33 protein-coding genes, 1 rRNA gene and 2 pseudogenes are annotated in these 40,436 nt (G+C 43.0%); 11 read left to right on the forward strand and 25 right to left on the reverse strand.

Annotated features, from left to right (window positions below):
• The 16 genes and pseudogenes from ACNPNW_RS01440 to rpmH form a co-directional block, all read right to left on the reverse strand.
• Positions 1 to 307: reverse transcriptase N-terminal domain-containing protein (locus tag ACNPNW_RS01440; RefSeq protein WP_448766431.1), on the reverse strand; the 307-nt coding region annotated here is incomplete at its 3' end.
• A gap of 575 nt (positions 308 to 882) precedes the next feature.
• Positions 883 to 2,241: pseudogene (locus ACNPNW_RS01445) on the reverse strand (IS66-like element ISAba25 family transposase); the annotation flags it as partial.
• Positions 2,242 to 2,315: 74 nt separating this feature from the next.
• Positions 2,316 to 2,651: an IS66 family insertion sequence element accessory protein TnpB gene (gene tnpB, locus ACNPNW_RS01450; RefSeq protein WP_000618091.1), complete on the reverse strand. Its 336-nt coding sequence runs from the start codon at positions 2,649 to 2,651 to the stop codon at positions 2,316 to 2,318.
• Entirely contained in the window at positions 2,648 to 3,031 is a 384-nt protein-coding gene (locus ACNPNW_RS01455; protein ID WP_001055585.1) for a transposase, read from the reverse strand. Before ACNPNW_RS01455 ends, tnpB begins: the two co-directional genes overlap by 4 nt.
• Before the next feature lie 464 nt (positions 3,032 to 3,495).
• Positions 3,496 to 4,356: a KilA-N domain-containing protein gene (locus ACNPNW_RS01460; protein WP_448766432.1), complete on the reverse strand. Its 861-nt coding sequence runs from the start codon at positions 4,354 to 4,356 to the stop codon at positions 3,496 to 3,498.
• A gap of 152 nt (positions 4,357 to 4,508) precedes the next feature.
• Positions 4,509 to 4,631 (reverse strand): single-stranded DNA-binding protein, encoded by a 123-nt coding sequence (locus ACNPNW_RS01465; protein ID WP_448766433.1) that lies wholly within the window; start codon positions 4,629 to 4,631, stop codon positions 4,509 to 4,511.
• A gap of 425 nt (positions 4,632 to 5,056) precedes the next feature.
• Positions 5,057 to 7,489 (reverse strand): DUF927 domain-containing protein, encoded by a 2,433-nt coding sequence (locus ACNPNW_RS01470; protein ID WP_448766434.1) that lies wholly within the window; start codon positions 7,487 to 7,489, stop codon positions 5,057 to 5,059.
• 102 nt (positions 7,490 to 7,591) lie between these two features.
• Complete coding sequence (locus ACNPNW_RS01475) at positions 7,592 to 7,810, reverse strand: helix-turn-helix domain-containing protein (RefSeq protein WP_448766435.1); 219 nt, start codon at positions 7,808 to 7,810, stop codon at positions 7,592 to 7,594.
• A 4-nt stretch (positions 7,811 to 7,814) separates the two neighbouring features.
• Positions 7,815 to 8,411 carry a hypothetical protein gene (locus ACNPNW_RS01480; RefSeq protein ID WP_448766436.1) on the reverse strand — a complete coding sequence of 199 codons (597 nt, stop codon included), beginning with the start codon at positions 8,409 to 8,411 and terminating at the stop codon, positions 7,815 to 7,817.
• Between the two features lie 3 nt (positions 8,412 to 8,414).
• A complete protein-coding gene (locus ACNPNW_RS01485) occupies positions 8,415 to 8,651 on the reverse strand; it encodes a helix-turn-helix transcriptional regulator (RefSeq protein ID WP_448766437.1) in 237 nt (78 codons plus the stop codon).
• 659 nt (positions 8,652 to 9,310) lie between these two features.
• A complete protein-coding gene (locus tag ACNPNW_RS01490; RefSeq protein ID WP_448766438.1) occupies positions 9,311 to 10,543 on the reverse strand; it encodes a tyrosine-type recombinase/integrase in 1,233 nt (410 codons plus the stop codon).
• Positions 10,544 to 10,748: 205 nt separating this feature from the next.
• Positions 10,749 to 12,107, reverse strand: a complete 1,359-nt coding sequence (gene mnmE / locus ACNPNW_RS01495) for a tRNA uridine-5-carboxymethylaminomethyl(34) synthesis GTPase MnmE (protein WP_005104949.1) — start codon at positions 12,105 to 12,107, stop codon at positions 10,749 to 10,751.
• A gap of 92 nt (positions 12,108 to 12,199) precedes the next feature.
• A complete protein-coding gene (gene yidC / locus ACNPNW_RS01500; protein ID WP_005245552.1) occupies positions 12,200 to 13,963 on the reverse strand; it encodes a membrane protein insertase YidC in 1,764 nt (587 codons plus the stop codon).
• 5 nt (positions 13,964 to 13,968) lie between these two features.
• Positions 13,969 to 14,289, reverse strand: coding sequence for a membrane protein insertion efficiency factor YidD (gene yidD / locus ACNPNW_RS01505; RefSeq protein ID WP_005245550.1), 321 nt, complete (start codon positions 14,287 to 14,289; stop codon positions 13,969 to 13,971).
• A gap of 9 nt (positions 14,290 to 14,298) precedes the next feature.
• Complete coding sequence (gene rnpA, locus ACNPNW_RS01510) at positions 14,299 to 14,691, reverse strand: ribonuclease P protein component (RefSeq protein WP_004281932.1); 393 nt, start codon at positions 14,689 to 14,691, stop codon at positions 14,299 to 14,301.
• Positions 14,692 to 14,720: 29 nt separating this feature from the next.
• Positions 14,721 to 14,855 (reverse strand): 50S ribosomal protein L34, encoded by a 135-nt coding sequence (gene rpmH / locus ACNPNW_RS01515; protein WP_000831329.1) that lies wholly within the window; start codon positions 14,853 to 14,855, stop codon positions 14,721 to 14,723.
• Positions 14,856 to 15,515: 660 nt separating this feature from the next.
• Between rpmH and dnaA the strand changes: the two genes are divergently transcribed.
• The 4 genes from dnaA to gyrB all read left to right on the forward strand — a co-directional run bounded on the left by dnaA (position 15,516) and on the right by gyrB (position 21,786).
• Positions 15,516 to 16,892 (forward strand): chromosomal replication initiator protein DnaA, encoded by a 1,377-nt coding sequence (gene dnaA, locus ACNPNW_RS01520; RefSeq protein ID WP_005104955.1) that lies wholly within the window; start codon positions 15,516 to 15,518, stop codon positions 16,890 to 16,892.
• A gap of 109 nt (positions 16,893 to 17,001) precedes the next feature.
• Positions 17,002 to 18,150: a DNA polymerase III subunit beta gene (gene dnaN / locus ACNPNW_RS01525; RefSeq protein WP_004647129.1), complete on the forward strand. Its 1,149-nt coding sequence runs from the start codon at positions 17,002 to 17,004 to the stop codon at positions 18,148 to 18,150.
• Positions 18,151 to 18,178: 28 nt separating this feature from the next.
• The gene (gene recF / locus ACNPNW_RS01530; RefSeq protein WP_114541696.1) at positions 18,179 to 19,258 is read left to right on the forward strand and encodes a DNA replication/repair protein RecF; all 1,080 of its coding nucleotides are present in this window, start codon (positions 18,179 to 18,181) and stop codon (positions 19,256 to 19,258) included.
• A gap of 56 nt (positions 19,259 to 19,314) precedes the next feature.
• Positions 19,315 to 21,786, forward strand: a complete 2,472-nt coding sequence (gene gyrB / locus ACNPNW_RS01535; protein WP_005245546.1) for a DNA topoisomerase (ATP-hydrolyzing) subunit B — start codon at positions 19,315 to 19,317, stop codon at positions 21,784 to 21,786.
• Positions 21,787 to 22,929: 1,143 nt separating this feature from the next.
• Here the strand turns inward: gyrB and ACNPNW_RS01540 are convergent.
• Together ACNPNW_RS01540 and ACNPNW_RS01545 are read right to left on the reverse strand one after the other, a co-directional pair.
• A complete protein-coding gene (locus tag ACNPNW_RS01540; protein ID WP_448766439.1) occupies positions 22,930 to 24,093 on the reverse strand; it encodes a zinc-dependent alcohol dehydrogenase in 1,164 nt (387 codons plus the stop codon).
• 341 nt (positions 24,094 to 24,434) lie between these two features.
• Positions 24,435 to 26,366, reverse strand: coding sequence for an ATP-binding cassette domain-containing protein (locus ACNPNW_RS01545; RefSeq protein WP_448766440.1), 1,932 nt, complete (start codon positions 26,364 to 26,366; stop codon positions 24,435 to 24,437).
• Between the two features lie 217 nt (positions 26,367 to 26,583).
• Here ACNPNW_RS01545 and ACNPNW_RS01550 point away from each other — a divergent pair, with 217 nt between their 5' ends.
• From ACNPNW_RS01550 to erpA, 4 genes are all read left to right on the forward strand, one after another.
• Positions 26,584 to 27,588: a putative solute-binding protein gene (locus ACNPNW_RS01550; protein WP_005094847.1), complete on the forward strand. Its 1,005-nt coding sequence runs from the start codon at positions 26,584 to 26,586 to the stop codon at positions 27,586 to 27,588.
• Between the two features lie 254 nt (positions 27,589 to 27,842).
• Complete coding sequence (locus tag ACNPNW_RS01555) at positions 27,843 to 28,853, forward strand: putative solute-binding protein (RefSeq protein ID WP_005268232.1); 1,011 nt, start codon at positions 27,843 to 27,845, stop codon at positions 28,851 to 28,853.
• 194 nt (positions 28,854 to 29,047) lie between these two features.
• Positions 29,048 to 30,055 carry a putative solute-binding protein gene (locus tag ACNPNW_RS01560; RefSeq protein WP_005104964.1) on the forward strand — a complete coding sequence of 336 codons (1,008 nt, stop codon included), beginning with the start codon at positions 29,048 to 29,050 and terminating at the stop codon, positions 30,053 to 30,055.
• 121 nt (positions 30,056 to 30,176) lie between these two features.
• On the forward strand, positions 30,177 to 30,512 hold the full coding sequence (gene erpA, locus ACNPNW_RS01565; RefSeq protein ID WP_004281944.1) for an iron-sulfur cluster insertion protein ErpA: 336 nt from the start codon (positions 30,177 to 30,179) through the stop codon (positions 30,510 to 30,512).
• Positions 30,513 to 30,568: 56 nt separating this feature from the next.
• Here erpA and ACNPNW_RS01570 read toward each other — a convergent pair whose 3' ends face one another.
• The 6 genes and pseudogenes from ACNPNW_RS01570 to ACNPNW_RS01595 all read right to left on the reverse strand — a co-directional run bounded on the left by ACNPNW_RS01570 (position 30,569) and on the right by ACNPNW_RS01595 (position 37,124).
• Positions 30,569 to 30,946 (reverse strand): hypothetical protein, encoded by a 378-nt coding sequence (locus ACNPNW_RS01570; RefSeq protein WP_420937810.1) that lies wholly within the window; start codon positions 30,944 to 30,946, stop codon positions 30,569 to 30,571.
• 105 nt (positions 30,947 to 31,051) lie between these two features.
• Entirely contained in the window at positions 31,052 to 31,960 is a 909-nt protein-coding gene (locus ACNPNW_RS01575) for a matrixin family metalloprotease (protein ID WP_420937808.1), read from the reverse strand.
• Between the two features lie 70 nt (positions 31,961 to 32,030).
• A pseudogene (blaOXA, locus tag ACNPNW_RS01580) lies at positions 32,031 to 32,865 on the reverse strand (OXA-134 family carbapenem-hydrolyzing class D beta-lactamase).
• Positions 32,866 to 33,011: 146 nt separating this feature from the next.
• A complete protein-coding gene (dnaK, locus tag ACNPNW_RS01585; RefSeq protein ID WP_071852338.1) occupies positions 33,012 to 34,952 on the reverse strand; it encodes a molecular chaperone DnaK in 1,941 nt (646 codons plus the stop codon).
• A gap of 118 nt (positions 34,953 to 35,070) precedes the next feature.
• The gene (gene grpE / locus ACNPNW_RS01590; RefSeq protein WP_004647116.1) at positions 35,071 to 35,619 is read right to left on the reverse strand and encodes a nucleotide exchange factor GrpE; all 549 of its coding nucleotides are present in this window, start codon (positions 35,617 to 35,619) and stop codon (positions 35,071 to 35,073) included.
• Positions 35,620 to 36,623: 1,004 nt separating this feature from the next.
• Entirely contained in the window at positions 36,624 to 37,124 is a 501-nt protein-coding gene (locus ACNPNW_RS01595) for a cell envelope integrity TolA family protein (RefSeq protein ID WP_005104971.1), read from the reverse strand.
• Positions 37,125 to 37,341: 217 nt separating this feature from the next.
• Here ACNPNW_RS01595 and ACNPNW_RS01600 point away from each other — a divergent pair, with 217 nt between their 5' ends.
• A complete protein-coding gene (locus tag ACNPNW_RS01600) occupies positions 37,342 to 38,412 on the forward strand; it encodes an alpha/beta hydrolase (protein WP_448766441.1) in 1,071 nt (356 codons plus the stop codon).
• A gap of 71 nt (positions 38,413 to 38,483) precedes the next feature.
• Here ACNPNW_RS01600 and ACNPNW_RS01605 read toward each other — a convergent pair whose 3' ends face one another.
• The gene (locus ACNPNW_RS01605) at positions 38,484 to 39,158 is read right to left on the reverse strand and encodes an acetoacetate decarboxylase family protein (protein ID WP_005268228.1); all 675 of its coding nucleotides are present in this window, start codon (positions 39,156 to 39,158) and stop codon (positions 38,484 to 38,486) included.
• A 103-nt stretch (positions 39,159 to 39,261) separates the two neighbouring features.
• On the opposite strand from ACNPNW_RS01605, the gene ACNPNW_RS01610 reads away from it, so the two are divergent.
• On the forward strand, positions 39,262 to 39,834 hold the full coding sequence (locus ACNPNW_RS01610; protein WP_129718026.1) for a peptidylprolyl isomerase: 573 nt from the start codon (positions 39,262 to 39,264) through the stop codon (positions 39,832 to 39,834).
• 428 nt (positions 39,835 to 40,262) lie between these two features.
• A 16S ribosomal RNA gene (locus ACNPNW_RS01615) occupies positions 40,263 to 40,436 on the forward strand; the annotation flags it as partial.

Genomic DNA, 40,436 nt, shown 5'->3' on the forward strand with positions numbered 1-40,436 from the left:
GCGTGTAACCTCGCCTCTTCAACGACATCATCGCACCGGTCTTGGCCTTGGGTGTATTCCAAGTCACCTTGTCGACCCCAGCCGTGTTTTTGCCTTTGTTTTCAGACACTCGTTTTACGGCCAATGCTTTGCCACTAAACGAGTGAGTCAGCAGCCATTGCAAAGCTTTCGCCTTGTTATGCCTGCCGTCTTGTACCGCCTTCACAATACGCGCTTGCAGCCCTCTGACATGACGCTGTACAGCAATCCAATCGATGCTGTCCCACGATGTGCTGGAAGGTGCACACGCTGATACTGCTGCATTCATTTGCTCTCCCTCCATTAAAAGGGTTCTACACACTCTCTTGTGATGAGAGACCATAAGGACGTCAGCCCGCTTTCGCGTGGGGTAATGTTTCAACCTCTATCCAACCCATTACAGACTGGCATTCGCTTTTTCCTCGTTCCTTCGCCCGCATCACCATGGGCAGTTTTTGCAAACTGCTTTCCCAATGGGGGTAATACGGGATTTCCACGTTCCGCTTACTGAAGTACATCGGCTTAGGTGCCTGCTATCGACCGGGAGGCGTATGGGTCACGAATGCGTAGTAGAAAGACGCGATTCCCACCTCCATTACCGTTTTGGTTCGAGCGTATTAGCCATTTCCGCTCGTTCAATTTAACGATCGTTGCGCAGATTCACATGTGTTCACCATACCGATTATCTAGCCCTTGTCCGGCTATGGCTGCCAGAAGAGTACGCCTCTCACGATTGATACCCCGCACCTTACGGTGCCTCGTTACATTGTCGAAGGCGCTCTTTATTCAGCCTTCTAGATTCACCCGGTGACACGGGTGGTTCCCGCAGGGGGAACAACTTCATTAAGCGACTTCGTGTCGCACCTCTACCCAATTGTTGCATATCGGTAGATTGCCATCATCCAGATAGCGGCTTAAGGCTGGCCAACGCTTCAGAGTGTAATTGATAGCCTTGGCGGTGGGAGAACTCGATGGCACTGTCAGATGATGTTGGTTGAGCCATTCATATAGTTGTTGCATCACTGGTTGACTATGCTGTTGTCGGTATTCGCGGCGGTCTTCCGCTGTACCATCGGTCTTTTTCCTGAGTTCTGCTTCTATCGCATACAGTTTCTGAATCAGCACTAAGGCCTGTTCAGCAACCTGACTTTTCCCAGTTACATGCAGTTCATGGAATTTACGACGTGCATGGGCCATGCACCCCACCTCAATCACCTGGCCTGATTTAAAACGTGCTTTATAACCACTGTAATCATCACAGACTAGATAGCCCTGCCAGCCTTTCAAGAACTCTTCAGCATGCTGGCCTGAACGACTATCCTGAAAGTCATAGATCACCGCCTGAACTGGATTATACTGTGTGGTGGCATAGGCCCAGACATAACCTTTCTTCGGTTTTTTATTATTCTCACCCATCCGCATGATGGTGACCGGTGTTTCATCTGCATGCAGCACCCGCTGTTGCAGCACCACCTCTTTTAAGGCATTGGCCAGAGGTTCCAGTTCTACACCGCAGCGACCTATCCAGTCAGATAAAGTGGATCTGGACAGATCAATGCCAGCCCGCTGATAGATCAGGCGCTGACGGTACAGCGGCAAATGATCGGCATACTTCGATACCAGCACATGGCTGAGCAATTCAGGTGAAGCAATGCCTTTATCAATCACATAGGCGGGCATCGCTTGCTGAGTTAGAGTGTCACACTGATCACAGACCCATTTACCACGCACATGCTGTTCCTTATAGAACTGTGCCGGTCTGAAATGCAGTTTTTCACTGACATCTTCGCCGATACGACGGAGTTGGCAGCCACAAGCACATTGGGTTGATGCAGGTTCATGCTCAATACGGATGGTGTGTAGATGATCTGGCAGTGGTCGACGTTTAGGTTTATTGGTTTTGGCTTTCTGTGTCGCTGCATTGGTTTTATCTGCATTTAGCCGTTCCAGTTCTAGATCAACCGCGGCAATATCTTCTTCAACCGCTTCATCCCACAGATGGATTTGTTTTGCCGTTAAGTGTTCATTCTTTTGGGCGAATTTATGCTTTTTAAACAGCGCCAGTTCATGCTCGTATTTTTGATTGAGAATAGAAAGATGTTGAACTTTGGCATCCAATTGTTGGTTTGATTGTGCTAGAGACTGATGCTGCAGCGCCAACTGCCTGGTGAATTCCAGCAGTTGTTCATGGGTCAGTTGGCTTAAGTCAGGCAGCGTATTCATGACCGCAGTATGCCTGAGGTCATGAGAAGAATGAAATAGAACGTTTGGAGAATAGCAGAATGGTCGAGCCTGGTTTAAAGCATCGTCACCACCTGCTGTCGTCCAATGCGCTGCCAGGGCAAACCTTGGATCAGTGCCTGTAACTGTTCCGGGCTGAGGGCCACGGTTTCACCTTGGTGAACTTGAGCCCAGTGAAATTTGCCCTGTTCCAGCCGCCGGGCACACAGCCAGATGCCCAATCCATCATGTACCAGCACTTTCATGCGATGGCCACGTTTATTACAGAACAGGTAAGCACAATGCGGTTTGATGTAGCCAAAGGCTCTCACCACCTGAGCCATGGTCGTATCCATACCTGCACGCATGTCCATGGGCTGAGTAGACAACCAGATTTCATCAATGCGGATCATGTTGCAAGTGCCTTGAGTAATTCTGCCAAGGCAGGTATTTCTGATGTCTGCCATTTTAGCTGAATATCATTATTCGTATGAGGCACGGTGATACACAACGTGATCCTCTCATCAATAGGTTGGCTGATTGCAGCAGTGTAAGGCAAAGCAATAAATGCTGGATTCACATGAGTAGGATCCTGCACGGCACCCTCATGATGGCTGAAGATCCTGATCCAACGACTGACAAGGTTGGCATTAATACTATGTTGCAGTGCGACCGAAGCGATCGAGGTATTAGGATTTTTGCAGGCATTGACAATACTGAGTTTGAATTCTTTGCTGTATTTTCGGCGTTTTTTAGCAACAGGAGGTGTTGCTGAATATATATCCATGTTCATGGATTAAGTCCCCACTTGTTTTTAGGTGGGAACTAAATTAAGGCTTATAGGATCGCTTGGTAAGGCTGTGTTAGCCGGATGCTTACTCAGTTGAGGGCTTTTTTGATGTTTTATTAAATAATTACTTTCCAATACAGAAAGTAATTTAATATATTTATTTATTATTAATTAGATATTTACTATAAATCATTCTTCCCTGTGACTAATATGTGCCTATTTTTTCATTGTTAGGTTTTATTCTCTCCTAAGCCCAATTCCTCACATAAAACCCGATATTCAAGACTGCTCGAAATAAAATCTAAGTGAAAGTAAAATTGAAATTATGCTAAATTTTTTAGCTTAAAAAAGGATTTAAAGATAAAATTAACTACTAATTGCGGTTTATCCGATTAGACTGTACCAATCTAATAAAATTTAATGAGGTAATAAAAAGCCTCTAGCTAAAGAGGCTATTTTAAACCTTGTTATTTATCAATATTTTTTAATAATGGTGGCGTTGCTTGTGATGCAAGTTTTTTCATAGATGAAGATTTTTGCAAACTCTCTCTCTGCATTTTAGCCATTGCACTTAGTTGCTTAAACCTATCCTCTGGACTCATTCCTTGTGATATTAGATAAGCATTTTGCCCCTCTAAATTTGATATTAAAGTATTTTCAATAGTTGAATGGTGGTCTCTTTGATTGCCTTGTAAAGTTGGATTTTCTGCTTTCCACTGCTTGTGAGTTTTTCCAAAAACAATGTGATTTAATAAATCAGCCTCATTAGCATATGCAAATTTCTGTTGTGGCTGGGGCAGTGAATTAATTAAATAGTCTTTAATCGCATCAGTTTGAATCCGATAATTAACCTTTGCCAATTCCCGATTGACTTGCCATTCAATAGAATTAAGATGGGCTTCTTGTTCTTTTAGACGTTGGAATTCTTTAATTAAATAGAGTTTAAATTCAGGGCTTAACCATGACCCAAATTCAAAAGCTATATCCTTGTGAGCATATGTACCACCGTAACGTCCTGCTTTGGCAATTAAGCCTATGGCATTCGTAGATTCAATCCACTTTTTAGCAGACATTACAAACCTATTTAAACCCACTTCATTTCTAATTTGGTGTAATTCCACCAAATTAAAATTAGGGTTATTAATTTGCTCCCAAACGGTTAAAAACTCTAAAGTATTTTTATTTTGAAGCCAATTTTTAATCAACTGGTCTCCATCTTCAAATCCTTTTGCCATGTCTGTAAGGCTAATGTAGTCATCCTCATTTACAGATGACACTGTAATATTTATTGCATTAACTGTGATTGTTCTGTTTTTACTCTGTGCCATAAAGCGCTCTCTCTCAGAATATTTTTAATTTAATAAATTCCATAAAATATAAACATATTGCACTTGTTCAGCTAGTTCTAATTCAAAAAAATGCCCCTTATATTTAAGGAGCGTATTAAAGTATTTGTATCAATTAAAGCAATTGCAGCTCATCAGCTAAAATCTCGGTTACCCCGATCCGCTCCTTTGCTGTCCTTCCATTTCTTTGTGCATAGTGAGCCTTCGATATAAACCTCACCACCTTTCTTGGGGTACTTACTCGCAATCTCAGCCAATCGGTTGTTAGTAGTGATTCTGTGGCCTGTTTGTGCTCGCCTGTGGCCTTAGCCTTCTAGTGGTCAGTGGTTGCAACGCTGAATGTCGTAACGCTACCACCGTTGGAAAATTGTTTAGTTTCAGGGTCACGCCCCGAAATACCCATCACGGTTACTCTATATTTAAATTTGCCATCTGCTTAAATCTCTTAAATTTTTTCAGAATGTCTATTTTTCAAGGGTAACGTAAGTAACATGGGTAACAGCCTTGCTATGACAGCATTTCAGCCTGTTACCTCTTTTTTTTCGCTTAGGTAACATGGGTAACAAATTAGAAAAAACCAGGTTCTGTTACCTGTGTTACCTGTTCCCTTTTTTAACAGGTAACGCCTGAAATCCTTTATTCATGTGGTTGTTACCTGTGTTACCTCTGTTACCTTCATTTTTTACGCTTCCCAGCTAAAAATAGCCTCTTTGACGGCGTAAACCTTCACTGCATTTTTCCGTGATGGGATTCTTGCTGTCTTGCTGGTCTTGCCTGTGTCATGCTCAAGTAGGTTGTAAGCTAGTAGGGCCCTTGCTGCTTTGCGACTGTCATAGCCTTTGCAGACTTCATTTTTAAACTGCTCAGGCAATACATAAAATATCTTTTCGCCGTTCTCTATCTTCCAGTAGCCTACACGGTTATTGATACGCTCGATATGATCGGGATCGGGTGTAATGGCTTCAAAACGGCTGGATTCATTCGCCTCGAAAAAGGCTTTAACATGGGTCACAATTTCCCGATTCTCATAATCTCCGACCTGTTCAAAACTCCCCAGCCATTGATTAAATACCTTTTGTACGGCGTTAAACGCTGTGCCTGCTTTCCAGCCTGTAATATTGGCCTTTGTTGCCAGCTCCCCAGCCGTTGCCACCAATGCAAAGTAGTTAGCCACTCGGATAATATGCCCTTGTGACTGGTTCACGGTTAAAGCTTGGCGATACTGGTCTAAAAGCTCTCTAGCTTCGTCCATACGTTCGCCTTTGTTGCTGGTCAGATACTTAAGCCATGCAATACCAGCCACGCCGTAGCAGTCTGCCATGCGCTTACTCAGTTCAATAGCTTGCTTTGCTCCATCCTCTGCAAAGTCGATACCGTCAAAAATACCGTACTCGGACTGATCTATATCAATATCAGCCAAGCGTATTTCTTGCCCCAGCTTAGTCTTTTGGCCTTGCTCGGTCATAATGTCTTTAAGGCTTTTTTCGCCACTGGATAGAAAAATAACTTTCCACTGGTGCATAGGCTTTGCTGTAATTTGCTTGGTCATGCGACCTTTACCTAAACCATTTGCAAGCATATAAACGACATTGCCTAGCTCTTTGGGGTTCGCTATCTCTCCGATTTCATCTAGCACCAAAAAGCTGTCATTGTGCATATACGCTGTATGCTCTAGGGCGTTTCCTGTGGCTCTCCATGTTCTATAAAACTGCTTTGGATTGCCCCACACGGAACTCGCAAGGTTTAAGGCTGTGCTTTTCCCTTTGGATGAACTGCCCTTGATATGAAAGCCTACGCCTTGCTGGTTAAGAGGGTCTAGCAGTTGCCCAGCAAAGGCCGTACACAATGAAAAAGCCAATAAGCTATGATTCTCTGCCAATTGCGCTACATTGCTTCGCCATTGCTCTAGTGTGCCTTTGCTTTGATAACGGTTATCCAGGGCATTGTTAGCCTGATAAACAATTAAATCACTGCTGCTTTGTCCGACCTGCTTATGAGGCAATACAAATACATCATCATGCCAGCCGACCCGATCCACACATAAGGCATATTGACCTGTTTGATAACTCATTAAGTAGCATTGAAAAAGGTTTCTTGCTCGTTGGTCGGGTGCAATCATTACACCTTGATAAGATAAGGCTTTGCGAAGGTCTGCGCCGTCCGTTTGGAATAGCTCCATAGATAGAGCCTGTGTATGTTCTACCTGGTTGTCATCCTTCCACTTGAGCAATACACCCCAATTATTACTAGAATCATCCCTAGTCTTTGCAACGACCAATACTGGACTTGAGATAAAACGCTTTTGGCTTATACCGTTCTTATCTTCATCGACAAAATAAAGCCCATCCTTTGTGATATGGAAATGTCCGTTTTCCCATTTCATCGGTTTGGCTAAATGGCCTTTTGGTAGATTGGTCTTTTCAGGTAAAGCCTCTATAGCTTCATCAATAAACGCCAGAACTTCACTTACACTTTCATCCTGGGTAAATTCGACTTGGAACTCACTTACACCGATTTTTAAATACTGGCATAGCAGCCTAACAGCCGTGCTTTGCTCCAGCTTTTGAAATGGCTCAAGGTGCATTTGCTCAATTCTGACAGGTAGATAAAGCTGCTTATAGCCTGCCTGTGATAGCTGATTAATAACGAACTGTATTTGATTAAAATCATACGGCTTGAGTTCTGTTTTATGGTTGCTGCATAGGGTAGGCAGTAGTACCAATACAACGGCGTAGCCAGTCTGTGCGACCTTAAAGAATGCCTCTAGGCTGTACGTGATAATGACAGGCTTGGCATGGTCAAAATCACCATACATGGCAAAACCTTTAGCTAGTCCATCAGGCATGACAGCCACACGCTGCCCATCTTGCATGACAGCACATTGAACAAGCTCCATTTGCCCATCATAGATAGGCATAATCAAAGGCTGTGCATAGGTAACGCCGTTTATATCCACATTGCCATCATCAACATAGATCGGCTGCTCAGGACTGCCAAAACGCTGTATTAAGGCATGTGATGAATAAGCATCATCAAACGATACAAGCTGTGTGCATTGCGCTAAAATATCTTTGGCTTGATCTAGTGCATCGGGGCTTTTGTGAAGTGCGTTCATAATTGCCCCTTTATGCTTGAACTAGGCGCGAAATGCCTAGCAAAACTAGAATGAAGATTACGCCGTAGAACAATCCAAGCATAAGATCGAATAAATACTGTTTCATGCTGCCACCTGCTTGATAAGTTCATAACGTGCATGTCTGCCAATACCTGACTTATTGCGCTCGTTATGAGTCACAATGTCATAGCCTGCATTACGTAAACGCTGAATAATTGCGCTCAAACGGTAGCAGTTAAAAAGGTCTATAGCCTCAGCCTGTGAAATAGTTTTGCCTTGCTTGAGATATGCTAGGACTTGTTTTAATTGAGTGTTATTCATGTTCTTATGCTCCTGTTTTTGCCAGTGCATCAGTCAGCTTGTGAATAGTTCCGATGTGGATTATCAGAACGTCCTTAACGCCTGATTTCTTCACCATGTCAGCATGTTCACTGAGTAGCTCTTTAATCGTTCCGTTAAAGCCTCGAACCTCTAAAAACTTCATAGATTCATCATTTACGATTAAATCTGCTTCCTGATCCGCTTCGCCAGTCGGGCAATATGAGGCAAGGGCATAGGCGTATAGATCGGCTGGGTCTGCAATGCTCAAGGTTTCCAGTGCCAAGCTTAAAAAGGTATTTAGCTTGCTGGCCTCGGCCTTTAGGTAGTCATCAATCGAATAAAGCTGTAAAGATACTTCTCGACCTAACTCAGATGCTCGGATAGAAACATGATCGAGTAGGTCAATTGCCTGTTCGATCTGTCTTGCATTGGCTTCGGTTTTATCTTCATCGGTGAAGCAATCAAGAGCCAAACAAGTGAAGTCAGACACATCAATAAAAAGATTCTTTATCTGTTCACGGTTTACTTCACGGCTGACTTGCTCAAGTTTGCTTTGTGCCTGCTGGGTGATGCTGATTGCATCGTAGAGGGTGATTTCCATAACTCAAGCCTCCATCGTTGCAATGGCTGCTTTATGACTTGCTATGCGCTCAGAAATCCATAAATCAATATCAGATTCAATCCAAGCTACACGGCGTTCGGAAATATTAATAGCTTTGGGAAATGTGCCTTGCTGCATCATTGCGTAAATAGATGATGCACCTAAGCCAGTTTTGGCCTGCACTTCTTTACGGCGGATCAGTCGGACAGTTTCTGTTTGTTGCTCTTTACATGTATTCATCTAAACATTCTCCAATATTGGAAATGCCTAGACACAAAATAGAAAATAGAAAGTAACTTGGATAAAAAACTAAGTTTTATTAATAAGATATAACAGCAAATAATTATTCAATGGGTTCAATGACTAACAATGAATTAGTAGATGCTGAAACAAACTTATTGACTTATGGCTTATTTGAACTAGTATTAGTACTGTTAAGCGTACTATTTAAACCAGTACAAAAAATTTAATTTTTAATCGTTTTACATTTCTAAAATTCCTTTAGGTTTGTGTCCTGGCAGACAGCGGTTAAAAATTAATGGTATTTCATGATTGGCGTCATAAAATACTTATCCAGAAAAGGCTTAAACATTGGCGTGTTTGGCCTTTTTCTTTGACTGAATATTTGTCTTGTAGTGATTGTATAACTACAAGACAAGACAAATTGTATTCAATAGGCTATTAATACATACTTTAGAACCTAATAATTCCATCCTATAAGAGCAGAATTAAAAAGCCAAGAGCAGAGCTAAGTCTTTTCTATAAATATTTTTGAACCAACTATTAGTTTGTGAATAACATTGCAACTTTATCTTGTTTTTTTACAGCATTTAACACGTTTAATTACTGTTCACTATCACTAGTAGTTAGAAGAACTAATAAATTAGAATTTGACACCATTAAATTCCTTTAGCTTGATTAAAAAAAATCAGATTCGGTTCATAAATCACACTAAAAATATGATTACTCCACTTTTGCATCATCTCTGTACGCTCTTTTTTATACTTAGCTTTGTTGTATATACCTCTCACGCCTTTGGCCATGTGGTTTAAACAGGTCTCAATTGCATCACTATTAAAACCTTGCTCATTTAAGTGAGTGCTGGCCGTTCTTCTCAAGTCATGCACTGTAAAAGGTGGCAAGTCGGTTAATGCCAGTGCTGTCTTTTGTGCCGTATTAAAGGCATTATGACTTATATGAGTACCTGATTTTCTGCCTACAAATACAAAAGGCTCATTGCCTGCAATCGCTTTGAGTTCCTTAAATATCTCTACAACCTGATCCGACATATAAACGACCATTTCACGGCTATGGCCTGTCACACTGTCAGCCTTTGTTTCAGGGATAAACCATACACGACCATCAAAGTCGATATGCTCCCATTTGGCCCTCAATAGCTCGGACTTTCTAACCAATGTCAGCAATGACAGCAAAAGGCCCAGCTTTCTAGGTCTATAGATTCTTGAATTTAATAAGGTGGTGTAATAGGTACGGATTTCATTTGTACTTAAATATCTATCTCTAGGCTTTGCCTTGTGTACGTGCCGTGATGGGATAGCCAAAACAGGGTTATAAGGTACAAGGCCCAAAGTCATTGCATAATCAAACATGCGCTTTAACAAGCCTCTGACTTGGTTAGCTGCTGCATCATATCCCTGTTCTTTTTTGCGCCATATTGTACGGCGTATATCTTCAATGCTGATCTGATCTAATGGGATGTGGCCCATCATCGGATAAATATCATTGCTCAGGCATAAAACCATGTTGTAAGGGTCTTTGCGGTCTTTTTTAATGACTTCTTTTAAATAGCGTTCGCCGTAGTCCTTGAACAAAATGCCTTTAGGTTTTGCCTTATCTTGTTTCGGCGAAATACCTTTAGCCACCAATGAGGCGGATTCATCTCTGATCTGTCTAGCGTCCTTCAATGACAAGTCAGGATAACGACCTATAACAAGCCGTTCTTGCTTGCCTGCCAGTGAATAACGATAGTGCCACGACTTAACGCCTGATTCCTTCACCTCAATAAACAGCCCATTATTCAGCTTGTCTTTAACTGAATATCGCTTGTCCTGTGGTTTCAGGTTTTGAATCTCTCTATCAGTAGAGAAAAACAGGCCGTTTATCTTTGGCATTATTCTAGTCACTCAGGCATAAAAATAAGGTTCTATTGTCACGTAGCTATTAGGTGACTAAAAAAATCATAGCACTAGATGAACGTATAGAACACATTGGAATAATAAAAAGATATTAAAAAAGCACTAAGCTATTAGAACTTAATGCTATTTAATTATCACTGGAACTTATTAGAATTTACTGGAATATAGGCTTAAATTAAAATTACTTTCCAATACAGAATGAACCGAAGATCTTGCCCAGCAGGTCATCTGCACTGAAATCACCCGTGATCTCACCCAAGGCATTTTGCGCCAGACGTAAGGACTCCGCTACCAGTTCACCGGCGTTATACACCACCAGTTGTTCACGCGCCTCAGCCAGATAGAGCTGAGTGCGCTTCATTGCATCTAAATGACGGGTACGTGCGATAAAGGTGTCTTCCTCAGGCTGGAAGCCTGCATGCGCTGTAATCGCCTCTATGAGCGCTTGAACGCCAGTTTCTTGCTTGGCAGAGACTGCAATATGCCGGAAACCATTTAAATCGCCAATCACGGCTTCAGCACCGGTCAGGTCGCATTTATTGCCAATCAGCATTAAACGTTTCGGTTCTATATGTTCAGCAAAATATTCCTGAGCAAGTTGCAGCGGATCTTCGCCCTGACTTAAGTCATAGACCAAGAGCAATAAATCGGCCTGTTCGATTTCTTTAATCGCGCGGCGAATCCCTTCTTTTTCCACGATATCGCCAGTTTCACGCAGGCCCGCAGTATCAGTCAGGGTAATCGGCAGACCATTTAAAGTAATCTTTTCATGCAAGACATCACGGGTGGTGCCGGCAATATCAGTCACAATTGCGCGTTCAATTCCAGCCAATGCATTCAGCAACGAAGATTTACCGGCATTCGGTTTACCCGCAATTACGACTTGTAAACCTTCACGTAACAACTGACCTTGACGTGCGGATTGCTGTACTTGAGTGACTGCACTGGATACGCCATCCAGCAGATTTAAAATCTTGCCATCTGCCAGAAAGTCGATTTCTTCTTCCGGAAAATCAATCGCGGCTTCCACATGCAAACGCAGGTGAATCAGTTGCTCAAGCACTGCATTAACTTTGGTCGAAAATGCGCCTTGCAGTGAACGTACCGCAGAACGTGCAGCCGCTTGCGAAGTTGCATCAATCAGGTCGGCAATCGCCTCGGCCTGCACCAGATCCAGTTTGCCATTCTCAAAAGCACGCATAGAAAACTCACCGGCTTTGGCTGCAGTGGCGCCCAGCTCGAGCAAACGGCCGAGCAGGGCATTCTGAATTACCGGCCCGCCATGACCCTGCAGCTCGACCACATCTTCACCGGTAAATGAGTTTGGATTCGGAAAACAGATCACCAGTCCTTCATCCATGACTTCACCTGCTGCATCGTAGAACTGGCGGAAACCGGCAAAACGGGCTTTGGGCAGCTCTTTTTGCGTCAGTTGCTGGGCAATTTCATAGGATTTCGGACCTGACAGGCGAATCACCCCAACGCCGCCACGTCCTGGTGGAGTTGCAATCGCAGCAATAGTTGTGGTTCGGTTGAGCATAAAATTCACCTGCAAAGACTCAAAAGTACAGCCAAAAAAAATCCGCCTAAGATTACCATCTTAAGCGGATTTATTCAGCCTATCCGTACAACTTAGTTGACTGGAGTAGCCTCATCACGTTTCGCGCGATCTTTGGCAACAGACTTGTTAATCAAAGTTTGTTGCAGAATCGTGATCAAGTTGTTGACGATCCAGTACAGAACCAAGCCTGCCGGGAAGAACAACAAGAATACGGTAAAGATGATCGGCATAAACTTGAAGACTTTCGCCTGCATTGGATCAGTTGGTTGTGGATTTAACGACTGTTGGATATACATCGTCAAGCCCATCAACAACGGCAGAATGAACCAAGGATCCATTGAAGACAAATCCTGAATCCACAGCATCCATGGCGCATGACGCAGTTCCACAGATTCCATCAATACCCAGTACAAGGCCAGGAAAATCGGCATTTGTAATAACAGTGGTAAACAGCCGGCAAGCGGATTGACCTGTTCACGTTTGTATAATGCCATCATTTCTTGAGAGAAGCGCATGCGATCTTCACCGAACTCTTCTTTCATGCGTTGCATTTCTGGCGCAATCACACGCATTTTCGCCATCGAGCGATAGCTCTTCGACGACAATGGCCACAGGATTACTTTCACCAAGATAGTCAACAGAATAATTGCCCAGCCCCAGTTACCCACCAGACCATGGAAGAATTCAAGACCGACAAACAGTAATTTCGCAATTGGCCATAACCAGCCATAATCAACGGTCTGGTTTAAACCCGCAGCCAAATCTTTCAGTTCTGACTGGATTTTTGGACCTGAATAGAAAGTCGCATCAATTTCAGCCACTGTACCTGCAGGCACATTGAACGTCGGTGAGGTAAAACCGATGATGTTCATGTTATCGGTTGATTTACGTGATTCAAGCTTGGCGCTATAAGCTTCGCCATTGCCTTGAGTCAACTTCAGCTGACCTGGAACCCATGCACTGACAAAGTAGTGCTGTACCATTGCCACCCAACCACCTGTCGCTTCAGTACTGACTTTTTCTTCAACAAAGTTGTCGAATTTAAGCTTGTTGTACTGCTCGTCCGGGGTACCCCATGCACCGCCGAGGAATGTTCCCAGCGTGAAGATCCCCTGATCAGATTTGCCTGGATCTTCCGAGTTATCGCGTTTGATCTGACCGAACATCTGACCTTGCCAAGTCTGGCCACTGCGGTTAACCACTTTGTGATTTACCACGACCGGATATTCACCTTCAGTGAAATTGAAGGTCTTGATAATCTCGATCCCGTCAGCGGTTTTAAACACTAGCGGTACAGACAATACTTTCAGGTTTTCACCATCTTTGGATTTGACTGTTTTCGCATCTGCCAGAGTATAAGCCGTTTTTTCCAGCTCATACATTGGACGGCCGTTACGGCTGCTGTCCGGTCCATTCAGACCGATCAGGCCAGACTGGGCGACATAAGTACGTTTCGCATCGCTTTCCAGCATCACGAACGGTTCATCGCTGTCTTTGTTCTTGTCATGATTGAGTAATTCAATACGAACAATATCACCACCCTTAGGATTGATCCAAAGGTGATAAAGGTCAGTTTGTACTGAAATAAGCTGCTGACTTACAGGTGCTGTGGCATCCGTGGCTTGCTGTGCTGGCACATTTGCTTGTGGCAGATCAGAGGCAACTGTAGCCGTCTGACCATTTGGCAAATCTGCAGATACGTCATGCGAAACAACAGCAGTTTCCTGCTGCGGTTTTGTTTCAGCATTTCCATAATCTTTTTGCCACGCCAAAATGAGCAAATATGCGACAACAAACATGGCTCCGAGAATTGCAATCCTGGCCCATTGTTGCATATGTATTACCCCAAGTGGTGAGAGTGATTTTGGTTCAATAAACGATCACGAAAGGGTACAGCAACGTGAAGCGTTTGAGAATCTATTTGCTGAAATGAAATAAAACGAATCGCTTTTGAGGGAACAGGATCATATCCCCAGCCCCCCCACGGATGACAACGGCAAATACGCTTAGTAGCCAGCCACACTCCACGCCCAGCGCCATGCATCTGGACTGCTTCCAAGGAATATTGAGAACAAGTTGGAATATAACGACAGCGCGGTCCAAGAAGAGGACTAATCGCAATCTGATAGAAACGGATCAACCAATGCAGTAAACGTACCATTGGCCAACTCTACTTTTGTGGGGAGGGGGCTATTTTTGAATGCTTTTTGGCAAGACGGTTAAGTTTCTGCCAGGCAAATTGTAATTGCTGGTGCAATTCTGCATTAGGCACTGCTTCAACACCCATTTTCGGCATGATTACAATGTCTAAGTCATCTAATTGCTGTTGATGCAGGCGAAAACTTTCGCGAGCAAGTCGTTTTACTCGATTTCTTTCGTGTGCGCGTCGCACTTTCTTCTTGGCAACAACTAAACCCAAACGGCTATTTGGCAGTTCGGAATGTTTTGCAAGAAATAAGAAATGGGGTTGATGCACTTTAAAAAGCGCACCATCAAAGACACCTTTATAATCGGCAGCACAGCGTAATCGCAACTCTGTGCCAAAACTATAAAGTTTTGTCATAACACCCAAAATCGTCTTAGCGTAACTGATTAAACAGTTAAGCTATGACGACCTTTTGCACGACGGCGAGCTAATACTTGACGACCAGCTTTAGTAGCCATACGAGCACGGAAACCATGAACACGCTTACGCTTTAATTCAGACGGTTGGAATGTACGTTTCATATTGAAACTCCAAAAAATGATCTTTCTATGAAGGTCCGCGATTTTAGTGCTCATTGCTTGAGCTGTCAATGCAAAAGCGGTTTTCTTTTCAAATAAGATCAAAAAAGATAAAGCCTCTGGTTTTTCAGAGAACTGAATAAAAAATAGTTCAATTCAAGTTAATCACAAATTAAGTTATTGTTATATAAATATATATAAGTTATAAACAACTCTATCAACAAAGTTATCCACATGTTATCCAGAGTTTAAATTTAACTTACAGTTTTGAATTTAAATTTGAAGTTTTTTGAGTTATCCACAAAAACCGGTAATCTTATAAATAAATTCAAATTTATAAATTTAAATTTATTACTATTAGGGAGCACTTTTTCTATGGATAAGCCACTTTTTATTTATTTAAACATGAACTTATATTGTGGATAAAACTGTTTCTATTAATTTTATACTTTGTGGATAACTTTGTGATATATTTTATCCACAGCTTGCGGATAAACTTATCCACACTGGGTTTTAAATTTAAATTTATGCATGGTGATTTCTTTTTGCACAGTTTTTGTGGAAATTGCCATGACAGATGTGGATAACTTGGTTAGAATGGCGACCCGCTTTTGGTCGCGGTCATCTTTTTTGAATGAACAATGGAATGAATAGGGGATTCACATGCTTTGGACGGACTGCTTAAATCGCCTGCGACAAGAGCTCTCTGGAAATGTCTTTACAATGTGGATTCGCCCATTGGTTGCAGAAGAGCTGGAAGACAGCTTGCGTTTGTATGCACCTAATCCTTACTGGACGCGTTACATTCAAGAACATCATCTGGAACTGATCACGATTCTGGCAGAGCAATTGTCTGAAGGACGGGTACGCAAGGTCGAAATTTTAGTGGATTCACGTCCAGGGGCAATTTTATCTGCCAGTGAACAACCGGCGACTACGACTGCGGCATTGACTTCGATACCGATGCCGGTGCCGAAACCGAAGAAAGAAAAAGAAGACAGCGGCAAAAATAGCCGTAGACGTCAGTTGAATCCATTGTTTACCTTCTCGCTGTTTGTGGAAGGCCGATCTAACCAGATGGCGGCAGAAACCTGTCGCAAGGTACTGACCCAGCTGGGTGCTTCACAGCACAACCCCTTATTTTTATATGGTCCGACCGGTCTGGGTAAAACTCACTTGATGCAGGCGGTCGGTAATGCATTGTTGCAGGCCAAGCCAAATGCACGTGTCATGTACATGACCGCAGAAAGTTTTGTACAGGACTTTGTCAGCTCGTTACAGCAGGGCAAAGTCGAAGAGTTTAAGAAAAATTGCCGTTCTCTGGATTTATTACTGGTTGATGATATTCACTTGCTGGCCGGTAAAGAAGCCAGTCTGGTCGAGTTTTTCTACACCTTTAATGCACTGCTGGATGAGTCCAAACAGATTATTCTGACTTCGGATCGTTATCCTAAAGAACTAACCGAACTGGATCCACGTCTGGTTTCACGTTTTTCCTGGGGGTTGTCGGTCGGAGTTGAACCACCAGATATTGAAACCCGAATTGAAATTCTGCTGAAAAAAGCAGAAAGCAACCAGGTTGATTTACCACGTAACTGTGCGCTGTTTATTGCCCAGCAGGTGGTGGCTAACGTGCGTGAGCTGGAAGGTGCGCTGAACAAAGTGGTAGCGATTTCACGTTTTAAAGGCACACCAATTGATCTGGATGTAGTGCGTGAATCTTTAAAAGATGTGCTGGCAATTCGTGCCCGTACCATCAGTACTGAAAATATTCAGCGTGTGGTCAGTGAATATTTCCGGATTCCGCTGAAAGAACTGGTCGGTCCAAAACGTACCCGGATTTATGCCCGTCCACGTCAGCTGGCGATGGGTCTGGCACGTGAATTAACCGGCGACAGTTTTCCGGAAATTGGCATGGCTTTTGGCGGTCGTGATCACAGTACCGTGATGCATGCTTGCGAGAAAGTACAAAGCCTGCGTGAAGAGGATCCGATCTTTAACGAAGACTATAAAAACCTGCAACGTCTGTTGCAAAGTTGACCTAAATCGCTCAAATTCTATTCTTGCTATGCGGCTGCTTTTGCCGCATAGTAAACCGTCAAAAAAATCACTTTTTCTATATTAATCTTCAGCTTTAGAGGAATGCACCGTGCGTTTAAAAATCGCGAAAGAAAGCTTACTGAATGTTCTCTCACATGTCGTAGGAGCGGTTGAACGTCGCCATACCTTGAATATCCTGTCTAACCTGAAAATTCAGGTGACTACGCAAGCATTGACCGTGACCGGTTCCGACCTGGAAGTCGAACTGGTGGCGAGTACAGCACTGGCTGAAGGTGCATGTTTGCAGGAAGGCGAGACCACAGTTCCTGCACGTAAGCTGATTGATATCTGTAAGTCACTTCCTTCAGCGGCATTGGTGGATTTGCATATTACTGAAGATCAGCGCTGCATCCTTAAATCAGGCAACAGCCGTTTTGTACTGGGTACCTTGCCTGCTGATGATTATCCATTACTGAACACTGAAAACACCCAAGGCACACAAGTGACGGTGACACAGCGTGAACTTAAACGCCTGTTCGAAAAAACCGCCTTTGCCATGGCAGTTCAGGATGTGCGTTTTTACCTGACCGGTACTTTGCTGGAAATTGATGCCAATCAGCTACGTGCTGTGACCACCGATGGCCACCGCCTAGCACTGTGTGAAACAGCAGCACAATCCACTGCAGCACAGCCGATTCAGGCAATTGTGCCACGTAAGGCCGTTGCAGAATTACAGCGCCTGCTCAGCGTTGAAGATGAGCAATTATCTCTATTGATTGGTCGTGAACTGCTCAATGTGACCATCAATATGCCAAGCCGTGACAAGGAACAGGCGAACATTACCGTGCGTTTCACTACCAAGCTGATTGATGGTAAGTTCCCGGACTACCGCCGTGTGATTCCACGTGGGGGCGACAAAGTCGTGATGATCGCACATGACGTGTTCAAGCAGTCTTTGCAGCGTGTGGCGATTTTAAGTAATGAAAAACTTCGCGGTGTGTTTCTGAACTTCAATGCTGATTCTTTGCAACTTCGTGCCAATAACCCGGAGCAGGATGAAGCGATTGAAGACCTGGCGATTCAATATGCCGATTCACCGCTAGAAATGTCCTTCAATGCGCAGTATCTGATTGAAGTCCTCGGTGTGCTGGATGGCGATGATGTATCAATGACTATGACTGAAGCGAATCAGTCTGTCTTAGTACAAGACCCGGCGCATACTGATCAGACTTATGTCGTCATGCCGATGCGTGTTTAAGCCGCGGCTTCTGATATTCATATAAGACATGCATATTACGCGTTTACATATTGAGCGTGTGCGGAATTTAAAGACGGTTGCTCTCCACGGATTGCAGCCGTTTAATGTTTTTTATGGGCAAAATGGTTCAGGTAAAACCTCGATTTTAGAGGCGATTCATTTACTGGCTGCCGGTCGTTCCTTCCGTACTCATATTCCCAAAAATTATATCCAGCATGGCGCGCAGGATGCGATTGTATTTGCACAGTCTGCGACTGAAAAAATTGGCATGCAAAAAATGGCCAGCGGGGAGCAACTGATCAAGGTCAATGGTGATCTGGTCGCAACCCAGGGACAGCTGGCCAAACTGTTGCCCTTGCAGCTGATTGATCCGCAAAGCACCGATATTATCGATCATGGTGCTAAACCACGACGCCAACTCCTTGACTGGTTAATGTTCCACGTGGAACCAGAGTTTTATCATGCCTGGCAATATTATTCTCGTGCGCTGAAACAGCGAAATAGTCTGCTCAAAAGCAAACGCTTTCTCAGTCTGTCTGATCTGGAACCGTGGAACCAGATGCTGAGTGAATATGGTGAAATCCTGCACTCGCAACGTGTCGGGATTGTGGAACAATGGAAGCCATTTTTTGAAGATGATCTGAAACAGTTATTACCTGAATTGCAAGTCAGTCTGGAATACAGTCCGGGCTTTCATAGTGAAACCGGCCTGCTAAATGATCTGACCAACCAGCATGAAAAAGACTGTGAGCGACGCTATACCGAATATGGCCCACATCGCGCAGATTTGCGTTTAAAGACCCCGATGGGGGATGCTGATGTGATCCTGTCGCGCGGGCAGAAAAAGCTGCTGATGATCGCACTAAAACTGTCGCAAATCGCAATGCTACATTCTTGTAATAAGGAAACTGTGGTATTATTAGATGATGTGACAGCAGAATTAGATTTAACCGCACAACAACGTTTAATTGAGCGATTGAGCCAACTTGGTAGTCAAGTTTTTATTACCACCTTAGACCATGAATCAGTACAAAAGCACTTACATGATTTGTCTATCTCATATCAGTTATTCAGTGTTGAAAACGGTACAGTTCAAGTTGTGCAATAATATTTTTTGAGTTTTACCCATCTTTGGATAGACCTATTTTTCACTAGGGAGAAACCATGAGTTCAGAAGATCAAGCTGCTTCTCAAACAGAACAAACCATTGAAAAGGCTTATGATTCCTCTAGCATCAAGGTATTACGTGGTTTAGACGCAGTCCGTAAGCGTCCGGGCATGTACATTGGTGATACAGACGATGGTACGGGCCTGCACCACATGGTGTTTGAAGTAGTCGACAACTCGATTGATGAAGCCTTGGCAGGCCACTGTGATGAAATTATAGTGACGATCCATGAAGATGAATCGGTTTCAGTTTCTGATAATGGTCGTGGTATTCCGACCGACATTCACCCTGAAGAAGGTGTGTCTGCAGCAGAGGTGATTTTAACCATTCTGCATGCCGGTGGTAAGTTCGACGACAACAGTTATAAAGTGTCTGGCGGTCTGCATGGTGTCGGTGTTTCCGTAGTCAACGCACTGTCTGAAAAACTCGAATTGACCATTCACCGTGCCGGTAAAATTCATGAACAAGAATACCGTCATGGCGATTCTCAATATCCATTAAAAGTAGTGGGCGATACCGATAGAACCGGTACTCGTGTCCGTTTCTGGCCAAGTGCCGAGACTTTTAGTCAGACCATTTTTAATGTTGATATTTTGGCGCGTCGTTTGCGTGAACTGTCGTTCCTGAACGCAGGTGTGCGTATTGTGCTGCGTGACGAACGCATTAATGCCGAGCATGTCTTTGATTATGAAGGTGGTCTGTCTGAGTTCGTTAAATATATTAACGAAGGCAAAACTCACCTGAATGATATTTTCCATTTCACTGCTGCACAGGCCGATAACGGTATTACGGTAGAAGTCGCATTGCAGTGGAATGATTCTTATCAGGAAAATGTACGTTGCTTTACCAACAACATCCCGCAAAAGGATGGTGGTACGCATTTGGCCGGTTTCCGTGCTGCGTTGACCCGTGGTTTAAACAACTACATGGACAGCGAAAATATCCTGAAAAAGGAAAAAGTTGCGGTATCGGGTGATGATGCGCGTGAAGGCCTGACTGCCATCGTGTCAGTCAAAGTACCTGATCCAAAATTCTCTTCACAGACCAAAGAAAAACTGGTGTCGAGTGAAGTTAAAACGGCTGTTGAACAGGCCATGAACAAGGCATTTTCTGAATATTTATTGGAAAATCCACAAGCAGCCAAAGCGATTGCTGGCAAGATCATTGATGCAGCACGTGCGCGTGATGCAGCGCGTAAAGCACGTGAAATGACACGTCGTAAGAGTGCGCTGGATATTGCCGGTCTTCCAGGCAAACTGGCCGATTGTCAGGAAAAAGATCCAGCTTTGTCTGAACTGTACCTGGTCGAGGGTGATTCTGCAGGTGGTTCAGCCAAGCAAGGTCGTAACCGTAAAATGCAGGCGATTTTACCACTGAAAGGTAAGATCCTGAATGTGGAACGTGCCCGTTTTGACCGTATGATTTCCTCTGCTGAAGTCGGTACGCTGATTACCGCACTCGGCTGTGGTATTGGTCGTGAGGAATATAATCCGGACAAACTGCGTTATCATAAAATCATCATCATGACCGATGCTGACGTCGATGGTTCACACATCCGTACGCTGCTGTTGACCTTCTTCTTCCGTCAAATGCCAGAACTTGTGGAACGTGGTCATATCTATATTGCCCAGCCACCACTGTACAAGCTGAAAAAAGGCAAGCAGGAACAGTACATCAAGGACAATGATGCACTGGAAACTTACCTAATTTCGAATGCGATTGATGAGCTGGAACTGCATATCAGTGCAGAAGCGCCTGCGATTCGTGGTGAAGCACTGGCAAATGTGATTGCTGATTATCAGACTTCCCAGAAGAGCTTGGCACGTTTGACCCAGCGTTATCCTGCGAGTCTGCTTGATGCACTACTTTCACTGGAAGGTTTTAAGCTGGATCAGCTGGAAGACAAAACCTATGTGGAAACATGGGGTGAGAATCTGCGTGCAGCGATTGAAGCCATTCAGCCAACATTACGTCCAGAATTAACCCTGGAGCGTTTTGAAAAAGAACTGGCAGATGGTCAAAAAACTGCAAGCTGGTTGCCACGTATCACGATCTATGTACATAACTTGCCACATAGCTACCTGTTAGACTCAGTACTGTTAGGTTCAAGTGAATATGCACGTTTATTAAAGAACTCGAAGAGTTGGTTTAGCCTGCTTGAAGAGGGTGCATATTTACAAAAAGGCGACCGCAAGATTCAGGTTAGCAATTTCCATCAGGTTTGGCAGCATATCTTGCAGGACTCACGTCGTGGCATGATGATCCAGCGCTATAAAGGTCTGGGTGAGATGAATGCGGAACAGTTGTGGGAAACCACCATGGATCCAGACAACCGTAACATGCTGCAAGTGACAGTTACCGATGCGATTGAAGCGGATCGTATGTTCTCTTGCTTGATGGGCGATGACGTAGAACCACGTCGTGCTTTCATTGAAGAAAATGCCTTGAATGCAGATATTGATGCATAACCCTTCAGGATAAAATCAGATATAAAAAAGCGCCTTTCGAGGCGCTTTTTTTAGACCAATTTTTTTACTCATATCCTGTGAGCTAGGCAAAATAAAGTAATTTTGGACCGATTTTTAGATATGGAACGGGTTCATTTAGGTTTTAAAAAGCCAAGTTGAGTAAGCCAAATCGACTCTAAGAAAGGGTTTATGTATAGAGATTACCAACTCGGGAGAATACCTGAAATCTGGAGTGAATCTATCGTTATAAAAATGATCTGCATCAGAACTTCTAAAATAATTTTTGAATAGGAAAGTGAGTTAGAAAGACGTTCTTTATACGATGAGAAGTTTGCATGCAGTTCACGACACTAGGTGAAAACTGGATCAGTCAAAGTGGTATTAGAGGAATATAAATGCAATAAAACTGATCAAATATTCAGTTTGGATTTGGCTGAAAATAATAAATACTCCCCCATGTAGAAAAACTAAGTTCTCAATCACTTATAAAAAATTTGGTGTAATAAATTAAAGAATACGTGAGTGATATTGCTTTAAGTGTGTAGTAATCCTGATCAAATATGTGGATAACTTTGAAGTTATCCGTAATTTTTATGTGAATAAGATAATATTTTTCCACAAACTTTAATCCATGTATTAATTCTTCATTTTAAATTCAAATTTAAACTCTCTTGTCTTGTGGGTAAGTGTTTTTAAATTTAAAATGGCATTTTAAATTTAAAAGGGATTTGGCGAGATATCGCTAGTATGACCAGACGATTCCTTGGATTGGTTTTAAAATAAAAAATTATTATAAATTAAATACTTGTAAATATAGTGTAGTTTCTCTAATCATTACCGTGGAACATATTTTTAATTAAAAATTCAGGATGTAGCTAAACTACATAATTGATTTAATAATCAAGTGAACTTTCATTTTTATTTAAAATCATACTTTTATCGATTTTTGCTTAACTTTTTTATTTCTCATTTTTGAGTTATTTCTTGATTTCATTATTGAAAATCGGGCATTTCTTTTATTACTCGATAGAAAAGAGGGAGGGAATCGCTGAAATGATATTGATTAGGAACAAGAAAAAGAGGATTGATAAAATGACGATGAAAAATAAAAAAGCGCCTGACGGCGCTTTTTTTTAATCATATTTATGGTGTTAGAATGACTTTACGACAGTCTTCTTCCTTTTTATCAAAAATACGGTAACCTTCCGCAGCATCTTCCAGTTTCATGCGATGGGTAATAATCAGATCTGGAGACAGATCTCCATTTTCAATATGTTCTAGCAACTGCGGCAAGTAATTATGCACATGGGTTTGTCCCATTTTAAAGGTCAAACCTTTGTCAAAGGCATCACCAAACAGGAAGCCATGAATTGGACCGGCATAAACTCCAGGTACACTCACCACACCGCCGCGACGGACCGCTGCAATACATTGTCTTAGCGCTGAACCACTCGAACCTTCTAATTTCAGGTTGGTCATTACGGTTTCCAGCATGCTACCTTTGGCTTCAAAACCGACCGCATCAATGACGGCATCGACTCCACGATAACCCGTGGTATTTTGAATGATAAATTCAGCGGCATCGACTTCATCAAAATTGACGGGAATTACCCCATAGGTTTGATGCGCGAAACGCAAACGGTAAGGGTGGTGATCGACCATAAATATCTGCTCGGCACCGAGCATCCGCGCGCAGGCAGCAGCCAGCAGACCGACCGGGCCAGCACCATAAATCGCCACACTGGAACCTCGACCGACTTGGGCATTATTCACTGCTTGCCACGCAGTTGGCAGAATATCGGTCAGGAATAATACTTTTTCATCAGGCAGGGAACCCGGCACCTTAAATGGTCCGACATTGCCTTTGGGGATCCGTACATATTCAGCCTGACCACCCGGTATACCACCATACAGATGGCTAAAGCCAAATAAAGCTGCCCCTGGTGGGATCTGTTTTTTGTTGAGAATTGCACCACGACCGGTATTGGTATTTTCACAGGCAGCCATGAGTTCATGTTCACAGAAAAAACAGTGACCGCATGCAATCACAAAGGGAATAATCACCCGGTCACCTTTTTTGACTTCGCTTACTTCTGGGCCGACTTCTTCTACAATTCCCATAAATTCATGGCCGAAAATATCACCGTCTTCAGTGGCCGGGATTTTTCCCCGGTATAAATGCAGATCTGAGCCACAGATGGCGGTGGCTGTCACCCGTAAAATAACGTCATCTGGTTCCTGAATCACTGGATCTGGAACGGATTCAACTCGTACATCCCGAGCACCATGATAGGTAAGAGCACGCATGCGGATTTCCTCTCTCTAGTTCAACATTAAACAGACTCGTAGCAAGGCTGCCAAAAATTAAAAAACACTTGTATTAGAGCCTTAGGATGAAACAGTGCGCTGTAAATTAATGTATGAAATAAGGCATCCAACTGTTTAAAAAATAAACTTATATAGGATTTACGTAATTTGTGACCTTATGTGTCGAATGAGTAGAAAAGAATCGAATTAAAGAAGCATCTAGACATAAATGAAAAAATACAGAGGTGAAAAGGTAAGAGAAAACATTAAAAATAGTGAATAAAAAAGAGATGAACAACGTTAGTCATTCATCTCTTATCTTGAATCTTAGTGGAAGAGTTTTAGAAAGACTGTTCCAGACTTTCCAGTTCCATCATCAGTTCCAGCATCTGTTCTTCGGCTGTTTCCAGTTTGGCTTTGAGCTCAGTTTGCTCATTCATCAGTTTCAGCAAATCATTTTTACGTGATGCTTCGTATAAAGCACTGTCACCCAGCAGGTTTTCAATTTCAATCAGTCGCGGCTGTAGTTTGGCCATCTGTGCTTCGCATTTTTCAATATTCTTGCGAATCGGACGACTTAGTTCCCGCTGGCGAGCAGCTTCCTTACGTTGTGCTTCCTTGTCCAGTTTGGAAATAGTCGGTTTGACTTCGACTTGGGATTTCACCGGTTCTGCTGGCTTTTGCCCATTTTTAATCATCTCAATACGGGCTTGGCGTAACCAGTCAGCATAGGCAGTAAGATCACCATCAAACTCACGGCATTGACCATTATGTACCAGTAGCAGTTCATCACAGACGCTGGCGATGAGCTGACGTTCATGCGAAACTAGAACTACCGCGCCCTGAAAATCTTGTAAAGCCATAGTCAGTGCATGACGCATATCCAGGTCTAAATGGTTGGTCGGCTCATCCAGAATCAGTACATTCGGACGCTGCCAAACAATCAGTGCTAGGGCCAAACGTGCACGTTCACCGCCTGAGAAGCTTTCGCTTGGCGTATCCATACGTTCGCCACTAAAACCGAAACTACCCAAGAAGGAGCGTAGACTGGCTTCACTGATTTTTTTATCTGCGATACGTGCCAGCTGTAACATTGGGCTGGCATTACCATCCAGTGCATCCATTTGATGCTGGGCAAAATAACCAATATTCAGTAATTCTGAATCTTTCCGCAGACCCTGAATCAGTTTCAGGTCACCGACCAGCGATTTAATCAGCGTGGATTTACCGGCACCATTCATCCCAAGCAAACCGATCCGGCTGTTTGGCGTGATCTGTAAATTTACATTGGTGACAATCAGCTTGTCGCCATAACCAATATCGGCATGTTCCAGTTGCAATAACGGCGAACTCATTTTGGTCGGTTCACGGAAACTGAAGGTAAATGGCGTATCGACATGGGCTGCAGATAGTTCCTGCATTCGTTCCAGCTGTTTGATCCGGCTCTGTGCCTGTTTGGCTTTGGTCGCTTGCGCTTTAAAACGGTCAATATATTTTTGCAGATGCGCGCGGGTTTCCAGCTGCTTTTCATACGCCTGTTGCTGCTGCGCTAAACGCTCACTACGGGTGCGCTCAAAAGTCGAATAGTTACCGGTATATAAAATCAGTTCCTGATTTTCGATATGTAAAATGTGATCGGTAATCGCATCGAGGAAGTCCCGGTCATGCGAAATCAGTACCAGCGTACCTTCATAGGCTTTCAGCCAGTCTTCGAGCCAGAGAATTGCGTCCAAGTCCAGATGGTTGGTTGGTTCATCGAGGAGCAGTAAGTCTGATCGGCTCATCAGGGTACGTGCCAGATTCAAACGCATACGCCAGCCACCGGAAAAACTTGAAACATCCAGTTGTGATTGATGTTCAAAGAAGCCCAGACCCGCCATCAATTGCGAGGCTTTGGCAGGAGCTGAATAACCTGAAATTTCATCAAAACGGCCATATAAATGCCCTAGTTCTGCATCATCCAGTTGATCTGGCTGCTCAAGTTTCTGCTGAATCTCCCAGTATTCTTCATCACCTGATAATACGAAATCAATGGCTTTCATATTCAGCGCTTTAATTTCCTGAGCCATATGCGCCACGGTCCACACCGCAGGACGGGTCAATGAACCCGTATCTGACTCCATGCCGCCCAGCAAGGCTGAAAACAGGGTTGATTTCCCGGCACCATTGACACCGGTTAGGCCAATTTTCCATCCTGGGTGTAACTGCATCGACGCTTTTTGAAATAAAACACGTCCACCGCGACGTATAGATAACTGGTCTAACTGAATCATTGAGAAATCAAAGCTAAGAAATAAGATGCGCCTATTCTAAAGGAAAGCCCTGTGAAAATGAAAAATCTTACCGGTTTTGCTGAAATGATTGTGCTTTTCATCTCTGTCAATTCATCTGGGATAGACGCATAAGTTGAGTAAAAGCTCTATTTTATGCATGAACAGTGGTTTATAGTTCAGGCTGATGGAGCAAAAAATATCATAGAGTCAAATAAAAATGAAAAAGGGATGTTTAATTTTATCGGCACTGGGCATTTTGGTGTCGACTTCAACTCAAGCCAGAGTGAATGTCTGTGTTTTTGATTTACTGGGGAAATCTGGTGAGTCTTACAAACTGCTGGAGGAATGGGCGCTGGCAGCAAAAGGCTGGGGTGCCGAAATTCAGCTAAGCGCTTATCAGGATGAAGCCAAGGTCGATCAGGACGTCAAAGCCGGAAAATGTGATGCCTTCTATATGACCTCAATGCGTGCCCGGGCTTATAACAAATTTGCTGGATCGATTGATGCAATTGGCGGCGTGCCGAATAATGACATTGCCATGAAAGCCATCAGCTATGTACTGGATAAACGCAATAGCAAACGCCTGATCACCCAGATTGGCAAAGAAAAATTCGAAGTGGCGGGTATTGGTCAGATTGGCCCAGCCTATATTTTTGTTCGTGATCGTACTCTAAATAAACTGGAACAGGTCAAAGGCAAGAAATTTGCCGTGCTGCATTATGACTATGCGCAAAAAATCATGGTCGACCGGATTGAAGCAGTACCGGTCATGTCGGAAATTTCCAATTTTATTCGCAAGTTTAATCAGGGCGAAGTGGATATTGTCGCTGCACCGGCTTATGCATTTAAACCGCTGGAATTACAGAAAGGACTAGGCCGTCAAGGCGCAATGATTAATTTTCCGGTGATTAATGTCACTGCTGATCTGATTATTCGTCAGGAAAAGTTTCCGGCAAGCTTTGCCGCACAATCCCGAAACTGGTTTGTGAAACAGTTACCGCGCAGCTTTGCCATGGTCAAGCGCATGGAAGCTGAGATTCCAAGCAAATATATTCTGAATCTAAGCCGTGAAGATCGTGTGGCCTACCAAAAGATTCTGCGTGATGGGCGGATCGATTTAACCAAACAGGGGATTTATGATCAGGGCATGATGAACGTATTGAAACGCGCGCGTTGTACGGTAGAAAGAACCAATTTTGAATGTTCGATTGGTGGCGAATAAATCTGAAATCATGTATATCTTTGTAACTATATCTGGGTAAATGTAATTATAAGAAAGCAGTTTTAAATATTAAGATATTGATATTTAAATATATATTTAAAAATAACTTAGGCAACTATTGCTGATTTATCTTTATAGGCCAAAATGCCGGTTTTAAATGGAGTAAATGCTCTATTTTTTTTAATTAAACTTGCTTAATATTTGTCCCGTGTACGGACACTCAGCGAATAACAAGATTTCAAAGGATAACTACAATGAAAAAAACACTCTTATCATTGGCTGCATTCTCTGCATTTGGTTTTGCAAGTGCGGCGCATGCAGAAAAAGTCGATATCTGTGTGTTTGACTTACTGGGTAAATCCGGTGAGTCTTTCCAGATGGCACAAGAATGGGCACTGGCTGCAAAAGGCTGGGGCGCAGAAATTAATCTGATTGCCCGTCAGGATGAAGCGGTTGCCGACAATGACTTCAAGGCCGGTAAATGTGATGGCGTGTTTATGACCGCCATGCGTGCCCGTCAATACAATAAATTTGCCGGTTCTATTGATGCACTGGGTGGTGCACCAAGTAATGCTATTGCCCAGCGTGCGATCAGTTTTGCTCTCGACAAACGTAATGCAGGCAAAATGGTGACCAATATGGGCGGCAAAAAATATGAAATTGCCGGTATTTCTCCGCTGGGTTCGGCATTTATTTTTGTTCGTGACAAAAATATCAATTCGATTGAAAAGGCTGCAGGTAAAAAATTCGCAGTACTCGGCTATGACGATGCCCAGAAAATCATGGTACAGCGCGTCGGTGCACAGGCCGTCATTTCCGATGTGTCCAACTTTGTGGCCAAATTTAACAATGGTCAGGTGGATATGGTGGGTGCGCCTGCCTATGCCTACAAGCCATTAGAAATCTATAAAGGTCTGGGTAATAACGGCGCGATGTTTAATTTCCCGGTGCTGCATGTGACGTCTGATTTTGTGATTCGTCCAGAAAAATTCCCCGCAGGTTTTGGACAGAAATCGCGTGACTGGTTTATCAAAAACCTGCCAAAGAGCATGGCCATGATCAAACGTCTGGAAGCCGGTATTCCGTCGAAATATAAAATGAACCTGAACGTTGAAGATAAAACCAAGTATCAGAAAATGTTACGTGATGGCCGGATGGACATGACCAAACGTGGAATCTATGATGCCAGCATGATGTCAGTATTAAAACGTGCCCGTTGTTCTGTCGATAAGGCCAACTTTGAATGTTCAATGGCTGGCGAATAATCTGATTTTTAAAGCAAAAAGCTTAGAGTGATCTAGGCTTTTTTTATGGCTGAACCAGGTCAGATCTGCCATTGTGCAGCAAATAAAATAGCTTAAGCTTAATCTAAATATTAAATTCGAATGTTTCATATAAAAAACAATCACATGTGACTAAAACTTCAATAACAAAAACAAGCGATAAGGAAATGAAGATGATGCATAGAGGATGGAAAGTACTGGCATTGGCTACAGCGACACTGGCTGTTTCAGGTCTGGCGCAAGCCAAACAGGTGATTTGCGTATTTGATCTGGTCGGTAAAAACGGTGATGTCTATAGTGTGATGAAAGACTATCAGTTGGCGGCCAAAAACTGGGGGGCAGATGTCGAATTGCGGGTGAATACCAATGAAGCCGTGGTCGCAGAAGATTTTAAAGCCGGGAAATGTGACGGCATTAGTGTGACTGGAATGCGTGGCCGTCAATTTAACAAGTTTACCGGTTCTCTGGATGCAATCGGGGCTATCACCGATCTGAATCTGGCGGTTAAAGTCATGCAGGGCCTGGCCAGTCCCACCTTCGCCAAACAAATGCTGCAAGGTAAATATGAAATTGTTGGAGTGATTCCGGTAGGTGATGCTTTTCTGTTAGTGAACGACCGCAGTATCAATACTGTTGCCAAAGCAGCCGGTAAAAAAATTGCGGTACTAAGCCATGACGAAGCACAAAAAATCATGGTACAGCAGGTTGGTGCACAAGCAGTGAGTGCCGAAATCAGCAATTTTGCCAGTATGTTTAACAATGGTCAGGTGGATATTATCGGTGCACCAGCTGCAGCATTTAAGCCTTTAGAATTACATAAAGGGTTGGGTAGTAAAGGTGCGATTGTGAATTATCCGGTATTGCAGGTTACAGGTAATATTATTATCCGTCCTGATAAATTCCCGGCAGGATACGGACAAAAATCACGTGAATGGGTCAAGAGCCAGTTACCACGTGCCTTTGGTATTTTGGGTAAAATGAAAGCGGATATTCCTTCGAAATACTGGATGGATATTCCTGCGGCAGATAAACCAGGTTATCAGAAAATGATGCGGGATTCCCGAATTGACCTGACCAAACGCGGCGTTTATGACAAACGCATGATGAAATTGCTGTGGCAATTCCGTTGCAAACAGAATCCGACAAATTTTGAATGTGCCTTACAGGATGAGAACTACAAATAATCCTGATAAAATTACTCTGATTTGACTTTTAATCTGTAGAGACTGACCATATATTGAGTGTGCTATACTTAAATATGGTCTTTTCTTTTTAAAGACATTCCATTCAACAGAGGAATCCGCCATGAATGCCCAAGCGCTTGTGCTCACCGACAATGCCGCAAATAAAGTACGCCAGTTGCGTGACAGTGAAGGTAACCAAGACTTAATGCTCCGTGTCTATGTGACCGGTGGCGGCTGTTCAGGTTTCTCTTATGGCTTTAACTTTGCAGAAAGCCAGAATGAAGATGATGCAGAATTCGCCAATGGCGATGTTAAAGTCCTGGTCGATTCACTGAGTTATCAGTATCTGGTTGGTTCGGTAGTAGATTATTTAGAAGGTCTGGAAGGCTCACGTTTCGTGGTACAAAACCCGAATGCGACCACGACCTGTGGTTGTGGATCTTCATTCTCGATCTAAATCCATGCATAAAAAAAGTCCTCTCAATGAGGACTTTTTTTATGCATGGAAAAAGTTTAGCTATCCAGTTTTACCGCTTCAAGCAGGTCAAAGATCACGCTGGTGACATCCTGATTCAACTCGCGGTTATTAAAAATTTCATAGGCGCTAATGGTAATGTCGGTATCACTTGGTAACAGACGCTGTTCTTCTTCGATCAGGTCATTAATCGGCAATAAGGTCTGTTTGATTTCCAAATGCAGAATATCTTTATATTCCAGATTTTCATCGTCGAGTTCAATCAGTTGTTCATTGAAATAAGGCAGCAAAATCGAATGAAGATAGGGTTGGATGTCCTCGATATCAAAGATCTCGATATCACGGGTTTCATCAATCGTACTAATGTGGTCATTTACTTCAATTAAAATATGGTAGTAACTCACACGAATCTCCAAAGATGGCCTAAACAATGTAGCCAATCACAATAACATGAAATCAGAATAGAGTGTTTTTTATAATACTTATACACTTAAATTAATTAAGGAATTCAAGCTGATCATTTAACGGTTATAAAGCAAGGTCTTGTCTGCAGGTCGCAGCTGGAAGTGTTGCAGATTCTGTTTACCCAGCACCGGATACATCAGTGCTTCCGGGTCATTATGGTGATACAGACCCAAGGCATGTCCGAGTTCATGTGCCAGAGTCAGGCGGAGATCATCTTCTGCATCAAATTGATAGACATGAATTTGATTGCCCATAAACACACCTTTATGAAATTCGCGGGCAGGGAAACGCTGTTGGGCTTGAATGATATTCTGTTGATGATTTTGCAGACCATGTTGATGCATGGAAACATTCATATTAAAGGAACTTTGCTGTTCCTGCAGGTATTGAAGTTCCCGTTGAAAATTTTCCGATTTACGCTGTAAAGCCAAAACTTCATATTCAATTTGCTCACGCTCATAAGCAGATAAATTCGGCTGACGGCGTCGTTGCTGTAAGGCCTGAAATTCACTATTGATCTGATCTCTTTGCTGGATCAGGCGTTGCTGCTGACTTTCCAGATGCTGATGGGATGCTTCCAGGTTTTTGACCTGACGTTGATACTTGGCGTCATCTGCCAGCAACTGTTTTTCGACTTTCTTTAAGGCATCATAGTCTTGCTGGCGCTGATCATAGATCAGGTGAATACTCAGCCTAGCATTTTCATCATAGACCATCAAATCGTCACGATTGCTTCCCTGATGCCAGATCTCGATGGCTTCCTTGCTCAGTTGAATCACTTGATCTTTACTCAGTCCAAAGCCTGAATCGACCTGATCAATCCGGAAACGTAAGCGGGTATCGAAAGGATGAGTCAAACGATCAGCCAGCGAGTTATAGCGCAGTTGAGGATGGGTTTTGGCCTGCATATGCAGATAGGCAGACATGATCAATCCCACCACGAGCAGACAGAGCAGAAGACGCATATTTTTTATTTAAATGTTTATTTTTTAAAAATATAGCTTAATTTTAATGCCTTTCCCATGCTTATTTGCATCATCCTTCAGCTTTTGGATAAAGCCCTAATTCGGCCAAAGCCTGCTGCAAAATTTCAAGGCGGATCGCCGGATCCATACCATTTTGCATCTGCATATTCAGTGAAAATGACACGATCTCGGCTTGCGGTGTTTCAACCCAGCCGGTAAGCCAGCCGACTTGAGGTTGTACATCCATGCCCCAACCGGATTTGGCATATAGGCGATAAGCTTGCCGTTCCTGTAAAAGTAACATGGCTTTAACTTGCTGCTGGACTTGAGGATCAAAGGCCAGTTGCTCTCGGGCTAGAGCAGAGACAAATTCGACTTCCTGTTTTGGAGTGATTTTCAAAGGGCCTACCAACCAGAAGTTATCGACCTGTTGACCAATCTGCTGATTACCAAATTGGATGCGTTGTACTTCCTGTTGCATCAGTTCAAGGCCAATACGACGCGCCAGTTCCTGATAGACGGGTACAGGCAGACGATTGCATGGCTTCACCGAGAGTCATATCTTTTTCCCAGGCTGAAAAACTGCGTTTCTTGCCATCCCATTTAAAAATCTCATTGGTTGTGGCTTTACCATGTTGTAGACCAATCAGGACATTGAGCATTTTGAAAGTAGAGGCTGGAACATATTCGGTACCTGCACGGCTTAAATCATTGTCATAGACCTGTATCTGTTGATCACGCTGAATCACTAAAATTCCAGAAGTCTTGGCTTGATCAAATAATTGGGCAATGGCTTGGGTAGATTGAGTTGAAGTGCTTTGAAAAGAGGGGGGAGATGAAACGGGCAGGCTACACGCCGTCAGGCCCAAGCAACTTAGTAAAGACAGCAAAATCAGAATTTTCATGAGTTCAGGGTATTTTAATGTTTGATTTAACTTAAACAGCTTTTCCTGAAAATACGATCAAATTTTGGTAATTTTTATTTTATTCCTTCAAGTTGAGACATAAAAAAACCGCGCTTTCGCGCGGTTTTTTTAGTTAAACCGACAAATTATTTCTTGTCATCTTTTACTTCAGTGAACTCAGCATCTACAACGCCGTCGTCCGCTTTTTGAGATTGACCTTCGCCGCCTTGGAATGCGTTTGGATCAAAACCTTGCGCACCGCCTTGGCCTTGCGCTGCTTCATATGCACGTTGTGTAATTGGCATGATGATGTTTTGCAGCGCTTCAGTTTTCGCTTTGATCTCTTCAACGTCATTTTCTTTGGTTGCAGCTTCAAGCTCAGAAACCGCAGTTTCGATTGCAGTTTTTTCGTCTGCAGTCACTTGTTCACCAAGATCTTTCACTGCTTTTTGTGAAGAAGCAACTAAAGCATCCGCTTCGTTGCGTGCTTTTGCAAGCTCTTCAAATTTACGGTCTTCTTCAGCATTCGCTTCAGCATCTTTGATCATTGCTTCGATTTCAGCATCAGACAAACCTGAGTTTGCTTTAATCTGGATCGATTGCTCTTTACCAGTGCTCTTGTCTTTCGCAGATACTTTCAAGATACCATCAGCATTGATGTCGAAAGATACTTCAATTTGTGGCACACCACGTGGCGCAGGTGGGATGTCGCCTAACTGGAAGTTACCCAACAATTTGTTTTGCTGCGCCATTTTACGTTCACCTTGGTAAACTGAAATGTCTACAGCAGGCTGGTTGTCCGCAGCAGTTGAGAACACTTGAGATTTCTTTGCAGGAATCGTGGTGTTTTTCTCGATGATTGCAGTCAACACGCCGCCCATAGTTTCAATACCAAGTGTCAACGGAGTTACGTCAAGTAGAAGTACGTCAGTTTTGTCACCTGAAAGTACCGCACCTTGAATCGCAGCACCCATGGCTACTGCTTCGTCAGGGTTTACGTCTTTACGTGGCTCTTTACCGAAGAATTCTTGAACCTTCTGTTGAACCATTGGCATACGAGACTGACCGCCCACCAGGATTACGTCAGAGATGTCAGAAGTCGAAAGACCCGCATCTTTAAGCGCAATACGGCAAGGTTCAATGGTACGCGCAACCAGGTCAGCAACCAGACCTTCAAGTTTTGCACGTGTTACGTTGATCACTAAGTGTTTAGGACCAGTCGCATCAGCAGTGATGTATGGAAGGTTGATTTCAGTTGCATTTGAAGAAGAAAGCTCGATTTTCGCTTTCTCCGCAGCTTCTTTTAAACGCTGTAACGCCAGTGGATCTTGTTTCAGGTTAAAGTTTTGTTCTTTCTTGAACTCTTCAACCAGGAACTCGATTAACGCGTTATCGAAGTCTTCACCACCTAGGAATGTATCACCGTTAGTCGACAATACTTCAATTTGCTGGTCGCCATCAAGGTCCGCAATTTCAATGATTGAAACGTCGAAAGTACCACCACCCAAGTCATAAACCGCGATTTTACGATCGCCTTCTTTCTTGTCCATACCAAACGCAAGTGCCGCAGCAGTTGGCTCGTTGATGATACGTTTAACTTCTAAACCTGCAATTTTACCTGCATCTTTAGTTGCTTGACGCTGTGCATCGTTGAAGTAAGCAGGAACAGTAATAACAGCTTCAGTTACGGTTTCGCCCAGGTAATCTTCAGCAGTTTTCTTCATCTTTTTCAAGATTTCAGCAGAAACCTGTTGTGGCGCCAATTTTTTGTCGTTGACATCAACCCAAGCATCACCGTTGTCAGCTTTGATGATTTTGTAAGGAACCAGACCGATATCTTTTTGTACCGCTTGGTCTTCATAACGACGACCGATCAAACGTTTGATCGCGAACAATGTATTTTTCGGATTCGTTACTGCTTGACGCTTTGCAGATTGACCTACCAGAATTTCGCCATCTTTATAGGCAATAATAGATGGAGTGGTACGCGCGCCTTCAGCGTTTTCGATTACTTTAACTTTGTCGCCTTCAAGTACTGCAACACATGAGTTTGTAGTACCTAAGTCAATACCAATGATTTTAGCCATTTGGATGTTTCCTCTAAAATTTTTTTGTGATTTACACTTGTTATCCGATATGAGAGCCGTTCGATTTTTTTCAAGTAAAATTTTTGAAAAATTTCACAAACTCCCGAATTTATTTGGCTTAAGCGCCGACCATCACCATGGCAGGACGCAATAAGCGACTGTTAAGCGTGTAGCCTTTTTGCAAAACAGTCCCAATTTCATTTGCTTTGGCATTTGGATCAATCCCGACTGCCTGGTGCAGGTCAGCATTGAAACCGTTGTTGGTGTCTACTGCCACAACCCCAAATTTCTCCAAGGTATGCAATAAAGATTTAAGCGTCAGTTCAACGCCTTCACGCAATGGTGTTTGCTCTTCACCTGCAGCCACAATGGCACGCTCCAGATTGTCGACTGTTTCTAGAAGCTCTTTAGAGAACTTTTCCAGAACCGTATCTTTATGCTTTTCAGATTCACGCTGAATACGTTCAACACTCTTTTGTGCTTCATAGACTGCATTGGCGGTACGGGCTTTTTCTAACTTCAAGTCACCTTCAAGCTGCGCAATCTGCTCTTGTAAAGACTCAACGGAAACTTCAGCCTGCTCGGTTTCAGCTTGAGTTTGCGCTGTATCTTGTTCCGCTTGCTCTTGCTCAAGTTGTTGAGCTTGCTCGTTTTGCTCAGTCGCCATTGATTTACTCCGTTTAAATGGGTTCTTAAACATGTACAGTCCTTAGGCCTCAGTGTTCACTGCGTTTATGCTGAACTGCCATGGTTGTGAAGTTCTTGATTACCTAAAGAAATCGGGGCAGGGTGTAAAAATTCAAGCGTCGACCCAGATTAAATTTAAGATTTATGCAAAATACTGAATCCAGCGGACAGCAGAACAAGCTATTCAGAACACAACAACAGGATGGGATGAGAATAAAATACACGGGTATAAGCAGCCATGAATCCGGATTTTGAGCTAAATAGATTTAATTCGCGACTAAATCTAAGAATTAAGTATTTGAAAATAAATATAAAAAATGAATAATCGTATTTTTGAATCAAATTAATAATTTTAATCCGTTTTAAGTATGGGTAAAAAAATTGCATTATATTTCTATTAACAGCGACCTTGTTCAGAGGAGAGAGCCGAACCGGGTTGCTGTTGCCCTATTTTAAAGTTGCTTTTTTCAAGCTGAGTATCCCCAAAACTCAGCTTTTTTTTGCCTGTTTATTTATTAGACATAAAAACGATTAATATCTAAGCAATAAAGTCTTTCACAATAGATGAACTTTTAGTTAATATTTATTCCAGATTCTATCGCTGTAGTTTCTTCTTATTTTGAAATGTGTTTTCGTGGCTTATCCTGTTCTCTAGATAAGCCTTTTTTTTGCCTAGAATTTACCGATTTTGAATTTGTTGGAATCAGTTGTCTCTATTTTAGCGTTATGTAAGATAAAACTTACAGCTTGGATAGTGAATCTCGGCTTCATCAGAGCCAGTTGATCCGATAGGATAATTTATGTAGAGAACAGGATGTTCTGGTTGAATTGCTGAGAAGCATAAGCGAAGTGGAAGTTCGTTTAACATAACCCTCTACAAAGGCCCTAAAGAAATTTTCTTTAGGGCCTTTGTTTATCAGGAAGCTATCTTTTTCGATTTAAAAAGCTCAGTCTGGGCTTTTAATAGAGAAGACAATTCAAGTCTTAATCACGACGATCGCGTGAGCGTTGTTCCTGATGGCGTCGGTTGTCATTCCAGCGTTGATTAGAACGGTTTTGCTGGACTTTTTTACTGCGCTGATCTGTTGCACGTTTACGCTCCAGATCCTGACGACGTTTACGTTCTGCCTCTACCTGTTTTTGCCGTTGCGTCATGATATTTTTACGTTGCTGTTCATGGCGCTGCCGTTCCAGTTGGCTTTTACGTCGATCCAGCTCTAACTGTCTTTTACGATCCTGCTCCCAATTGCGACGTTGTAATTCCTGTTTACGTCGATCCAGTTCAATGCGTTTGCGTTGCTGTTCATATTCCCAGCGTTGCCGCTCATAGCGATGATCTTGTTCATAACGCCGGTCCAGTTCATAGCGACGGTCATAACGCTGATCATAGCGGCCATCATAATAGCCACCATCTTCAGGAAATGCGACGCAGCCTACAGCTAAAAATGCAGTCGCCAAAGACAAAGCTATAATTTTGCTAGCCATAGGCATCCTCCCGATTTGCAATAAAAAATATACTTAAGCTCGCAAAAGTACGTCAAAAATAACCTTTAAACGGTCAATGACATCTTCTATAAATGAGGGTAACGTATCGGACAGAAGCTATATGTACATTGATATTAAGACTTATATAAGAATATGGTCACTGAAACGCTAATCGTGTAGAAACTATGAAGAATTAAGAGAATAAGGACTAAAAATAATGACTGTGAATCCTCCGGTTCTGAAAAGTGTGATGGAAAAAGGACAAGGGACGGCAGCGCGTATGCTGGACCGCTTACCTGGTATTGCACAGGAAACATTGGTTAAGGCCCTGGATTATCCTCATGTCTATCCTGATTTAGACCCTTTGGTTAAATGCCTGATGGCCATCCAGATAAAACAGGGGCATAGCAGTTTTATCAGTGAGGATCTCGCACATTCGCGCACATTGTTTGATGCACGTATGAAAGCCATCCGGGCTAGACCGACCGCGGTCAAATTTGTCGAAGAGCTTCGCCTTCCTCTACAGAGTGGCAGCATCTTTGCCCGGCATTATCATCCAGCTCCACAAAAGAAGTTGCCGATGGTGATTTTTTATCATGGCGGTGCATTTATGGTGGGCGGTCTGGATACTCACGATGAATTCTGTCGCTTGCTGGCAGTGCATGCCAAAGTACAGGTGTTAAGTGTGGCTTATCCGCTGACGCCAGAATTTAGTCCCTTACAAATGGTACAAGTCTGTGAAGATGCCTTGGCTTGGGCACATCAGCATAGCAAGCAGCTAAAAGTCTATAAAAATCGCATTGCCGTGGCAGGGGACAGCGCAGGCGGGAATCTGGCTACTGTCGTGGCACAGCGCAGTGCCGGTAAATCTTATGCCGCACGAGCACAGCTTTTGCTTTATCCGGCGCTCGACTTTAAAAGTCGCCATCCTTCTTTTTATGCTTATAAAGATGGACTGGTACTTTCGGAGCAGGATATTGATCTGGTGACCTTCATGTATGCCCAAACTCATCAGATTGAACTGGATGACCCACTGATTTCGCCGACCTATGGTGAATTGCAGAACTTGCCGCCGAGCTATGTAATTACTGCACGTCATGATGTTCTGCATGATGAAGGTTCAATCTATGCACATAAACTACGTCAGAATGGCGTGAGTGTTCATTATGATGAATATACCGATCAGGCACATGGTTTTATCAATCTGACGCCGATCTCCCGCCGTGCCAAAAAATATGTGATTGAGATCAGCAAAAACTTCCGCAAATTCTGGGACAAAAATAGTTAAATCGAAAGCATGAATGCAAAAAGGTGTTTCTCATGAAACACCTTTTTTTATAGCTAAGTTTTTATCAGTCTTTACACTTTGCTACTGATCTGCGCTTCAGGAAAGATCAGATTGAATTTGGGGACATAAAAGCTTTGCAGCAATTTGGCTTTGGAAAAATCTGGAAATATATTCTCGGCATCTTTCCACTCTACTTGTGAGAGTTTGGAGAGATGACCGCGGAACTGTGGACTAAACTGAAAACGCTGCCCTTTCCAGGCTTGCTGGATTTTCAACATAGACGCTGGAATATGATGACTATTAATATAGAACTGGCGTGCAGATTTAGTTTTCTTCAATCGAATCGTCATATGCTGGTTCTGGTGCTGAATCTGACACAGTACTTCCTGATCCTTTTCCTGCCATTCAAACTGCGCATGTTCTTTGGGAATGCCCCATAAATGCTGACCATGTACCACAGACTCATGGGTAGATACATAAATTTTAGGAATCGAGCTGAGGCGCCGTTTACTAATTAAAGGATGGTCCAGAATCAGTAACTCATCATAAGGGCCAATCGGCGAGGTGTGATAACGCACCAATAAGACTTGAATCATACGACCCAGTGGAGAAGGGGCAATACGGAACTGTTTTGCTTGCTCAATAAAGCTGGGGGTCAGCCAATAATTCAGAATAAAACCCTCACCCTGCAAACGCCACGGTGGAAACTGGTGGATATTTTGCTCCTGTAATAATGCATGCTTCATTCTTATTCTCTTGTCTTTAGTCGGCAGGTCACTGCATTATGAGTTATAAAAGATTAATATATAGTCATTCACAACCATTACTTCTAAGTAGATGAGTTAATAAATGTTAAAGAAATCATTATGTGTCATCGCACTTGCTGCGGTCAGTCTGCCTAGCTTTGCTGCAAATACAATTATTGAGATGAAGACTTCATCTGGAAATATTGAAATTGAACTCTTCAATGACAAAGCCCCAATCTCGGCAAAGAACTTCGAAAGCTATGTAAAGAGCAACTTCTATAAGGACACGATCTTTCACCGCGTCATTCCAGGCTTTATGGTGCAGGGCGGTGGCTTTGATGTGAACATGCAGGAAAAAGCCAATACCAAAGCACCTATTAAAAACGAATCGTCGAATGGTCTGCAAAATAAACGCGGTACTTTAGCCATGGCCCGTACCAATCAGCCGGATTCTGCCCGAGCACAATTCTTTGTGAACCTGGTCGATAATGATTTCTTGGATCGTTCTGCTAGAAATGCCGGCTATGCGGTATTTGGTAAGGTCACTAAAGGCATGGATATCGTCGATCAGATTGCCAAAGTACCGACCCGAAACTATGGAATGCATCAAAATGTGCCGGTGAACCCTGTAAAAATCACCAGTGTGATGATTAAAGCACCAGTCGTGAAAAACTAGGCATAGAATAAAGCAGAAATATTTAATTTATATTTCTGTTTTAAAAATATGTACTTATGTAATGTATTGTATGGAATTGAACCAATTTGGTGCATAAAAATAAAACACTCGTGATTCCTGTGCGTTAAAAGCGCTTGCACGTGTAAGAAATTGCCCTATAATGAGCACATACCGACGAGATAGACGGAAACGAACGAAGCGGATCGCTGAGTTGTTAAGTATATCGAAGTCCAGCTTCTAGCACTGACGAGGTGTTAGAAAGATCATTAAGAGATTATGAAGAACAACTTGTGTGGATTTTTACTGGTTGATTGATCGAAATTATTTTCATTGATTGATGGTAGAAATTACTCGAAGTTTATTTGAGAAATATTTGTCAGAAAATTGATGAGCCAAGATTGGCACCCTTTAAGGTGCTACATAGTATTAAACTGAAGAGTTTGATCATGGCTCAGATTGAACGCTGGCGGCAGGCTTAACACATGCAAGTCGAGCGGGGAAGAGTAGCTTGCTACTTTACCTAGCGGCGGACGGGTGAGTAATGCTTAGGAATCTGCCTATTAGTGGGGGACAACATCTCGAAAGGGATGCTAATACCGCAT

The sequence above is a fragment of the Acinetobacter endophylla genome (genome assembly GCF_053543775.1).

Bases quoted from the DNA above. Each gene is read 5' to 3' on its own strand.
- ACNPNW_RS01480 (WP_448766436.1), bottom strand. From the start codon at position 8,411: ATGGAAATCACCCTCTACGATGCAATCAGCATCACCCAGCAGGCACAA.
- ACNPNW_RS01600 (WP_448766441.1), top strand. From the start codon at position 37,342: ATGACTGTGAATCCTCCGGTTCTGAAAAGTGTGATGGAAAAAGGACAA.
- ACNPNW_RS01555 (WP_005268232.1), top strand. From the start codon at position 27,843: ATGAAAAAAACACTCTTATCATTGGCTGCATTCTCTGCATTTGGTTTT.
- ACNPNW_RS01540 (WP_448766439.1), bottom strand. From the start codon at position 24,093: ATGCGTGCTCTTACCTATCATGGTGCTCGGGATGTACGAGTTGAATCC.
- yidC (WP_005245552.1), bottom strand. From the start codon at position 13,963: ATGCAACAATGGGCCAGGATTGCAATTCTCGGAGCCATGTTTGTTGTC.
- ACNPNW_RS01455 (WP_001055585.1), bottom strand. From the start codon at position 3,031: ATGAACATGGATATATATTCAGCAACACCTCCTGTTGCTAAAAAACGC.
- ACNPNW_RS01595 (WP_005104971.1), bottom strand. From the start codon at position 37,124: ATGGCTAGCAAAATTATAGCTTTGTCTTTGGCGACTGCATTTTTAGCT.
- ACNPNW_RS01605 (WP_005268228.1), bottom strand. From the start codon at position 39,158: ATGAAGCATGCATTATTACAGGAGCAAAATATCCACCAGTTTCCACCG.
- ACNPNW_RS01475 (WP_448766435.1), bottom strand. From the start codon at position 7,810: ATGAATAACACTCAATTAAAACAAGTCCTAGCATATCTCAAGCAAGGC.
- ACNPNW_RS01545 (WP_448766440.1), bottom strand. From the start codon at position 26,366: ATGATTCAGTTAGACCAGTTATCTATACGTCGCGGTGGACGTGTTTTA.
- recF (WP_114541696.1), top strand. From the start codon at position 18,179: ATGCATATTACGCGTTTACATATTGAGCGTGTGCGGAATTTAAAGACG.
- tnpB (WP_000618091.1), bottom strand. From the start codon at position 2,651: ATGATCCGCATTGATGAAATCTGGTTGTCTACTCAGCCCATGGACATG.
- ACNPNW_RS01485 (WP_448766437.1), bottom strand. From the start codon at position 8,651: ATGAATACATGTAAAGAGCAACAAACAGAAACTGTCCGACTGATCCGC.
- ACNPNW_RS01470 (WP_448766434.1), bottom strand. From the start codon at position 7,489: ATGAACGCACTTCACAAAAGCCCCGATGCACTAGATCAAGCCAAAGAT.
- erpA (WP_004281944.1), top strand. From the start codon at position 30,177: ATGAATGCCCAAGCGCTTGTGCTCACCGACAATGCCGCAAATAAAGTA.
- gyrB (WP_005245546.1), top strand. From the start codon at position 19,315: ATGAGTTCAGAAGATCAAGCTGCTTCTCAAACAGAACAAACCATTGAA.
- ACNPNW_RS01560 (WP_005104964.1), top strand. From the start codon at position 29,048: ATGCATAGAGGATGGAAAGTACTGGCATTGGCTACAGCGACACTGGCT.
- ACNPNW_RS01550 (WP_005094847.1), top strand. From the start codon at position 26,584: ATGAAAAAGGGATGTTTAATTTTATCGGCACTGGGCATTTTGGTGTCG.
- ACNPNW_RS01575 (WP_420937808.1), bottom strand. From the start codon at position 31,960: ATGCGTCTTCTGCTCTGTCTGCTCGTGGTGGGATTGATCATGTCTGCC.
- rpmH (WP_000831329.1), bottom strand. From the start codon at position 14,855: ATGAAACGTACATTCCAACCGTCTGAATTAAAGCGTAAGCGTGTTCAT.
- mnmE (WP_005104949.1), bottom strand. From the start codon at position 12,107: ATGCTCAACCGAACCACAACTATTGCTGCGATTGCAACTCCACCAGGA.
- ACNPNW_RS01490 (WP_448766438.1), bottom strand. From the start codon at position 10,543: ATGCCAAAGATAAACGGCCTGTTTTTCTCTACTGATAGAGAGATTCAA.
- dnaK (WP_071852338.1), bottom strand. From the start codon at position 34,952: ATGGCTAAAATCATTGGTATTGACTTAGGTACTACAAACTCATGTGTT.
- grpE (WP_004647116.1), bottom strand. From the start codon at position 35,619: ATGGCGACTGAGCAAAACGAGCAAGCTCAACAACTTGAGCAAGAGCAA.
- rnpA (WP_004281932.1), bottom strand. From the start codon at position 14,691: ATGACAAAACTTTATAGTTTTGGCACAGAGTTGCGATTACGCTGTGCT.
- dnaA (WP_005104955.1), top strand. From the start codon at position 15,516: ATGCTTTGGACGGACTGCTTAAATCGCCTGCGACAAGAGCTCTCTGGA.
- ACNPNW_RS01610 (WP_129718026.1), top strand. From the start codon at position 39,262: ATGTTAAAGAAATCATTATGTGTCATCGCACTTGCTGCGGTCAGTCTG.
- yidD (WP_005245550.1), bottom strand. From the start codon at position 14,289: ATGGTACGTTTACTGCATTGGTTGATCCGTTTCTATCAGATTGCGATT.
- ACNPNW_RS01460 (WP_448766432.1), bottom strand. From the start codon at position 4,356: ATGGCACAGAGTAAAAACAGAACAATCACAGTTAATGCAATAAATATT.